Source organism: Geodermatophilus sp. CPCC 205761 (assembly GCF_051383655.1).
Taxonomy (GTDB): Bacteria; Actinomycetota; Actinomycetes; order Mycobacteriales; family Geodermatophilaceae; genus Geodermatophilus.
This window is the reverse complement of the sequence record NZ_JALPKQ010000008.1, coordinates 56,512-112,685: the sequence shown is the minus strand read 5'-3', so window position 1 is coordinate 112,685 and position 56,174 is coordinate 56,512. Positions and strand designations below refer to the sequence as shown.

Genomic DNA, 56,174 nt, shown 5'->3' with positions numbered 1-56,174 from the left:
CTCGCGGGACAGCCCGAACTGCTTGCCGATCTGCTCGAGGGTCCGCGGCTGGCCGCCGTCCAGGCCGAAGCGCAGCACGACGACGTCGCGTTCGCGGTCCTCCAGCGTGCCCAGCACGGTGCGGACGTCGCCCTTCATCATCTGGAAGGCGACGGCGTCCTCGGCGACGGCGGCGTCGGCGTCCTCGATGAAGTCACCGAGGCGGGACTCCTCGTCGGCGCCGACGGTCTGGTCGAGGCTGACCAGGTCGCGGGAGTACTCGAGCAGCTCGGTGATCCGCTCGGGGGTCATGTCGAGCTCGAGGCCCAGTTCCTCGGCGGTGGGCTCGCGCTCCAGCTCCTGGTGGATCCGTCGCCGGGTGCGCACGACCTTGTTGACCTGCTCGGCGAGGTGCACGGGCAGCCGGATCGTGCGGCCGGAGTCGGCCATCGCGCGGGTGATGGCCTGGCGGATCCACCACGTCGCGTACGTCGAGAACTTGAAGCCCTTGGTGTAGTCGAACTTCTCGACCGCGCGGATCAGACCGACGTTGCCCTCCTGGATGAGGTCCAGGAACGTCATGCCGTGGCCGGTGTAGCGCTTGGCGACCGACACGACCAGGCGCAGGTTGGCCTCGAGCAGGTGCCGCTTGGCCGCCTTGCCGTCGATGGCCAGCGTCTTGTAGTCCCGCTGGAGCGCGGGCGTGAGCTGCCGCTCGTTGAGCAGCCGCTCGGCGTACAGGCCGGCCTCGATCCGCTTGGCGAGCTCGACCTCCTGCTCCGCGGTGAGCAGCGCGGTCTTGCCGATGGTGTTCAGGTACACCCGCACGAGGTCGGTCGAGACCAGACCGGTCGTGTCGGGCTCGCGGCGCGGCGAGCGCACCTCGAGGGTGTCGGTGGGGGAAGACTGCAGCAGCGTCACGATCTGTCTTCGTCCTTGCCTTCGGTACGGATGCACCTGCTCGCGTCGTCGTGGCGCGGTGCACCCGGATGTCGTGGGTGGGGGCCCCGGTCGGCCGGCCTGCTCTGCCAGGCGGCCGCAGCCCTCGCTCTCGTTGTCCGTTGTGGTACGCCCTGCACAACGGCCCCGACCCCGTCGGGTGTTCCGCGTGTGCCGGCTTCACAGCAAATGCACAGGGCGTGTGTTGCGTCACCCGGTGATACCCAAGGCGTCCGGGCTCAGACCTCCAGGAGCAAGGTCATCGGTCCCTCGTTGACCGAGGAGACGAGCATGCGGGCGCCGAACACCCCGGTGGCCACCTCGCTGCCCCGGCGGCGCAGCTCGGCGACCACCTCGGCCACCAGGGGTTCGGCCACCTCGGCGGGCGCGGCGTCCTGCCACGAGGGACGGCGGCCCTTGCGGGTGTCGGCGTAGAGGGTGAACTGGCTGATCACCAGCACCGGCAGGCCGAGGTCGCCCACGGAACAGGCGCCGCCCTCACCGGGGAAGACCCGCAGTTCGTGCACCTTGCGGGCCAGCGCGCGGGCGCGGGCCGCGTCGTCCTCCCGGCCGACGCCGACCAGCGCCAGCAGGCCGCGGCCGATCTCGCCCACCACGGCGCCGTCCACCGTCACCGCCGCCGTCCCGACCCTGCTCACCACCGCGCGCACCCGCCGATCCTCGCCGCGCGGTCGCGGTCGACCAAACCGCGGACCGCGCGGCACGGCGGGTGCGCCGCCGTCGGACGGCGGTCAGAGATCCTGGCCGCGGTACTTGCGGCCCCAGATCCCGGATTTGCCGGGCGCCATGATCGAGTGGGGGTCGAGGGCGTCCTTGACGGCCTCGTGGAACCGCAGCAGCGCGCCGTCGCCCCAGTTGTAGGTGCCCATCACCTGGTCCATGAGGGCGTTGTGGGTGCGGTACTCCCCGTAGCCCTCGGCGGCGGCCTCGTCGATGAGCACCCGGGCCAGGTCGAGGGTCTCCTGCCGGGCCTGCGCGTCGGTGGTGTCGAACAGCAGCAGCGCGATGTGGTGCATCTCCCGCAGCCCGACGATGAACTGGGCGGCGTAGTCCTTGCGGTACTCGTCGGCCCGCCGGCGCACCATCTGCGCCTGGCGCAGCGCGTCGGCGCCGTCGGGCGCGGAGACCGGCGAGAAGCCGATGTGCCCGCCGTTGGGCACGAACTCCATCAGCTTCATCTCGTCCAGGCTGGGGATGCCGTTGTTGATCCGGTGCCGGTCGTGCAGCACGTGCGCGCCGCGGTCGGTGGCCTCGTCGCGGTCGTGGTGGGTGGCGAAGGTCGACCCCGGCACCTGGAGGAAGGCGTCCTTGATCATCCCGAGGTAGGCGTCGACGACGGGCGGGGGACCGTAGACGGTGCCGTAGAGGTTCCAGTACCCCAGGCCGAGCTCGGACTTCATCCGCTGGATCGCCTCGTCCGGCAGCGGGCCGTCGCCGTCGTGCCACTCGGTGCGCTTCGAGACGACGCCGGCGTCGAGGATGATGTTGCGCAGCACCGGCACGTTCTGCAGCGGCGCCATGTTCACCCGCAGCGGGAACATGATGTCGACGACCTGCGCCAGGTCCTCCTCCCGGTCGAAGGTGATCACGAACGTGGTCGCAGACGGTGGGCGCTGCATGAGCTGGATGCCCATCTTGGTGACGATGCCCAGGTTGGACTGGGTGAACAGGCCGTCGGGGAAGGGCCCGAAGCCGTACTGGAACAGCTGCCAGGTGTCGCTCCCTGGCACGGCTCCCATGCCGGTGCGCATGACGTCGCCTGTGGGCAGCACGACCTCCAGGCCGGCCTGCCACATCAGGTGGTCGCCGTAGGGGGTGTAGCCGACGCCGCGGTCGAGGGTGTTGCCGACCACCGAGCCCCAGCCCAGGTCGGGGCAGTCGAGCATCAGCGACGGCGCGTTGGCCTGCAGGTACTCGTACAGGTCGAAGTACGAGACGCCCGGTTCGAGCAGCGCGTAGCCGTACCTCTCGTTGACCTCGATGATCCGGTTCATCCGCTCGCCGGTGTTCACGACGACGGCACCCGACAGCCGCGGCTGGCCGCCGCCGTAGCCGTTGTTCTTCCCGGTCGAGATGGGGGAGAGCGGGATGCCGAACTCGTTGGCGATCCGGACGATCTCCTGCACCTGCTCGGTCGTCTCCGGGGAGACCGCCGCCGACGCGCCGGCCGCCGGCTCGCTGCCGACCGGGTACGGGTCGCGGTAGCGGGCCAGGTCGCCGTCCTCGGTGGCGACGTACTTGTCGCCGACGACGTCCCGGAACCGGGCGATCGCCGTGTCGAAGTCGGACTCGGACAGCCCAGGGGGCAGCAGACGGGCCACGGGGGACTCCTTCGTCGGTGGCGGGCGGGACGTGCCCGACCCACAGCCAAGGACGGATGTGGCGCCGGCCACAACGGTTTCCCGGCAACTGGTCGCATACTGGCCCGCGACGGTCGTCCGGCGGATCACACCGGTGGAGGCGCCATGACCGCTGCCGGGGAACCGGTCCGCCCGCGGCCGTTGCCGGAGGTGTCGGTCCGCAGCGGCGACCCCGACGAGGCGCGCGACGTGGGCACGCGGGTGTTCCACAGCCACCGGGTCACCGTGCTCGGTGACGCGAGCCGCTTCGCGATGACCCTGGACGCCGCCTCGCTGGGCCCGCTCACCGTCGGCTGGTTGAGCTACGACACCGAGGTGCGCATCGAGAGTGCCCACGACGGCCACTACCAGGTCAACGTCCCCACCGCGGGCACGCTGACCGTGACCAGCGCCGGCCGGAACGCCGTCGCGGGGCCGGGCGCGGCGGTCGTGCACGTCCCCGACCGCGCCGCCGTGTTCAGCGGCTGGGCGACCCCGGCTCCGGTCCTGGCCCTCCGCATCGCCCAGCCGGCGCTCGAGCACGAGCTGGAGCAGCTGCTGGACCGGCCGCTGCGCCACCCGGTCGACCTCGACCTGGGCATGGACGTCTCGACCGGTCGCGGCGCACAGTGGCTGGCCCTGGTCCGGTCCCTGGCCACCGACCTCGCCGACGAGAACGCCCTCGTCCGCCAGCCGATGGTGGCCGCACCGTTCACGCACAGCGTGATGTGCGGCCTCCTGCTGACCGCGCTGCACGAGCACCGCGACGAGCTGGCCGCACCGGCGCCCGCCGCCGGCCCGTCGGTCGTGCGCCGGGCTCGGGACTACATCGAGGCCAACGCGGACCGGCCGGTCACCGTCGCCGAGATCGCCCGCGCCTGCGGCGTCGGCGTCCGGGGCCTGCAACACGGCTTCCAGCGGGCGATGGACACCTCGCCGACCGAGTACCTGCGGCACGTCCGGCTCCGGTGCGCGCACCGCGACCTGCTCCTCGCCGACCCGGCGACGACCACCGTCGAGGCGGTCGCGCAGCGCTGGGGGTTCCCCCACCGCGGCCGGTTCGCGGCCCGGTACCGGCAGCGCTACGGCGTCCCGCCCGCGGAGACGCTCCGGCAGCGCCCCTGAGCGCCGAGCCGGCCACCCGGTCGACGGCGCCGGTGCACTGTGACCGTTTCGTGGTTGTCAACGCAGTAAGCGCACCCTAAGTTTGGTTAGCCAAGCCTTACTAGAGCGACGTGCACCCATGAACGCGCAGCAGGCCGGTCCCCGGCCGCTGCGCGCCTGTGCCTCGCCCACAGCCGGGCCACGACAGCGCGCTGCACCGGGCGGCGCCGCACCACGACCGGAAGGACACCATGCGTCGCGCACCGAGATGGGTCGCACTCCCCACGGCAGCCCTGCTCGCGGGCGGGCTCGCCGCCTGCTCCTCGGCCTCCTCGGCCTCCTCGGCCTCGTCGGCCGCGGGCGAGGCGGAGGGCGCCACCGACGTCACCGCCATCACCGTCGAGCACGCCTTCGGCACGACGACGATCGAGTCGCAGCCCGAGCGGGTCGCCACGGTGCAGTGGGCCAACCACGAGGTGCCGCTCGCGCTCGGCGTCGTCCCCGTCGGCATGGCCGCCGCGAACTTCGGTGACGACGACGGCGACGGCCTGCTGCCGTGGGTCTCCGAGCGGCTCGAGGAGCTCGGCGCGGAGACGCCGGTGCTGTTCGACGAGACCGACGGGATCGACTTCGAGGCGGTCGCCGACACCGACCCCGACGTGATCCTCGCCGGCTACTCGGGCCTGACCCAGGAGGACTACGACACCCTCAGCGAGATCGCCCCGGTCGTCGCCTACCTGGAGGCGCCATGGGCGACGCCGTGGCGCGAGATGATCGAGATCAACGCCGCGGGCATGGGCATGGCCGAGGAGGGCGAGGCGCTCGTCGCGAGCCTCGAGCAGGACATCACCGCCGCCGTCGGCGAGTACCCCCAGCTCGAGGGCAGGTCGACGATGTTCCTGACCCACGTGGACACGGCCGACCTGAGCGAGGTCAGCTTCTACACGCCGTTCGACACCCGCAGCGCCTTCTTCGAGGACCTCGGGCTGTCCACCCCGGCCAGCGTCACGGCGGCCTCCACCGACCCCGAGCAGTTCTCCGGCACGGTGAGCGCCGAGCAGGTCGACGCGTTCGACGACGTGGACATCATCGTCACGTACGGCGACCAGGCGCTGGTAGACGCGCTCAACGCGGACCCGCTGCTGTCCCAGATCCCGGCCGTCAGGAGCGGGGCCCTCGTCCTGCTGCCCGACACCCCGCTGGGCACCGCGGCGAACCCGACCCCGCTCGCGATCTCCTGGGTCCTCGAGGACTACGTCTCGATGCTCGCCGAGGCAGCTGACAAGGGGCAGTGACCACCGCTCCTCCCGTCCCGGCCTCGGGCGCCGCCGTCGTGCGGCGCCCGAGGCCGGGACGGTCCCTCTGGCTGCTGGCCGTCCTCGCGGTGCTCGTCGCCCTGGCGATCGCCTCGATCACGGTGGGCTCGCGGGACGTGGCCTGGTCCGACATCCTCGCCGCCCTGGGCGGGTCCACCGAGAACATCGGGCAGGCGGCCGTCACCAAGCGGATCCCGCGCACCCTCCTCGCCGTCGTCGTGGGCGCGGCGCTCGGCCTGTCCGGCGCGGTCATGCAGGGCGTCACCCGCAATCCGCTGGCCGATCCCGGGGTCCTCGGGATCAACATGGGTGCGTCGCTGGCCGTGGTCGCCGGGCTGGCCTGGTTCGGGCTGTTCTCGTCGACCAGGATCATCTGGACGGCGATCGCCGGCGCCGCGCTGGCGGCGGGGTTCGTCCACGCCGTCGGGTCGCTCGGGCGCGGCGGGCCGACCCCGCTGAAGCTCGCCCTGGCCGGCGCGGCCACCTCGGCCGCCCTCACCTCGTTCATCACCGCCGTCGCCCTGCCGCGCGGTGACATCGCCGAGAGCGTGCAGTCCTGGGAGATCGGCGGTGTCGGCGGCGCGACCTTCGAGAGCATCGGCACGGTGCTGCCGTTCCTGGCGGTGGGGTTCGCCGTCAGCCTGCTCTCGGCCCGCAGCCTCAACTCCCTCGCGCTTGGCGACGAGCTCGCGGCCGGCCTCGGGGAGCGCGTCGCCGTGGCCCGCGGGATCGCGGCCCTCGGCTCGGTGCTGCTGTGCGGCGCCGCCACGGCGGTCGCCGGCCCGATCGGCTTCGTCGGGCTCGTCGTCCCCCACCTGTGCCGGCTGCTGGTCGGGGTGGACCACCGCTGGCTGCTGCCGTTCTCGGCGCTGACCGGTGCCTGCCTGCTGACCGCCACCGACGTGCTCGGTCGCATCGTGGCCCGCCCGGCCGAGATCGACGTCGGCATCATCACCGCGCTGGTCGGCGCCCCGTTCTTCATCGCGATCGTCCGCCGGCAGAAGGTCCGTGAGCTGTGACCGCCGTCGTCGCGCCTGCCTCCTCCACGGTCGACGCCGTCGCCCGGAACCGGGTCCGCCGCGCCGCCCGCCGGCGCCTGGTCGTCGCGGTGCTCGCGGTGCTCGTCGTCGCGACCTTCGCCGTCACCCTGATGGTCGGGCGGACCTCCTACCCGCCGGGGGACGTGCTCCGGGTGGTGCTGGGCCAGGACGTCCCCGGCGCCACCTTCACGGTCGGCCGGCTCCGGCTGCCGCGCGCGGTCCTCGCGGTCGCCGCGGGGCTGAGCTCCGGCCTCGCCGGCGTCACGTTCCAGACGATGCTGCGCAACCCACTGGCCAGCCCGGACGTCATCGGCATCAGCGCCGGGGCGAGCGCCGCGGCCGCCTTCGCGATCGTCCTCCTCGGCTGGAGCGGGACCGCCGTCTCGATCACCGCGATCGTCGCCGCGCTCGTGGTGGCGCTGCTCGTGTACGTGCTGGCGTTCAAGGACGGGGTCGCGGGCACCCGGCTCATCCTCATCGGCATCGGCATCGCCGCCATGTCGAGGAGCTTCATCGCCTACGTCCTGGACCAGGCCGGAGCGTGGGACTTCGCCGAGGCGCTGCGCTGGCTCACCGGCAGCCTCAACGGCAGCACCTGGGAGGCGACGGTGCCCGCCCTGATCGCCCTGGTGGTGCTCGGGCCGGTCCTGCTGACCCAGACGCGGGAGCTCTCGGCGCTGCAACTCGGGGACGACATCGCGTCCGCGCTCGGCATCCGCGTCGAGCGCACCCGCATCGTGGCGATCGTCGCGGCGGTGGGCCTGATCGCCTTCGCCACGGCCGCGTGCGGGCCGATCGCCTTCGTCTCGTTCCTCGCCGGACCGATCGCGGCCCGCATCGTGGGACCGAACGGCTCGCTGCTCGTCCCCGCGGCACTGGTCGGGGCGCTGCTGGTGCTCGTGGCGGACGTCGTCGGCCAGTTCGCGCTGGGGACCCGCTTCCCGGTCGGCGTCGTGACCGGCGTGCTCGGCGCGCCCTATCTGATCTACCTGATCGTCCGCACCAACCGCGCCGGAGGTTCTTTGTGAGCGACTCTGCTGGCCTGGCGGCTCCGCCGCGCGGAAGCGAAGGGAGAGCGCTGTGAGCACCACCCACTCGCTGGCGGCGGAGGACCTCACGCTCGGGTACGGCGACCGCGTCGTCGTCGAGGACCTCGATCTCGTCGTGCCGCCCGGCCGCATCACGGCCATCGTCGGCGCCAACGCCTGCGGCAAGTCGACGCTGCTGCGCTCGATGTCGCGGCTGCTGGCGCCGCGCGGCGGGCAGGTCCTGCTCGACGGCCGGGCCGTGCACCGCATGCCGGCCAAGGAGCTCGCCCGCACGCTCGGCCTGCTGCCGCAGTCGCCGATCGCACCCGAGGGCATCACCGTCGCCGACCTCGTCGGGCGGGGCCGCCACCCGCACCAGGGCGTCTTCACCCGGTGGAGGAGGGAGGACGACGCCGCGGTGGCCGCGGCGCTGGAGGCCACACAGACGACGGAGCTGGCCGAGCGCGCCGTCGACGAGCTCTCCGGGGGCCAGCGCCAGCGGGTGTGGATCGCGATGGCGCTGGCCCAGCAGACCGATCTGCTGCTCCTGGACGAGCCGACCACGTTCCTCGACGTGGCCCACCAGGTCGAGGTGCTCGACCTGCTGACCGACCTGAACCGGACCCGCGGCACGACCATCGTGATGGTGCTGCACGACCTCAACCTCGCGGCCCGCTACGCCGACCACCTCGTCGCGCTGGCCGACGGGCGGATCCACGCCTCCGGGGACCCGGCCGACGTGTTCACCGAGGACTGCGTACGCGCCGTCTTCGGTCTCGACAGCCGGGTCATCGTCGACCCGACCTCGGGCAAGCCCCTCATGCTGCCGCTCGGCCGCCACCACGCGGTGGCACCGGTCGACGCGCTCCGCGGCGGCACGGCGACCTGACGGCGGGGCGCCGGCATCGCCACGACGGGGGAGCTGTCGACTGTCGCCACCCTGCTGTCGACACCGCGGCGATAGGATGCGGGCCGACGAGGAGGTGCTGTGAACGTGGAGCCACTGGCCAGCCTGGATCGCAGCACCCTGCGTGAGCGGGCGCTGGAGTCGGTCCGCGCGGCGATCCTCTCCGGTCAGTACCGCCCGGGGGACCACCTCGGCGAGGTGGAGCTGGCGGGCTCGCTCGGGGTGAGTCGTGGCACGGTGCGCGAGGCCCTCCGGCACCTCCAGCAGGAGGGGCTGGTCACCGCCGGCAACCGCGGGATGCTGCGGGTCAACAGTCTGAGCCCGGCCGAGGTGCGGGAGCTGTTCCAGGTCCGGGCGGCGCTCGAGGGGCTGGCGGTCCGGCAGATCATCGCCTCCCCGCGTCGGGACGCCGCCGTCGCCGCGCTGCGGACCGCGCTCGGGCACCTCAGCGACGACGGTGCGGACCCCACCGCGCGGATCGAGGCCGACCTGGCCTTCCACCTCGAGCTGTGCCGGCTGTCGGGCAACTCCATGCTCGTCGAGGCGTGGCAGCACCTCGCCGGCCGCATGCGGGTCGCGATCCTGAACGGGGCGGCGTGGCAGGCGCCGATGATGGCGCGCGACCGGCACGCCCCGATCGTCGACGCCATCGAGCGCGCCGACGTGACCGCCGCCCTGCACGTCGTGGACGAGCACATGGCCTCGGCCGCGGACCGCTTCGCGGAGTCACCCGAGTCCGCCTGAGCTCCCTGCGGCAGGAACGACCCCCCTTCGCTCGCGCGCTGACACCTCCCCGGCCCTCGGCCGGACCTCGTGCTGCCCGGCGGGCGGCCGCCACCAGCGGCGACGGATTCGTCCCGACGTGACCCTTGACACTGTGACGCGGGCAACGCAGACTTCGTCATCAGTTGACTGTTAACAGTCAACCTAACGCGGGGATCCGACGCCCATCCGCTCACCGGAGGTCACCCATGACCGAACGGCACTCTCCAGTCCGCGATCCGCACCTCGAGGAGGTCGCGGCCTGGCACCCGATCGACGGCACGCCGACCAAGAAGAAGGTCGCCGTCGGCAGCTCGATCGGGGCGACGATCGAGACCTACGACTTCATCGGCTTCGGCACCGCCGCGGCGCTGTACTTCAACGACGCCTTCTTCCCCGCGAACGACCCGCTGTCGGGCACGCTGCTGTCCTTCGCGACCCTCGGCGTCGGCTTCGCCGTCCGCCCGCTGGGCGGGATCATCGGCGGCTACCTGGGTGACCGGATCGGCCGCAAGCCGGTGCTGGTCGGCTCGCTGCTGCTCATGGGCGTCGCGACGGTGCTCATCGGGCTGCTGCCCACCTACGCGCAGGTCGGCGTCTGGGCGCCGATCCTCCTCGTCGCGGTTCGGGTCGTGCAGGGGCTCGCGTTCGGTGCCGAGTGGGGCGGCGCGATCCTCATGTGCTTCGAGCACGCCCCCTGGCGCAAGCGCGGCCTCTACACCGGCATCACCCAGGCCGGCTTCCCGGTCGGGCTGCTCCTGGCCAACCTCGCGTTCCTGGCCAGCGTGCCGCTGGGCGGCTCGTGGGCATGGCGGGTGCCGTTCCTGCTCAGCGCCGTCCTGATCGTCGTGGGCATCCTCATCCGGCTCAAGCTCGAGGAGTCCCCGGAGTTCGAGGAGCTCAAGGAGGAGGGCGACCTCTCCAAGAACCCGCTGCTGGAGGTCCTCCGCGACGACTGGCGCAACGTCCTGCGCGCCTTCTGCCTGCGCACCGCCGAGACCGCCGGTTACGCCGTGGCGGTGACCTTCATGCTGTCCTACCTGACCAGCGAGGGCCTCGCCGACCGCGCGGTCACCCTGACCGCGTTGATGGTCGCGGCCGGCATCGGCATCTTCGCGACGGTCTTCTGGGGTGCGCTCACCGACCGGGTCGGCCGGCGGCCGGTGTACCTGTTCGGCACCGCGATCACCGTGCTGTGGGGCGTCCCGCTCTTCCTGGTGGTCAACACCGGCATGGCGACGGCGATCGTCGTGGCCTTCGTCATCAGCTACGCCGTCTGCCAGAACTCCCTCGCCGGCGTCCAGGGCGCGTGGTTCTCCGAGCTCTTCGCGGCCAAGACCCGCACCACGGGGGCCTCCCTGGCCTACCAGCTCTCTGCCGTCGTCTCCGGCTTCACCCCGCTGGTGGCCACCGCGCTGTACGCCGGGGTCGGCTGGGTCGGCCCGGCGCTGCTCTTCACCGGATACGGCCTGCTGGGGCTGGTGGCGACGTTCCTGACCCGCGACACCTGGGGCCCGGTCGAGCGCGAGGAGGTCGCGGCCCTCGAGCGGAGCTTCGCGACGCCGGCCGCGTCGGACGGGGTCCCCGCCCCCCGCACCGTGGCGCACGAGCGCCGGACGACCGCCGACTCCACGACCGACTGACCCGACGACGAGAACGGAACACGCCATGACCGCACTGAGCACGCCGCTGGCAGCGGGGGAGCGCCCCGCCGACCCGACGGAGCGGATCGCACGCATCCGCCAGGCCGCGTACCGCATCCGACGCAACGCACTGGACATGGGGGAGGTGCAGGGGCAGGGCTACATCGGCCAGGCGCTGGGCGTCGCCGACGTCCTCGCGGTGGTCTACACCGACCAGCTGCGCCACCGTCCCGACGACCCGCACTGGCCCGACCGGGACCGGTTCCTGCTCTCCATCGGCCACTACGCCATCGCGCTGTACGCCGCGCTGGCCGAGGCCGGGATCATCCCGCTCGAGGAGCTGGAGACCTACGGGTCCGACGACAGCCGGCTGCCCATGTCGGCCATGGCGTCCTACACCCCGGGCACGGAGATCTCCGGCGGCTCGCTCGGCCACGGCCTCGGGGTCGCCACCGGCATGGCCCTGGGGCTGCGCCACCTCGGCAACCCCGCCCGGGTGTTCAACCTGCTCTCCGACGGCGAGCTGGACGAGGGCTCCACCTGGGAGGCGGCCATGTCCTGCGCCCACCACGGCCTGGACAACGTCACCGCGATCGTCGACGTCAACGCGCTGCAGGCCGACGGGCCCACCGCCGGCGTCCTGCGGACCGAGCCGGTCACCGACAAGTGGCAGGCCTTCGGCTGGCACGCCCTCCGCGTCGACGGCAACGACGTCGCCGCGCTGGTGGCCGCGTTCGACGAACTCCGCGACCACCGCGGCTCGCCCTCGGTGCTGATCTGCGACACCCGCATCGGCTCCGGCGTGCCCCTGCTGGAGAGCCGGGAGAAGGCCCACTTCATGCGGGTCGAGGAACACGAGTGGCAGATCGCCCGCAACCAGCTCGAGGAAGGACTGGCCCGATGACCAGCACCGCTCCCCGCAAGAAGCTCACCACCTCGGCGATGATCGCGTCCTTCGCCGACCCCGGGCAGCGCACCGCGAGCGCCCCGTTCGGGCACGCGCTCAACCGCCTGGCCGAGGAGCGCCCCGAGATCGTCGGCCTCTCCGCCGACCTGGCGAAGTACACCGACATGCACGTGTTCCGCGACGCCCATCCCGACCGCTTCTTCCAGATGGGCATGGCCGAGCAGACCCTGCTCGGGGCCGCGGCCGGCATGGCCGAGGTGGGCCTGGTGCCCTTCGCGTCCACCTACTCGGTGTTCGCCACCCGGCGCGCCTACGACTTCCTCTGCCTGGACATCGCCGAGCCCGGGCTCAACGTCAACGTCGTGGGCGCCCTGCCCGGTCTCACCACCGGGTACGGCCCCAGCCACCAGGCCACCGAGGACCTGGCGATCCTCCGCGGCTGCCCCAATCTGACGATCGTCGACCCCTGCGACTCCGTCGACATCGAGCAGGCCGTGCCGGCGCTGGCGGCCGCACCCGGCCCCACCTACCTGCGGCTGCTGCGCGGCGCGGTGCCCACCGTGCTCGACGAGTACGACTACCGCTTCGAGCTCGGCAAGGCCGCCGAGCTCCGCACCGGCCGCGACGTCGTCCTCATCTCCACCGGGCTGATGACCATGCGGGCCCTGCAGGCCGCCGCCCGCCTCGAGGCCGACTCCGTCGACGTGGCCGTGCTGCACGTCCCGACCATCAAGCCGCTGGACACCGAGGCCATCCTGCGCGCGGCGCGGACCGACCGGCTCGTGGTCACCCTCGAGAACCACACCGTGATCGGCGGGCTCGCGGAGTCGGTCGCCGCCACGCTGGCGTTCGCCGGCGTCGGCAGCCGCGTCGTGCCGATCGCCCTGCCCGACGAGTTCCTCGCCGCCGGTGCCCTGCCCACGCTGCACGACCGCTACGGCCTGTCCACCGACGCCGTCGTCGCCCGGGTCAAGTCCGAACTCGGCGGCGTCGCCTGGCCCGCCGACCCGGTCCCCGCCACCGCCTGATCCCAACCCACCCCCTCGCACCGCCCCACCTCCCGGAGGAACCATGTCCGTGTCCGACAAGACCGCGCTCGTCACCGGAGCCGGCTCCACCCGCGGCATCGGCCGCGCCACCGCCCACACCCTGGCCGCCGCAGGCTGGAACGTCGCCATCCTCGATCTGGACGAGGCCAGCGCGAAGGACGCCGCCCACGAGATCGAGGAACGGCACGGCGTGCAGGCCCTCGGCATCGGCTGCGACATCACCGACGAGACCTCCGTGGAGAACGCGCTGGCCGTCCTCGCCGACTCCCTGCCGCCGGTCGGCGCACTGGTCAACAACGCCGGCATCACCTCGCCGACCCCGTTCCTCGAGGTCACCGGCGCGGAGTGGGACCGCATCTTCGCCGTCAACGTGCGGGGCGCGTTCAACGTCACCCGGCGCATCGCGCCCGGCATGGCCGAGCGCGGCTTCGGCCGCATCGTGTTCCTGTCGTCGGTCTCGGCCGAGCGGGGCGGCGGGGTCTTCGGCGGGGTGGCCTACTCCGCGGCGAAGGCCGCCGAGCTGGGCTTCACCCGGGCGCTGGCCCGCGAGCTCGGACCCGACGGCGTGACGGTGAACGCGGTCGCCCCCGGGCTGATCGACACCGACATCACCGGCGGGGCCCTCGAGGGTGAGCGCAAGGCGCAGCTCGTCGCCGGCATCCCCGTGGGCCGCAACGGCAGCGTCGCCGACGTCGCGGACCTCATCACCTACCTGTGCCGGGAGGAGTCCGGCTACATCACCGGCGCCACCTACGACGTCAACGGCGGCGCGCACATCCACTGACCCGCCGCCGCGGCCCGGACCGGCTGCCCCCGCAAGGGGGTGGCCGGTCCGGGCCCGTCGGCGGTCAGTCGACGCGGACGGTGCCGAGCCGGCTGACCATCGCCGGGTCGCGGTGGTCGAAGAAGGCGCTGGTGCCGGTGTCCATCGCGGCGATGCGGGCCATCTCGTCATCGGTGAGCCGGAAGTCGAAGACGTCGATGTTCTCGGCCATGCGCTCGGCGCGGACGGACTTCGGGATGGCCACGACGTCGCGCTGGACCAGCCAGCGCAGGACGACCTGGGCGACGGACCTGCCGTGCGCGGCTCCGATCTGGCTGAGCACCGGGTCCGCGAACAGGTTGTTGCGGCCCTCGGCGAAGCCGCCCCAGGACTGGAGCTGGACGCCGCGCTCCCGCATCAGCTCCTGGTCGGCGGTGCGCTGGAAGAACGGGTGGGTCTCGATCTGGTCGACCGCGGGGGTGACCTCGTTGTGCTCGATGAGGTCCACCAGCCGGTCGGGGTGGAAGTTGGCGACGCCGATGGCCCGGCTCAGGCCCTCGCGGTGGAGCTCCTGCATGGCGCGCCACTCGCTGTAGTAGTCCCCGAACGGCTGGTGGATCAGGTACAGGTCGACGTGGTCGAGGTCCAGTCGCTGCAGCGACCTCTCGAACGCGCGGCGGGTGTTGTCCTCGCCGGCGTCCTGGATCCACAGCTTGGTGGTGACGAACAGCTCCTCGCGGGGGAGGCCGCTGGCCTTGATGGCCCGGCCGACGGCCTCCTCGTTGCCGTAGGCGGCGGCGGTGTCGAGCAGGCGGTAGCCGGCGGCGAGGGCCTCGGTGACGGCCTGCTCGGTCTGCTCGGGCGGGATCTGGTAGACGCCGAAGCCGAGGATCGGCATCTGGACGCCGTTGTTCAGGGTGACTGTCTGCATGACGTGTCCTTCTGGTCGGTCGGATGGATGGGGTTCGAGAGGGGGCCGTCGCGACGCCCGCCATCGTCTTTTCGGAGTACTGCGCCCGCCTGGAGCCTCGAGGGCCTCAGCTGCCCGGGGATCGGAGCTCCACGACGGTGATCTCGGGGCGGGCTCCGATGCGCATCGGTGGGCCCCAGTAGCCGGCGCCGCGGGTGACGTAGAGCTGGGTGTCCCCGAACCGGCTCAGCCCCTCGATGGCGGGCTGGTCCAGCCCGATCACGTAGTCGAAGGGCCACAGCTGACCGCCGTGGGTGTGTCCGGACAGCTGCAGGTCCACGCCGGCCGCGGCGGCCTGCGTCACCTGCACGGGCTGGTGGGCGAGCAGGACCACGGGGGTGGCGTCGTCCCGGCCGTCGAGGGCGGCGTCGAGGTCAGCGCCGTGGCCGGGCAGGCCGGAGGCGGCCGCCGTGCGGTCGTCGATGCCGGCGAGGTCGAAGGTCGCGCCGCCGCGGGTGATCGGCACGCGCTCGTTGCGGAGCACGTCGACGCCGAGGGTGGGCAGGTGCCGCAGCCAGGCGCGGGTGTCGACGAAGTACTCGTGGTTGCCGGTCACGAAGTAGACGCCCTGCTCGCTGACCAGGTCGGCCAGCGGGGCCACGTCCTCGCGGAGGTCGTCGACCTCGCCGTCGACCAGGTCACCGACGACGGCGACGACGTCGGGGCGCTGGGCGTTGACCAGGTCGACCAGTCGCTCGAAGCGCCGTCCGCCGAAGGTGCGGGACAGGTGGCCGTCGGAGAAGGTGACGATCCGGAAGCCGTCGAGCGCGCGGTCCAGGCCGCGCAGCGTGACCGGCACCCGGTGGACGACGGGCGCGGCGTCGGCGGAGTACGCCCCGGTGCCGGCGGTGGCCAGGGCCGCGACGCCGGCCGTGGCCGCCAGGCTGCGGGCGAGGAACAGCCGCCGCGACGGGTCGGGGACGTCGGGCTCGGCCGGGGCCGCACCGCGGTCGGGTGCCGGCCCTCCCTCACCCGGAGCCGCACCATCCGCCGCAGGCGGAACGGTCGGCACGAGGTCCCGTGCCGGCTCCGGGGCGTCGGCCGCCGGTGCGCGGCGACGTTCCAGCAGCCCGATCCCCAGCCGCACCGGCTCGAGGACCAGGAGGGCGACGAAGAGGTAGAGCGCGATGCCCAGCCAGCTGTAGGCGACCCAGTCCAGCGCGGTGGCCACGCCGGCCGGCACGAAGCGGCTGACGAGGTCGGCGATCCCGGGCAGGACGGCCAGGACGGCGACTCCCGCGACGAACAGGACGGTCAGCCGGCGCCGGGTGCGGCCGGGCAGCGTGGTCGAGCGCACCAGCCGCCACCAGAAGTAGCCCGGCAGCAGGACCAGCGCGGCGAGCGCGACCAGCAGGAACAGGACGAACGTGACGGACAGCGGAGCTCCCGGGACGAGGGCCGGCGGTGGGCGTGTGCGGGCGACAAGGACTCAGATGGGGGATCCCGCGCCGTGCAGTGCGGCGGGGCGGAGGCGGCGGACGAGCAGCCAGGTGGCCGCCGCCAGGGCCAGCGGGACGGCGGCGACGGTCAGCACGTCGCGGACCAGCGGCAGCGCGGCGCCGGCGAGGGCACCGGTGGTGACCAGGGCGATGGACCAGACCAGAGCCGCCGGCGCCGTGCCGCGCAGCATCGTCGCGAGCGGGACACCGGCGGATGCGGCGAGGCGGGGGGCGAGCGTGCGCGCGCCGACGACGAACTGGGCCGTCGCCGCGGCCCGCACCGGCCGGCGTCCGACGGCCTCGCGCCACGGCGTGGTGGTCCGGTCGAGCAGGCGCGTGACCCGCGCCGGTAGGCGGCGGCCGAGGAGGCCGCCGGCCACCAGCGGTCCGCCGTCCGGCCGGCGGCGGACCGCGCGGTGCCCGAGTGCGGCACCGAGCACGGTGGCGGCGGCGACGACGAGCGCGACGAGCGGCAGCGACACCACGCCGACCCCGCCGAGCACGCCCAGCCCGAGGACCAGCGACCCGGCCGGCAGGACGACGCCGATCAGCAATCCGGCCTCGAGGACCAGCACCAGCGCGACCGTCGCCGGTGCCGCGACGGCGCACATGCGGAGCAGGGTGTCGATGTCCACGTCAGCTCCTCTCAGGTCGGGTCGGACGGGAGACGGCGGAACGGGGACCTGCTCGTCGGCCGGGCACCGGCCTCCGCGTTCTCGGCACACCTGCCAGGGAACCCGTCCGCAGCCGGTCGTGGCAGGACCTGCTGATCCACGTACTGGCAGACCACCCCTCAGCGGTGGCGGCCGACCTAGCCTCGATGCCGTGAGCGACCGCAACCGTCCCGAGGTCCGGGACTTCCTCGCCTCCCGCCGGGCCCGGATCAGCCCGCAGCAGGCCGGCCTGACCACCTTCGGCCACCGCCGCGTGCCCGGGCTGCGCCGCGAGGAGGTCGCCACCCTCGCCGGCGTCTCGGCCGAGTACTACGCCCGCCTCGAGCGCGGCAACCTCACCGGCACCTCGGACAGCGTGCTCGACGCCGTCGCTCGTGCCCTGCAGCTCGACGAGGCCGAGCGGGCGCACCTGTTCGACCTGGCTCGTGCGGCCAACGCCTCCCCGGCGAGCCGGGTGCGGCGGCCGGCGCCGCAGCGCATCCGCCCCGGCGTGCAGCAACTGCTCGACGCCATGACCGGCGTGGCGGCCGTCGTCGGCAACGGGCGGGGCGACACCCTCGCCGCCAACCGGCTCGGCCGCGCACTCTTCGCGCCGGTGTTCGACGGCCCAGCCCGCGGCAACGGCGCCCGGTTCACCTTCCTCGATCCGCGCTCGGTCGACTTCTACCCCGACTGGGAGCAGGGCGCGCACTCGATCGTGGCCGCCCTCCGCGGCGAGGCCGGCCGCAACCCCGACAAGGGCCTCACCGACCTCATCGGCGAACTGGCCACCCACAGCGACACCTTCCGCACGCTCTGGGCCGCCCACGACGTGCGACTGCACCGGACCGGCACCAAGCGCATCCACCACCCTGTCGTCGGCGACATGACCCTCGCCTACGAGGTGATGGCGCTCACCGCCGACGACGGACTCGCCCTGAACGCCTTCACCGCCGAGCCGGGCTCTGCCTCCGCGGATGCGCTGGGCCTCCTCGCCAGCTGGGCCGCGACGCTCGACCGGCCGACCACGGACACCGAGCGCGCCCGCGAGCACCACAACGGCTGACCGCGCGGGTCCGGCGCTCCTGCGGAGGGTCAGGAACTCCGGGCTGCGGACTCGGGCTGCACCCGGCCCGGCGTCGCCGCCCAGCTGGCGAGGAGCGCCAGCTTCTCCGCGGACTCGGAACCCGGCTCGGCGGTGTACACGGTCAGGGTGAGCCCCGGGTCGGCCGGGAGTTCCGTCGCGTTGAAGCCGACGGTGAGGTCGCCGACCACCGGGTGGCGGAAACGCTTGGTCCCGGTGTGGTGCAGCCGGACGTCGTGGGCCGCCCAGCGGGTGCCGAACGCGTCGCTGCGGGTGGCCAGTTCGCCGACGAGGTCGGTCAGCGCCCGGTTGTAGGGGTCGCGGCCGGCCTCGGTGCGGAGGATCGCGACGGTCGTGTCGGCGGCCTCCTCCCAGTCCGGGTAGAGGTCCCGGGCGCTGCGGTCGAGGAAGCAGTAGCGGGCGAGGTTCACCGGCTCCGCGGCGCCCTCGTAGAGCGGCGTGTAGAAGGAGCGCCCGAGCGGGTTGATCGCCACGATGTCGAGCCGGCTGTTGCGGACGAACGCCGCAGCCCCGGTCATCGCGTCGAGCAGGTGCTGGACGCTGGGCCGCACCTGCTGGGTCCGGGCCCGGCGGCGGGGCTCCCGCGTGGCGCCGGCCCGGGCGGCGCGGGCGAGGTCGAGCAGGTGCGCCCACTCCGCGTCGTCGAGCTGCAGGGCGCGCGCGATGGCCTCGAGCACGCTGTCGGAGGCGCCGCGCAGGTTCCCCTTCTCCAGCCGGGTGTAGTAGTCGGTGCTCAGCCCGGCGAGCTGCGCGACCTCCTCGCGACGGAGCCCGGGAACGCGACGGCGCTGACCGTAGAGCGGCACCCCGGCCTGGTCCGGCGTGAGCTTGGCGCGGCGCGTGCTGAGGAACTCGCGCACCTCGGTCCGGTTGTCCACGCGATCCACGCTACGGCGCGGCGCACGGCGCAGGGGGGTTCTGTCAGGACCCGGATGACCCGGCCCTGCCACGCGCGCGCGAACAGGGGTTCCCTCGGATGTGCCGGTGCAGGGCCTCACGACGTGGCCGCACCGGACAGACGCCAGAACTGTCACCCGACGACGAAGGACGCGTGTGCCCTCTCCGAGCACCCCTGTGACCGCCTCGAGGCCGGCCTCGCCGGCCGTCGGCCGTGCCCTGGCCGTCGTCCTGAGCCTGCTGACCGTGTTCGGGCCGATCTCGATGGACCTCTACCTGCCCGTCCTGCCGGCGCTGACCGACGAGCTGCGGTCGGCGACCTCGACCGCGCAGCTGACCATCACCGCCTGCCTGCTCGGGCTGGCGGCCGGGCAGCTCGTCGCCGGCCCGCTGTCGGACCGGTTGGGCCGCCGCCGCCCGCTGCTGATCGGCGTCGTCGCCTACGTCGCCGTCTCGCTGCTGTGCGCCGCCAGCCCGACCGTCGAGACGCTCGTCGCCGCGCGCTTCGTCCAGGGCCTCGCGGGCGGGGTGGGCGTGGTCATCGCCCAGGCGGCCGGCCGGGACCTGTACTCCGGCGGCCGGCTGCTGCGCTACTACGGCCGGCTGACCGTCCTCGGCGGGCTCGCCGCCATCGTCGGCCCGGTGATCGGCGGCCAGCTGGCGTCGGTCACCGACTGGCGCGGGATCTTCGTCTTCCTCGCCGCGGTCGGCGCCGCGATCCTCCTGGCCTGCCTGCTCGTCTTCCGCGAGACGCTGCCCGCCGAGCGGCGCGTCAGCGGCGGGCTGGCGCAGACCGGCCGGGACATGCGCCGGCTGCTGGCCGACCGGGTGTTCCTCGGTGCCGTCCTGGTCACCGGCTTCGTCAACGCTGCCCTGTTCGCCTACCTGTCCGGGGCCACCTTCGTGCTGCAGGGCGTCTACGGGCTGTCGCCCCAGGGCTACTCGCTCGCGTTCGGGCTGAACTCCCTGGGCTTCATGGTCTTCGGCTTCCTCGCCGGGCGGATCTCGGAGCTCTGGTCGGAGAGCGGCACGCTGCTCGCCGGGATCGCGATGTGCGGAGCCGGCGCCGTCGGCCTGGTCGCCACCGCGGCGCTGCACCTCCCGCTGATCGTCGTGATCGTGTCGCTGGTCACGATGGTCAGTGGCGTGGCCGTGACGACCCCGCCGGCGACGTCGATGGCGCTGGCCGACCACCCCGACATCGCCGGCACCGCCTCGTCCTTCCTCGGCGTCGCCCGCTTCGCGTTCGGCGGTCTGGCCGCGCCCCTGGTGGGTCTCGGCGCCGGCGTCACCCCGCTGGCCGTGGTCACCCTCACCGCCGCCGCCCTCGGCGCTCTCGCCTATGCCGGAACCGTCCACCGCCCCGCCCGGGCGACGACGCCCGCCGTCGACGTCGATCCCGGCCTGACGCTGGTGAGCCGGTGAGGCACCGCCGCCGGCGGCCGACCGTCGTCGCCGCCGTCACGGCCCTGGCCGCGCTGGCCACGGCGGGCTGCGCGATCGTCGAGGGGCCGTCCCCCGCAGCGGTCGGCACCACGACGAACGGATCCACCGGCCACACCTCCCGGTCCGACATCGCAGCACTCCAGGAGGAACCCATGAGGATCCGGCTGACCATCGCGGATCGGCAGGCCACCGCCACGCTGGAGGACAACCCGGCCGCACGGGACCTGCTGTCCATGCTGCCGGTGACCATCCCGATGGGCGACCTGTTCGGCCGGGAGAAGCCCGGCCCGCTGCCGCGGGCGCTGGCCGGGGACGTCGAGCCGGTCTTCCGCTACCGGGTCGGCCAGGTGGCGTACTGGCCCCCCAATCACGACATCTTCGTCGTCTACGCAGGTGAGGGCCTACCGGTCCCCGGCCCGGGACTCGTCCCGCTCGGCACCGTCGACGACGGCCTGGACGTCGTCGCCGACGCCGGCGACGACTTCGAACTGACCATCACCGCCCTCGACTGAGCCGCCACCCGTGGCGGACGAGGAGTCGGCGAACACCGGCCGGTCGACGGGGCCTCCCCGATGGGCCGTCGCCGAGCAGGCCGTCCACAGCAGCTGACCCGTACCGCAACCGAGAGGAACACCCACCATGCGAGGAGCAGTTCTCCACGCCCCCGGCGACATCCGCGTCGAGCAGCGCCCCGACCCGACGATCGAGCAGCCCACCGACGCGGTCATCCGGCTGGCCGCCACCTGCGTGTGCGGCTCGGACCTGTGGCCCTACCGCGGCATCGAGTCCGTGGACGGCCCGGCGCCGATGGGCCACGAGTACGTCGGCGTCGTCGAGGCGGTCGGCAGCGACGTCACCACGATCACGCCCGGCCAGTTCGTCGTCGGCTCCTTCTTCGCCTCCGACAACACCTGCGAGATCTGCCGGGCCGGCTACCAGTCCCGCTGCGTGCACGCCGAGCTGGTCGGCGCGCTGGGCACCCAGGCCGAGTACGCCCGGATCCCGCTGGCCGACGGCACCCTCGTCGCCACCCCCGAGCTGCCGTCCGACGACCTGGTCCCGAGCCTGCTGGCCGCCTCGGACGTGCTCGGCACCGGCTGGTTCGGCGCCGTCGCCGCCGACGTGCGGCCCGGCACGACCGTCGCCGTCGTCGGCGACGGTGCCGTCGGCCTGCTCGGTGTCCTGGCGGCACAGCAGCTCGGTGCCGAGCGGATCATCGCGATGAGCCGGCACGAGTCCCGGCAGAAGCTCGCGCTGGAGTTCGGCGCCACCGACATCGTCGCCGAGCGCGGCGACGACGGCGTCGCGGCCATCAGGGAGCTCACCGGCGGGCTGGGCGCGCACTCGGTGATCGAGGCCGTCGGCACCCAGGAGGCGATGATGCAGGCCATCCGCGCCACCCGCCCCGGCGGGCACGTCGGCTACGTCGGCGTCTCCCACGACGTGGCGCTGCCCGGCGACGAGCTGTTCTTCTCCGGCGTGCACCTGCACGGCGGACCCGCCCCGGTGCGCCGCTTCCTGCCCGAGCTGATCGACCTGATCTGCACCCGCGAGATCGACCCCGGCAAGGTCTTCGACCTCACCCTGCCGCTGGACCAGGCCGCCGAGGGCTACCGGGCGATGGACGAGCGGCGCGCGATCAAGACGCTGCTCACCGTCTGATCGCCGCAGAGGAGTTCACAGTGGAACTGCAGCCCGTCCGCCCCACGGTCACGACGCCGGCGTCGAACGTCACCGGCGACGTCTACATGACGCCGATCCACGTCGGCGCCGAGCCGTCGCGGATGACCGTCGCGCTGGTGCGGTTCACCCCCGGCGCCCGTACCAACTGGCACCGCCACGCCGTCGGCCAGACCCTGCACGTCACCGAGGGCGTCGGCCTGGTCGGCACCCGCGACGGCACGGTGCTGCGCATCCGGGCCGGCGACACCGTCGTCTGCCCGCCCGACGAGGAGCACTGGCACGGCGCCGCCGGCGACAGCTTCATGGCCCACCTGGCCATGCTGGAGAACCTGCCCGGCGGCGGTGACCCCACCACCTGGCTCGAGCCGGTCCCGGACGAGCGGTACCGGATCGCCGACCAGCGCTGACCGCTCGGGAACGCCCCGGCGGTCATCCCCGGGGCGTTCCCGCCCGGCAGACCCGCAGCGCAGCGGAGGTCGCCGTCTTCGAGCCCACCCGTGCCTGACGATCCCCGCCCGGAGGGAACCACCCCCATGGCGCCGCCGCGGTCCCCGGTCGTCGGGTTCGTCGGGGCGGCCTGCTCGCTGGCCGCGGTGTTCGCCGCCTCCGGCAGCCCGATCCCGCTGTACGAGACCTACCGCCGCGCCGACGGACTGACCACCGGCGACCTGGCGCTCACCGCGGTCGCCTACTTCGCCGGCGCGATGCTGGCCCTCCTCTCGCTCGGCCGGCTCTCCGACCACCTGGGCCGCCGACCGGTCACCCTGGCCGCGCTGGCCCTGTCCGCGGCCGGCTGCCTCGTCCTGGTCGAGGTCCACGGCGCCGGCACCCTGGTCACCGGTCGGGTGCTGCAGGGCCTGGCCTGCGGCCTGGCCTCCAGCGCCGTCGCCGCCTACGCCGTCGACACCGCCCCGACCCGACCCCGCTGGCTGGCCGCCGCGACCACCGCCGGCGCGCCGATGATCGGCCTCACCGTCGGCGCGCTGGCTTCCGGCGCCCTCGCCGAGTACGGGCCGGCCCCGCGGACCCTGGTCTACCTCCTGGCCGCCGGCCTGCTCGCCGGCTGCGCCGTGCTGGTCGCCGTCGCCCCGGAGACCGTCGCCGGCACCCCCGGGGCTGCCGCATCCCTGCGCCCGCAGGTGCGCATCCCCCCGGGCGCCCGCCGCTTCCTGCCCGTCGCCGGCGCGACCTTCCTCGCCACCTGGGCGCTCGGCGGCTTCTACCAGGCCTTCGGGCCCACCGTGGCCGCCGATCAGCTGGGCACGGCCAACGCCCTGGTCGCCGCCGCGGTGTTCGCCTCGCTGATGGCACCCAGCGCCGTCGGCGGACCGCTCGCCGGCCGGCTGACCCCCGCGACCGCCCAGCGCGTCGGCATGGTCGTCCACCTGCTGGCCGTGGCGGTCGTCCTCACCTCGCTGCGGCTGGGCACCGTGCTGCTCTTCCTGGTCGCCAGCGCCGTCGCCGGCGCCGCGCAGGGCGCGACCATGACCGGCAGCATGCGCGCCCTGCTCGCGCACACCGGGCCGGCCGACCGAGCGGGCCTGCTCGCCGCCGTCTACCTCATCTCCTACGGCGGCGCCGCCATCCCCGGCCTCATCGCCGGCCGGCTGTCCGCCAACCTCGACCTGTTCTCCATCGCCGTCGGCTACGGCATCCTCACGGCGCTGGCCTGCGTCGTCACCCTCGCCGCGGCCCGGAACCCCGCGCCGCGGCCCGCACGCGACGTCGGTCCCATCGAACCCGCGGGAGGGTGAGGCCCTTCTCCGGCGGAGTCCCCGGGGCCCTGGACGGTGGACCACTTTCGCGTTAGCGTGACCAACGTGAAACGGGCGTACCGCCAGACGTCCCGCGCGGAGACCACGAGGCGCACCCGAGAGCGGATCCTCGACGCCACCGACGAGCTCTTCCAGGGCGAGGCGGGCGCGGCGTTCACCCTCGAACAGGTCGCCGCGGGCGCCGACACGACGGTCATGACGGTGCTGCGGCACTTCGGCAGCCGCGACGGCCTGCTCGCGGCCGGCGCCGATCGCTTCCGCGGTCGCCTGCAGGCCGACCGCGACCTCGTCCCGACCGGTGACCTGGACGCCATCACCCGCTACCTCGACGAGCACTACGAGCAGACCGGCCGGGGTCACCTGCGGCTGTATCCGCTGGAGGAGACCCATCCGCCGATCGGGTCCCTGCTCGCGCACGGCCGCGAGTTGCACCGCCGCTGGGTGGTCCGCGTGCTGGCGCCGCACCTCGACGGCCTCGACGGCGAGGACCTGACGCGCCGGACGGCCCTGCTCGTCGTCGCCACCGATCTGCTCACCTGGCGGCTGTTGCGGCTGGAGCAGGGCCTCGACCGCCCGGCCTACCGCGCCGCCGTCCTCGACCTGCTCTGTGTACTGCGTCCGGCGGACCCGCCGCCGGGCTGATCGAAGGGGTCGCCATGAGCACCGTCCTCTGCCTCACCAGTCCCGCCCGCGGCCATCTGTTCCCCGTGGTCCCGGTCCTGCTCGAGCTGCAGCGGCGTGGTTCCGACGTCGCCGTCCGCACGCTCGGGCGGCACGTCGCGCATCTCACCGACCTGGGACTGCGCGCCGCGCCGCTCGACCCGGCGACCGAGGCGCTGGTGCACGACGACTGGCGGGAGAAGAGCCCCATGCGCTCGCAGGCCCGGGCGATGGACACCTTCGCCCGCCGCGCCCCGCTCGAGGCGGCCGACCTGCGCGCTGCGATCGCCACGGAGCAGCCGGACCTGCTGCTGGTCGACAGCATGGCCTTCGGTGCGGTGGCCGCGGCGGAGGCGTCCGGCCTGCCGTGGGCGACGTGGCTGCCCTACCCGGCCTGGCTGCGTCGCCCCGGGGTGCCGCCGTTCGGCCCCGGCCTCCCTCCTGCGCCCGGTCCCCTCGGCCGGCTCCGGGACGCCCTGGTCGCCAAGGCGGGCACCGGGCCCGAGCGGCGGCTGACGGCGGCCGTCAACGTCGGCCGGTCCGCCGCCGGGCTCCCTCCGGTCGGGCACGCCGACGACGTCCTGCTGCGCCCACCGCTGGCCCTCTCGCTCACCGCCGAGCCGTTCGAGTACCCGGGCGGCTGGCCGGCGTCCTTCCGCCTTGTGGGCCCGATGTGGTGGGAGCCGCCGATGCCCGAGCCGGCCTGGCTGGCCGCGGACGATCGTCCGGTCGTGCTGGTCAGCACCTCGTCGGAGTTCCAGGACGACGGCGCGCTGGCCCGGGTCGCGGTGTCCGCGCTGGCAGGTCGCGAGGACGTGCTGGTCGTCGTCACGCTCCCCGCCGACCAGCAGCGAGGCGATGACCTGGCGGGGAGCGGTGTCCGGGTCGAGCGCTTCGTCCCGCACAGCGCCGTGCTCCCTCGGGCGTCGGTGGTGGTCTGCCACGCCGGTGCGGGCATCACCCTCAAGGCGCTGGCCCACGGTGTCCCGGTGTGCGCGGTGCCGTTCGGTCGCGACCAGCTGGAGGTGGCCCGGCGGGTGGAGCGCAGCGGGGCCGGCACCCGGCTGCCGCGGCGCCGGCTGAACCCCGAGCGGCTGCGGGCGGCGGTGGCCGACGCCGAGGGCAGGCGGACCCGCGCCCAGGAGGTGGGCCGGGCCCTGCGCGCTGCCGGCGGGGCGCCGGCGGCGGCCGACGCGCTGGAGTCACTCCTGGCCTCCGCGGCGCCCGCGGGCCGGTCGGCGTAGCCGTCACCGTCCCGCGCGGGAGGGAGGCAGCCATGCGGGTGGCCGTCGTGGGAGCCGGCCCGGCCGGTCTGCTGATGGGAAGTGCCCTGGCGAGCCGCGGTCACGAGGTCGTCGCGGTGGAGCGCGACTCCGGGCCGCCACGGCAGGGCGTCTGGGCGCGGCGCGGGGTGATGCAGTTCCACCACGCGCACGGCTTCCGGCCGCAGGTGGGGCAGGTGCTGCAGGAGGAGTGGCCGGCGGCGTTCGCGGCGTGGACGGCGCTCGGTGCCGAGCCGATCACCTTCGACGTCCCCGGTGTCGGGCCGGTGCCCGGCGGCCACCGGTCCCGGCGGGACACGTTCGAACGTGCTCTGCGGGCGACGTCTGACGGCGTGGCGGGCGTCGCGGTCCGGCAGGGACACGTGGACGGCGTGGTGTCCCGGGGTGGACGGGTCCGCGGGATCGTCGTCGACGGCCGCCCGCTCGACGCCGACCTCGTGGTCGACGCCTCCGGCCGGTCGGGGCGGGCGGCCGACGACGTGCGCGCCCCCTCGAGGGTGGGCGGTCCCTGCGGGATGGCCTATGTCGACCGTCAGTACCGCCTCCGCGACGGCGCCGATCCTGGTCCGATGGCCAACCCGCTGTTCTGGCGGGCCGACTTCGACGGGTACCAGGCCATCGTCTTCCTGCACGAGCGTGGCCACTTCTCGGTGGTCCTGGTGGCCGACGGCCGATGCGGCCCTGAAGGGGCTGCGTCACGCGGCCGCGTTCGACGCTGCGTGTTCGGCCATCCCCGGGCTGGCCGAGTGGACCGACCCGGCGCGCGCACGACCGGTGACCCCGGTGCTCCCCGGTGGCGCGCTCCACAACGTCTACCGAGGGCAGCGGGGGACCGGAGGCGGATCCGGGCTGCCCGGCCTGGTGAGCGTCGGGGATGCGGTGGCGACCACCACCCCGACGGTCGGTCGTGGCCTTGCCATGGCCTTCCCCCAGTGCTCCCGGTTGCTGGCTCTCCTGGACGCCGAGGCCGATCCGGCGCTGGTGGGGGAGCCGTTCGACGCCTGGTGCGAGGACAACACGCTGCCGTGGGTCCGTGACCACATCCGGGTGGACGGAGACCAGATCCGCCGCTGGCAGGGCGGCGACGTCGACCTCACCCGGCCGCTGCCCTCGGACCTGATCCTGGCCGCGGCCCGGGTCGACCGCCGGATCGATCGGGCGGCCCCCGGTTACCTGGGCATGGTCGACCTGCCCTCCTGCCTGGATCCGGTGGAGCCCCTCGCGCGCGCCGTCTACGAGTCCGGCTGGCGCCCCACGCCCGATCCGGGTCCCACCCGCGACGAACTGGTCGGCCTCATCGAAGCCGCCGTCGACCGGGGCGGGCGGATCGCCGCAGACGGGTGGTGACCCCGCTGCTGGGCTCCCCGGGGCCGGATGGCCATGCGGCGGATGCGGCTGAACCGCTCGGGTGCCGCCCTGACCCTCACCCGCAGGGGCCACCGCGCCGAAGCCGCCCGCCACCGCGGTCGCAGCGACCCGCAGGGAGCCGTGCGTCGCGGGTGCTTTCGTTCACTGGACGGTCGGGCCTCGACGGTTCGCTCAGCCGCCTATCTCCGAGACCCTCTCCTTGGGATGCTGCCGTGCGAGGGGAATGGTTAGGCAGTCGGTGGTGAGGGACAACCGATGGACAGCCCGCGGAGCGCGGAGCGGCTGGCGGTGCTGGCTCGCCTCCTGCAGGCCGAGCAGGACGTCGCCGCGATGCTGAAGCTCGTCGTCGACGCGGCCCTGCGGGAGCTGCCCGGAGCTGACCACGTCAGCGTCACGGTCCGGGGCTTCGACGGCGCACCGTCCCGGGTGTGCACCGACGTGGTGGCAGGCGAGCTGGATCAGCTGCAGTACGACACCGGCGCGGGGCCGTGCCTGGCCGCGGTCTCCGAACACGAGGTCGTGCGCGTCGACGACCTGGCCGCAGATCCTCGCTGGCCGGACTTCGGCACCCAGGCGGTGCGGCGCGGCGTCGCCTCGGTGCTGTCCGTTCCGCTGTTCGTCGAGTCCGGTGGCCTGGGTGCGTTGAACCTGTACGCGGCCGCACCCTCCGCCTTCCCCCCGGAGGCAGTACGGGCCGGTGGGCTGTTGGGGACGCACGTGGCGGTCGCGCTGGTGGCTGCACGGACGGCGGCCGGGCTGCGTACGGCCCTCGCGAACCGCGACACGATCGGTCAGGCCAAGGGCATCCTGATGGAGCGGAACAGGATCACCGCCTCGCGCGCGTTCGAGCTGCTCGTCGATGCCTCCCAGCGCAGCAACCGCAAGCTGCGGGAGGTGGCCGAGCAGCTCGCGCTCACCGGTGACCTCACCCGGCTCGGCGTGGTCGACGTCGGCCCGGGAGCACGGCAGAAGAGTCCGGGGCGCCGACCGGCCTGACGTGTCGGCCCTGTGCGGGCGCGGGCTGCAGCGGGGCGCCTGACACTTGCTGCCCGGCCGGACGACCGTCGACGCTGACGCAGGAACTGCCGCCGGACCAGGCCGCGTCGGGCCGCATGCCGCACTGACTGTGCGGGGGCACCGCACGGGGGGACGATGCTGGGGGAGGTAAGACGGTGGGCGCCGAGGACGCGGCGCCGGGAGAGCCCCCATGCAGACGATCTTCGAGAGCGATGACCTGGACGCCACCCAGGCCTACCTGAGCGGCGCCTACTCCGCGATGCGGCTGAGCGGCACCGGCAGCCGTTCACGTGCGCGCATCGACAGCTCGAGCGTGGGGTCGGTCGGCTTGGCTCGGATCGACTTCGGCTTCGACATGGACTACACGGTCGAGCCGACCGGCCTGATCACCATCGGCCATCTGCGCTCGGGCACCATCCCGAGGCACGTGACCGGGGGGAGCGAGTACAGCTGCGGCCCCGGCGATCTGCTGGTCTTCGCCGCCCCGGACCAGCCCTGCGCCGGACGGCACAGCCGGCTCGCCTACGACCTCGTCTCCCTGGATCCGACACTGCTGGCCCGCGTGGCCGCCGCCGCCCCCGACCACCGCCCGGTACCGGTGCGGCTGCTCGGCCACCGCCCCGTCGGCCCGGTCGCCACCCGGCACCTGCAGGACACCCTCGCGTTCCTCCGCGACCACGTGCTGGCCGAGCCCGAGCTGCGCGACGCTCCGCTGATCGCTGCCAACGCCGGCCAACTGCTCGCCGCCGCCGTCCTGACCGCGTTCCCGAACACCGCGCTGACCGATCCGACCGCCACCGACCGCTGCGACGCGACTCCCGGGGCGCTGCGCCGAGCCGTCGCCTTCATCGACGAGAACGCGCACCGCGACATCAGCGTCGCCGACATCGCGGCCGCCGCCCACGTCACCATCCGTGCGCTGCAGTACGCCTTCGCCCGCCACCACGGCACGACCCCCACCGGCTACCTGCGGCAGGCCCGGCTCGCCCACGCCCACCAGCACCTGGTCGACGTCGACCCGAGCGGTCCCGACACCGTCACCGCCATCGCGGCCCGCTGGGGTTTCGCCCACGCCGGGCGCTTCGCGGCCCTGTACCGCCAGACCTACGGCCGGACGCCCCGGCAGACGCTCCGCGGCCGATAGCCGACGGGCGGTCCCGCGCGGTCCGCGAGGCCGTCCCGACCGACCGCCGGCACCGGTGCGGCACACTGCCCAGGTGAGCGCGACGCGCCCGGACCAACGGTGACCGTTGCCGAGACGGTTCGCCGCCATGTGTCGGCGGGCGATCGCCGCGGGATCGCCCTACGGCACCATCTTCGGTGTGCCCACCCTCCGCCTCCTGGAGTTGGTCACGTTGGAGGAGCGGTGGGATCTGCTGCGATGACTCGCGTTCAGTATCCCGGCCCAGTCCGCCGCTCGATGCGATCTGCGGTGGTCAGCGCGCCGAGCCGGACCGGGCCAGCACCGCGTCGGACACCGTGCTCGTTGCCCAGCGCTCCCACCGCTCCGGCGCCCAGCCACGCTCGACCGTCAGCAAGACATAGACCTCCAAGCTGATCAACGCGAACAGGATGTCGGCGGCCTCGTCCACCGTCAGGCCGGGGCGCAGCGCGCCCTTCGCGTCCAGGGTCTCGGCGAGCATCCGGTGAGCGGTGTGGCGCTGCTGCTGGTTGGTTTCCCACTGTGCGGCCATCTCCGCGTCGCTGCCCGCGGCATCCCGGACGATGTGCAGGATCGGTGCCACCCGGCCGAAGATCTCGCGGCTGACCCGGAGCCAGACGGCCACTGTCTCCGGCCCGCCTGACGCCGCGCGCAACTCCTCGATCCACGGGCGGTCCAGCAGCGCGACCGGCTGATCGTCACCCACGGCGGCGAAGTCGGCGACCCGCTTGAGCAGGGTCCGCTTGTTGCCGAAGTGGAAGTAGACGGTCTGAACGGCGACGCCTGCCTCGTCGGCGATCTGCTGCAGGGTTGTCGCCGCGTAGCCATGCTGCGTGAACAACCGGCGGGCTGCATCTACGACGCGGCGCCGGGTTGCGACCGCCTGGTCGGCTCGCGAGACGTGGGGCGCTTCCCCCTTGACAGCCTTACTCATTCGCTAGACTCTACTCTAGAGTCGACTCTAGCGAATCTTCGTGAGGTGGCCATGCCTGCGTTCAGCGGTTTCCACCACGTGAAGCTCCCGGTCAGTGACGTCACCCAGAGCCGGGACTGGTACCAGACCGTCCTCGGTCTGGTCGTGGACCTGGAGTTTCTCGAGGGCGACGTGCTCATGGGCGTTGCGCTCCGCGACCCCACCGGCACTGTGAGCCTCGCTGCCCGGTACGACCCCGAGCGGGCGGTCGCACTCGCCGGCTTCGATCCCATCGCAGTCGGCGTTCCGAGCCGCGCAGAGCTCGAGGCGTGGGTGGGTCGGCTCGACGCCCTCGGTCAGCCGCACGGGGGCATCGTGACCGGCCACCAGGGATGGGCGCTGATCGGACTGCACGACCCTGACGGCATCGAGATCCGGCTCTACACCATCGAACGGCACGACGAGGGGATGGCGACATGAGCTCCGACGCGCAGGGCTACGTCCTGGAGGCAGGCACCGGGGAGAGCCGGTGGTTCCTGGACACCCGCATGACCGTGAAGGCCGGAGGCGCCCACACCGCGGGCGCGCTCACCGTCATCGAGTGGTCCGCGCCGGTGGGATTCGGACCACCGCGCCACGTGCACCACGCCGAGGACGAGATGTTCTACGTGCTGGAAGGGGAGATGGTCGTCGATTGCGGCGAACAGCGGTGGACCGCCGGGCCCGGCGACTTCGCCTTCCTGCCGCATGGCGTCGCGCACGTCTTCGTCGTGTCCCGCGGCCCGGTACGCGGCCTGCAACTCACCACCCCCGCGGGTTTCGAGGTCTTCGTCGAGGAGGTCGGCCGGATCCCGGACGGCCCCGGACTGCCCGAGCCGTCGATGCCCGACGTGCCCCACCTGGTGGAGGCAGGCCGGCGCCACGGGAACGACATCGTCGGCCCGCCGCTGTCGCTGGACGAGGTCGCGACCCGCGGCTGATGCCGCTGAGAAGCATCCGGTGCGGGGCGCCCTCGGGTGGCCGGGCGCGGGTCGACGTCGTCGCCGAGCACGGCAGGCGGCTCAGCTCGCCGCTCGGCAACCTCGAAGAAGCGCACCGGCGGTGGGCGATTGCCGAGCGCGGCCTCGCCTGCACTGTCCTGTCTCGTGGGGCACGGGCGGCACGACCCTGCAGCTGCCGCATCGGGCAGGATCCCCGGGGTGCCCACCGTGACCATCACCCAGGACCCGGCGGCCGACGACCTGCTCGGCCGTGACCCGCTCGCGCTGTTGCTCGGGATGCTCTTCGACCAGCAGTTCCCCATGGAGCGTGCCTTCGCCGGCCCCCGTCTGCTGGCCGATCGCATGGGCGTCGACACCCTCTCGGCCGCCGAGATCGCCGAGGCCGACCCGGAGCGGATGACCGCCTGGTTCCAGGGCCCGCCGGCGATCCACCGCTACCCGGGCTCGATGGCCGGGCGCGCCCAGGCGGTCTGCCGCCTGCTGCTGGAGCGCTACGACGGCCGGGCCGAGGGGCTGTGGAACGACGTGGCCGACGGCGCCACGCTGCTCGAGCGGGTCGGGCAGCTCCCCGGCTTCGGGGCCCAGAAGGCGAAGATCCTCGTCGCGCTGCTCGGCAAGCAGTACGGCGTCACGCCGCCGGGCTGGCGGGAGGCGGCGGGGGAGTACGGGGAGGACGGCGCGCGCCGCTCGGTCGCCGACATCACCGGACCGGCGTCCCTGGTGGAGGTCCGCCAGTTCAAGCAGGCGAAGAAGCAGGCCGCGAAGGCCGCGACGGCGACCTGAGGACGGCGCGCGGGGTACCTGCACCGCCCGCGAACGGGTGGCACCATGGGCGGGGCACCCGGGCTGCGCCGGGATCCGGACGCCGTCGGGACGTCGGGCGGAGCAGCCCGCGGAGGGGATCTGCCGAGCGCCGCACTCCGGCCGGCAGAGGGAAGGAAGCCCGTGGCCTCGAGCCAGCAACCGGCGCGGCCCCGTCGGCCGGAACCCGTGCTCATCACCGAGGCCCAGCTCAGCCTGGACGAGCAGCACGCGATGCGGAAACGGCGCTACGTGCTGACCATGGCCGTCCGCGCCGTGGCTCTGGTGCTCGCTGCGGCCTTCTACCAGACGCTGTGGCTGGCGCTGATCTTCGCGTTCCTCGGCGTCGTGCTGCCCTGGGTCGCCGTGATGATGGCCAACGACCGGCCGCCCAAGAAGAAGCTCGCCGTGAACCGCTACGCACCCGGCCGGCCGGACCGGATCCTGGAGAACCCCGCCCGCCCGGGGCGCGTCATCGAGCACTGACGAAGGACCCCCTGCCCCCACCGCTCGCCCGCTCGCGGCGGGCCCCTGCAGGGGGCCTCAGCGGGCGCCGGCCCGCGCGACCACGGCGGCCGCCCGGGCCAGGCCGGCCTCCAGCGCCCGCACCGCGTCGGTGGGGTCGGTCAGCCACACCGACAGCAGGCCGGCGGCGAAGGCGTCCCCGGCACCGGTGCTGTCCACGACGGTGGCCGGGTGCGCCGGCCGGTGCAGCACGGTCCGCCCCGACGCCCACAGCGCGCCCTCGGCGCCCAGGGTCACCACCGCGACCTCGTGGCGGGTGGCCAGGGCGCGCGCCGCCGCCTCCGGGTCCGTGCAGCCGGTGAGCAGCCTCGCCTCGGCCGCGTTGGGCAGCACCAGGGTGGTGGCGGCGGTGTCGGCCAGCCACCGGTCGACGCCGTAGCGCGCGAGGGGCCCGGTCGACGCGGGGTCCACCGAGACGGTGCCGCCGGCGGCGGCCGCGGCCGCGAGCGCGGCCAGCCCCGCGGCGCGCGGCCGCGGGTCCAGAAGCGTGTAGCCCGAGAGGTGCAGGTGCCCGCCGGGCGGCAGCGGCGGGACGTCGTCGGGCCGCAGCTCGAGGTTCGCCCCGCGGTCGGCCAGCATGCTGCGCCGGCCGCCCGGCTCGACCAGGCTCACCACCGTTCCGCTGGGGACACCGGGCACGGTCCGCACCGCCGGTGTGACCCCGGCCGCTCCCAGCTCCGTCACGAGCCCGATGCCCGCCGGGTCGTCCCCGGTGCAGCCGGCGAAGACCACCGGCACCCCGAGCGCGGCGAGGTGGGCGGCGACGTTCGCACCCGCGCCCCCGCCCCGCGTGCGGATCCGGGCGGGCCGGTCGGACTCCGGCGCCGGCTCGCCGGAGAGCACCACGACGACGTCGGTCGCCAGGTCGCCGACGACGAGGACGGGACGCACCGCGCCGCTCAGCGGGGGAGTGCGGCCAGGGCGGCCGCGATCCGGCCGGCCAGCTCGGCGTTGCGCAGCACCAGGCGGACGTTGACCGCCAGCGTGGCCCCCTCGCTGGCCCGGTGCAGGTGGTCCAGGACGAACGGGGTGACCGCCTTGCCGCGCACCCCCGCCGTCTCCGCGGCCGCCAGCGCGCCGGCGATCACCCGGTCGTGCAGCTCGGGGTCGAGCTGCTCGTCGGCCGGCAGGGGGTTGGCGACGACGACCGCGCCCGGCGCCAGGTCCCGCCGGGCGGCGAACACGGCGGCGGCCTGCGCGGCGTCGTCCACCGACCAGTCCAGCGGCGAGCCGGAGTCGGAGACGTAGAAGCCGGGGAACGCGCGGGTGCGGTAGCCGACCACGGTCACCGACAGCGACTCCAGCCGTTCCAGGGTGGCCGGGACGTCGAGGATCGACTTGACCCCGGCGCAGACCACGACCAGCGAGGTGCGCGCCAGGGCGGTGAGGTCGGCGGACTCGTCGAACGTGTCGGCCGCCTGCCGGTGCACGCCGCCGAGCCCGCCGGTGGCGAAGACCGGGATGCCGGCCGACGAGGCGAGCAGGGCGGTGCTGGACACCGTGGTGGCCCCGCTGACGCCGAGCGCCGCGGCGACCGGCAGGTCTCTGACGCCGAGCTTGGCCAGCTCCGGGTCGGCGCAGACCCGGTCCACCTGCCCGGGCGTCAGCCCGACGTGCGGCACGCCGTCGAGGACGGCGATCGTCGCGGGCACCGCACCGCCGGCGCGGACCGCGGCCTCGACCCGGTCGGCCGCGGCGCGGTTGTCCGGGTGGGGGAGCCCGTGCGCCAGGAGCGTGCTCTCGAGCGCGACGACCGGGCGCCCCTCGGCGAGGGCGGCCGCGACCTCGGGTGAGGTCCGGACGGCGAGGGGCGGGTGGTCGGCGTGCACCCTGCCATCATGGTGGGCGGGGGAGCCGCGCCCGGGTGGGCGTCTCCCGGTCCACGTCCCCGCGAGCCGCCAGGGAGCAGCGCGTGAGCAGCAGCGACATCCTCGAGAAGCCCGACGTCCGCGAGGGCGACACCGGCAACGCCAACGAGGTCTTCCACTACGTCCGCAAGAACAAGATCGCCGAGAGCGCCGTCATGGGCACGATGGTCGAGGCGCTCTGCGGCGAGGTCTTCCCGGTGACCAAGGCGCCGAAGCCCGGCAGCCCGGTGTGCCCGGCCTGCAAGGAGATCTACGAGCAGCTCCGGAAGTAGCAGCGCCCCGCTGCGCGGGGTTCACATGAGGTCGAGGCGGCGGGCGCGCTCCAGCTTGGCCGCCCGCCGCTCCTGCCGGCGCCGCTCGTGCCGGCGCAGCGCCGCCGGCCAGCGCGCCTGGATGGTCGCGTTGAGCTCGGCACCGAGCAGCACCGCCATGCCGAAGAAGAAGCAGAACAGCAGGGCGGCGATGGGGGTGGCGAGCGCGCCGTAGGGCAGCGTCGCGGTGAGGATGTCGGACACGTAGGCCCGCAGCAGCAGCACGGCCACGAGGAAGAACCCGACCGCCAGCAGGGTCCCCGGCAGGTGCCGCTTCCACGGCAGCCGGCGCGGCAGCACCACGTGGTAGAAGCAGGTCAGCGCCAGGACCAGCCCGAGCAGCACCACCGGCCAGTAGACGGCGTTGACCAGCACCGTCCCGGTGTCCTGCCAGTCGCGTGGCAGCAGCGACACCAGCACCCCGCGGCCGAGGACCAGCAGGGGGAGGGTCAGCACCGCCACCACCATGCCGACGACGAACAGCCACAGCGCCATCAGCCGGGTGGCGATCGGGCCGCGGACGTCGCGCTGGTCGTAGGCGATGACGATCGTGTTCATGAACGTCGCCGTCGCCGAGGAGCCGGCCCACAGCGACAGCAGGAAGCCGACGCTGACCAGGTCCAGCCGCCCGGAGCCCAGGATGTCGGCCAGCGTGGGGCGCACCAGCGAGTCGACGACGTCCGGCGTCAGGGCCTCGGCCGAGGCCGTCAGCAGCTGCTCCTCGATCTCGGCGACCGACGCGTCGCCGATGAAGCTGCCCAGGTAGCCCAGCGACCCCAGCAGCCCGATGAGCAGGGGCGGCACCGAGAGGATCTGCCAGAAGGCGGCCTCGGCCGACAGCCCGAGGATCCGGTCCTGCCACGCCTTGGCCAGGGTGCGGCCGAGCACCTGCAGCGGCACGCGGAGCGGCGCCGGCCAGCGGACCAGCCGGTCCCGCGGCGCGGCGGCCACCGGGAGGCGTGCGGCACCGTCCGAGGCCGGATGGTCGGCGTCGACACCGTCCGGCCCGCTCCCGGCGCGGGCCGTGGAGCCTCCGGGCAGCACGGTGCTCACCGGCTCAGTGTGCACGTCAGGCCTGGGGTAGAGCCCCGCCCGACCCCGGCGAGCCGCCGCGGTCGCCCGAACGGGCGAGCGGTCAGCCGCCCGGAGTCGGCGCGGGGGCCGGCACGGGTGCGCTGGGGTCGGCGACCGGGACGCACCGGATGACGGGCTCGGCGGCGTAGCGGGCCCGGAAGTCCTCCCGCTTGATCTCCGCGCCGCCGGCCGGGTCGCGGAACACCCGGGTGACGGTGATGTCGAAACCGGTCGACCCGGCCTGCGGGCTGCAGCTGCCGTCGTCGGGCTTCTCCTGCACGACCGGCTGCCGGATGTTGAAGCGCTCGCTGCTGACCGACTCGATGTCGTAGCGCTTGGTCCCGTAGAAGGTGATCGTCAGGGAGTTCGGCGTCCACTGGGTGTCGACCAGGACGCCGGTGTCGCTGTCGTTGCGCCACTTGAGGTCGATGGAGTCGTAGTAGACCGTCGCCTCGCGGCCGGCCGGATACCGGCTGATGTAGTAGCTGTGCGGCTTGTGGTAGACGTCCTCGAGGCCGGCGAAGAAGACGGCGTTGAACATCGTCGTCGCGACCTGGCTGACGCCGCCGCCGACGGCGGTGGTGAACTCGCCGTTGTTGATCACGCCGGCCTCGACGTAGCCCTGCGCGGTGGTGCGCGGGCCGGTGTACCCGTTGAGGCTGAACGTCTCGCCGGGCTGCACGACCGCGCCGTCGAGCTCGGCCGCAGCCACGCGGATGTTGGTGCCGCTGGCCGCGCTGGTGAAGTTCGTCGTGAAGGTGCTGATCTCCTCGCGGATGCCCAGCGCCTCGGCGTCGGCGGTGCTGAACTCGGCCTCCACCGGCCCGAGCGCCGCGGTGACCGAGCGCGGCGCGGGCTGCGGCAGCACCTCCAGCAGCTGGCCGGCGAGGGCCGTGGGGTCGACCCCGGTGCCGTCCACCGACGGGACGACGGTCACCGCGCCGCCGGAGACCTCGAAGCGTGCGTCCTCGGCGGGCGTGCCGAACTCGGCGAAGCCGTCGCCCATGGCCTCCTGGAGGCGGGCGGGGTCGACGGCCACGGCGAGCGCGCCGTCCTCCTGCGGCGTGAAGGCGAGCGCGGCGGCGAGCGCGGTCTCGGGGATCTCGACCGACGTCCCGCCGTCCTGGCTGGCCACGGTGACCGGCGCGGCGAGGGCCGGGGTCACCGTCGCGTCCAGCACCCGCTGGGCCTCCTCGGCGTCCACCGCGCTCGGGGTGACGTCGACCGGCAGCTCGATCGGCGTGCTCGGGTCCCCACCGGCGGCGAGGAAGTCGGTGACCGCAGCCGCGGCGCCCTCCCGGTCCAGCGTGCGGCCGTCCTGGGGCTGGACCACGGTGGCGGTCGTCCCGTCGATCGCGATCGTGGCGTCCACCGGCGCCCGGTCGACCTGCTGGGCGATGGCGTCGACCTGGGCGGCCAGCGCGGTGTCCTCACCGGTGATCACCGGCGCGATCTCGCGGTCGCTGAACACCGAGACGAGGCGGGTCCACGGGTTGAGCGGCTGGTCGCCGGCGGCCTCCAGCGTGCCGGGGACGTCGAGGGTGATCCCGGCGGTGGCGGGGGAGAGGGTGGCCTGCACGTCGTCGGCGACGACCGTGTGGTCGGCGGTGACCCGCGGCGCCAGCTCCGACTCCAGCTCCTCGGACGCGGCGGCGGGCGAGAGGCCACCGATGTCGACGCCGGCGACGACGGTGTTGCGGGGGATGTCCCCGCCGGCCACCAGCACGTCGGCGCCGTAGACCGCAGCGAGCACGCCGACCGCGGCCACCGGGGTGATGAGGGCCGGGCGGCGCCACCAGGGACGGCGCGGCGCGCCCGCGCCGGGGGCACCGTCGTCGCCCGGACCGCCCGGGCCGGCGCTGATGTCGCTCCCCAGGCCGGTGTCGGCGGCCGGACCGTCGGTCGCGGTGGTCGCGCCGCCGGCCGGAGGGGGCGGGGTGTCGCCCGGTGCCTCGCCAGGGGCGAAGCGGATGTCCTGCGTCGCGCCGTCGTCCTCGGGCGGGGCGTCGGGAGCCTCCGGAGTCGCGGCGGGCGTCTCGGGCGTCCCGGCGGCCGGCGCCTCGCGGGCGCTCGGCGGCTCCGCGACCGGGACCTCCGGCGTGGTCGACGGCCCGGCGACCGGCGCCGGCTTGCCGGAGACGTCGGGGCCGACCGGGCCCCGGTCCCGCGGCACGGGCCGGGTGTCGTCGGAGAACGCCTCGGACTCGATCCGGGCGGTCTGGTCCTGCTGAGTGGGGTGCTGTGGCATCGCGGGATCTCCGGGTGGCCGTCGACCGGGGATCCCCGGGAACGACGGAGCCGCCGGCGTCCCGTCCGCGTGGTGCGGATCAGGGACGCCGGCGGCGGCGTCGGGTGAGGGCTTCATCGCTGTGAGCGACGATAACCTCTCGGTCAGGTCGTGAGGCGCTGCTCGCCGTCGGTGTCGATGATGTCGACGGCGATGTCGCGCAGCTTGCCCTCGTACTCACGGGCGTGGTGACCACAGAACACGAGGTCACTGCCACTGGCGAGGACCACCCGCACCTTGGCCAGCGCGCCACAACGGTCACAGTGGAAGGGAACGACCAGCTCGTCGGCGGAGGGGGTCGTCGTCAGCGTCTGGGTCATCTGGGTCATCACTCGCTCTCTACCGCACGGACCCGCGGCTGCGGATCGGCCTCCTGCACAGCGCCAGGGCGACCTCCTGTGTTCCCGGTCCTTCCGGCCGGAGGGCAGACTCGCTGGTGGCGGGCCTGTGTCCTTCGTCACGGTGGGGCGGGTCAGCAGGGGACGTCACTGGGTCGGGCAGGACTGTTTCGTCAGGGTGGTCTCGTCGTTCCGTGCGCCGGTCATCGTCCGGCTGGTGGGTCCGCTGCTGTCTCGACGTCCCTCACGCTACGCCGCTTACCCGGCGGATGACGGCGTACACGACCGGTCCGCCTCGTGTGGGTGAGATCGTGACCTTCCTGACATCCGGCCGTGACGGGCGGGACGCAGTGACACCCGCCCGCAACGCGAAGGGGCCCCGGCCGGTGGCCGGGGCCCCTTCGTGCGGGACGGGGTTCTTCCTCAGTCGAGGTAGTCGCGCAGCACCTGCGAGCGGCTGGGGTGGCGCAGCTTCGACATCGTCTTGGACTCGATCTGCCGGATCCGCTCACGGGTGACGCCGTAGACCTGGCCGATCTCGTCCAGCGTGCGCGGCTGGCCGTCGGTCAGGCCGAAGCGCAGCCGGACGACGCCGGCCTCGCGCTCGGACAGCGTCTGCAGCACGCTGGTCAGCTGGTCCTGCATGAGCGTGAAGCTCACCGCGTCGACCGCGACGACCGCCTCGGAGTCCTCGATGAAGTCACCGAGCTGGCTGTCGCCCTCGTCGCCGATGGTCTGGTCGAGGCTGATCGGCTCCCGGGCGTACTGCTGGATCTCCAGCACCTTGTCCGGGGTGATGTCCATCTCCTTGGCCAGCTCCTCCGGGGTGGGCTCGCGCCCGAGGTCCTGGAGCAGCTCGCGCTGGATGCGGCCGAGCTTGTTGATGACCTCGACCATGTGCACCGGGATGCGGATGGTGCGGGCCTGGTCGGCCATGGCGCGGGTGATGGCCTGCCGGATCCACCAGGTGGCGTACGTGGAGAACTTGTAGCCCTTGGTGTAGTCGAACTTCTCGACCGCGCGGATCAGGCCGAGGTTGCCCTCCTGGATGAGGTCCAGGAACGCCATGCCGCGGCCGGTGTAGCGCTTGGCGAGGGAGACCACGAGGCGGAGGTTGGCCTCGAGCAGGTGGTTCTTGGCCCGCTCGCCGTCGCGCACGATCCAGTTGAGGTCGCGGCGCATCTGGGGGGAGAGCTTCTGGCCCTCCTCCTCGGCCTGGCGCAGCCGCTCGGCGCCGTAGAGGCCAGCCTCGATCCGCTTGGCGAGGTCCACCTCCTCCTCGGCGTTGAGCAGCGCGACCTTGCCGATCTGCTTGAGGTAGGCGCGGACGGAGTCGGCCGACGCGGTGAGCTCGGCGTCCTTGCGGGCCTGGCGGAGCGCCTCGGACTCCTCCTCGTCGTCCCACTCGAAGTCGCCGCCGACGGCCTCGGCCTCCTCGGGCGTGGGCTCGTCGGCGACGCCGTCGGGGCCGGCGACGACGGCGTCGTCGAGCTTGAGGCCCTCCGGTCCGGCGTCGATGACGGCGACGGGGGAGTCGTCGGTGGCGACGGCGGTCAGCACGGCCCCCTCACCACCACCCGGCGACGGGGCGATGCTCGGCGTGCGGGCGCCCGTGGCGGACTTCGCCGGGGCCTTCTTGCGGGTGGACTTGGCCGGTGCGGCTCCGGCCTCCCCCGCGGATACCGGTGCGCTGGTCCGGGTGGGCCGGGGACCGGCGGCGACCGTCCTGGAGCGCGTGCTCGCTGCGGCGGCGTCCGGTTCTGGCTGATCGGCGGGCACTCAGGTTCCTTCCCGTGCTGGGGTGCGTTCCCCGGAGTCCCCATGTGGTCCCCGGGCAGCGGCCCCGGGCCGGCGTCCCGGGCGCGGGCGTCCCGCGGGCACCCCGGGTTTCACCGGTGCGCGGACGGGGGATGCCTCACGGCTGAGGAGCGACGGAGCGGGGCTTCCCCATTGTAACGACGCGCCAGGGCTATTCCACCGTTCCGTACTGGTCGCGGTCGCCCGCAAGGGGGTCTTCCCCCCTGATCCGGGACGTGCTCACGCTCCGTGGCGGTCCGGGCGCGCGATGGTCCGCCTCCGTTCACGCACGGTCACCGTCCGATGCGCTCCTCGGCAGCGAGCGCCGCGCCGACGATGCCGGCGTCGTTGAGCAGCTCCGCCGGGACCACCGGGGTGCGGGTGGAGAGCAGCGGCACCCACTTGTGCGCCTTCTTGCTCACCCCGCCGCCGACGATGATCAGGTCCGGCCAGACGCTGGCCTCGAGCACGTCGAGGTAGCGGTCGACCCGCCGCGCCCACGCCGGGTAGCTGAGCTCCTCGCGGTCCCGGGCCGCGGCCGACGCGCGGCGCTCGCCGTCCTCGCCGTCGACCTGGATGTGCCCGAACTCGGTGTTGGGCACCAGGACGCCGTCGGTGAACAGCGCGCTGCCGATCCCGGTGCCGAAGGTCAGCATGAGGACGACGCCGTTCCTGTCCCGGCCGGCGCCGTAGCGCATCTCGGCCAGCCCCGCGGCGTCGGCGTCGTTGAGCGTCTGCACGCCGTCGGGCACCCGCTCGGCCAGGCCGGCGGCGAGGTCGGTGCCCAGCCAGCTCTTGTCGACGTTGGCGGCGGTGTGCGCGACCCCGCGCTTGAGCACCCCGGGGAAGGTCACCCCGATCCGGCCCTGCCAGTCGAAGTGGTCCACGATCCGCGCGACGACGTCGTACACCGGCTCGGGCAGGGACGGCTGCGGCGTCTCGATCCGCAGCCGCTCGCCCTGGAGTTCGCCCTTGTCCAGGTCGACCAGGCACCCCTTGATCCCGCTGCCACCGATGTCGACCCCGAAGCCCAGCACGCGGTCAGGGTAGTGACCGGGGCCGCCGGCGCCAGTGGGGCTCGGGCAGGATCGGCGTCGTGACCTCCGACGTGGAACCGGCCGCCCTCCTCGACCTCGCCGTCGCGACCGCGCGGGAGGCGGGGGAGCTGGTGGCCCGCGGGCGCGCCTCGGCCGCCGAGCAGGTCGACCTCAAGTCCAGCCCGGTCGACATGGTCACGGCCGTGGACAAGGCCTGCGAGGAGCTGGTCGTGGCCCGCCTCCTGGGGGCGCGTCCCGACGACGGGGTGCTCGGCGAGGAGGGCGGCGAGCGGACGGGGACCAGCGGCGTCCGCTGGGTGGTCGACCCGATCGACGGCACCACGAACTTCGTCTACGGGCTCCCCGCCTTCGCGGTGTCCATCGCGGCCGAGGTCGACGGCCTGGTGCGCGCGGGTGTGGTCCTCAACGTCGCCACCGGCGAGCTGTACGCGGCCACCGCCGGTGGCGGCGCGACCCTGACGGTGGGCGACGGGGACCCGGTCCCGCTGACCGGCAGCCGCCCGGCGTCGCTGGAGCAGACCCTCGTCGCGACCGGCTTCGGCTACCAGGAGGAACAGCGCCGGGCCCAGGGGGCGGTGGTGGCCGAGCTCCTCCCGCACGTGCGGGACATCCGCCGGCACGGGTCGGCCGCGCTCGACCTGTGCACCGTGGCCGCCGGCCGGGTCGACGCCTACTACGAGCTGCACCTCAACGCGTGGGACTTCGCGGCGGGGGCCCTCGTCGCCGCCGAGGCCGGGGCGGTGGTCACCGGGCTCCCCGGGCGCCCGTTCGCGCAGCCCCTGGGCATCGCCGTGGCGCCCTCGGTCGCCGAGCCGTTCGTCGAGCTTCTCGACCGGCTGCACTGAGCGGTCCCCGTACCGCCCACCCCTCGCCGGTTCGCGGCGGAACCGGGCAGGCCGGCCGTCAGCAGGCCGCGGCGGCGCTCTCGACGGTGCTCAGCGCCTCGGCGACCTGCTCGGCGGTGGCCAGGCTGTCGGGGAACACGAACTCCGGGCCGATCACGAGGTCGACCTGGGCGGTCGCCCGGGTGTCGAGGAAGTCGCCGGCGTCGCGCAGGTGCAGGGCCAGGTAGGCGGCCGCGTCGTTGCCGCGGGGGCCGTGCCGGATCTCGCCCACGCCGGTGACCTCGCGGTCGGTGGGGTCGTTGGCGACCTCCTCGACCACGAAACCGCGGGCCTGCAGGTCGGCGGCGACCGTCTGGGCCAGGCCGGCCGTGTCGGTGGCGTTGAACACCCGCACCGAGAGGGTGCTCGGGTCCAGCGAGGGCGGGGCCGCCGAGGCGGTCGTGCACGCCGCCGCCTGGGCCGCGTCGCGGTCCTGCTCGTCCTGCAGCACGTTCCACCAGACCGCCAGTGCGGCCAGTGCCAGCACGAGCAGGAAGATCAGCGGCGGGATCGGCCGCCGGCCACTGCGGGGGCGCACCGCGGGACGGTCGGTGGGCGGCGCGGTCACGAGCTGGTTCCCCCTCGGAGGCTGACGGTCGGCGGGAGTCTAGAGCCGCCGCAGGGCCCTAGATCGCACCGTCGTCCAGTGCGGCGCGTCCCTGCTCCACGCAGGGGTCGATGCGCTCGGCGTAGCCGGAGGTGTCCTTGCCGGCCATCGCCCCGGCCGCCGAGCGGGCGACGATGCCGGCGACGATCGCGGCGAACTTGAAGTAGGCGAACCCGACGTACCAGTTGAGGTCCGACAGGTCGAGCCCGCTGCGCCGGGCGTACCGCTCGGCGACCTCCGTGCGGCTGGGGAAGCCGGGCAGCGCGGTCACCGTGCTCTGGCCGGCGACGCTCTCCTCACCGGCCTGCGGCCAGTAGACGAACAGCATCCCGACGTCGGCCAGCGGGTCGCCGAGCGTGGACATCTCCCAGTCGAGCACCGCGCGGATCCGGCCCGGGACGTCCGGGTCGAGCAGGCAGTTGTCCAGCCGGTAGTCGCCGTGGACGATCGCGTCGCGCTGGGTGGCGGGCACGGTCTCGGCCAGCCGGGCGGCCAGCGCGTCGAGGCCGGGACGGTCGCGGTCACGGGTGGCGTCCCACTGCTTGGTCCAGCGCCGCACCTGCCGGGCCATGAAGCCCTCCGGCCGGCCGAAGTCGCCCAGCCCCACCGCTTCGTGGTCGACGGCGTGCAGCTCGGCCAGGACGTCGACCAGCCCGTCGCCGATGGCGCGGCGCTGGTCCGGCCCGTCGGCGTACCCGGGGGGGATCCGGTCCACCACGTGCAGCCCGACGACCCGTTCCATCACGTAGAAGGGCGCGCCGAGCACCTCCGGGTCGGTGCACAGGTGCAGCGTCCGCGGCACGGGGACCGGCGTCGGCCCCAGGGCGCTGATCACCCGGTGCTCGCGGGCCATGTCGTGCGCGGTGGCGAGCACGGCGCCGGTCGGGGGCCGCCGGAGGATCACCTCGTCGCCCGGTGCGCCGTCCTCCGGCCTGACCACGTAGGTGAGGTTGGACAGGCCCGCGGCGATGAGCTCGAGGCGCACCGATCGCCACCGCTCGTCCCCGAGGACACCGGCCAGGTACGGACCGACGACGGCTGGGTCAGCACCCGCGGGAGTCGACACGGGCGCAGGGTAACCTCTGGCGCTCCGCACCCCGTCCGACCCGATCCGGCTCCGATTGCGATCGTCGCCTCGCGAGTCGGGCACAAACGGGGACCGCGCGACGTTGGGGGGTCCGCTGGTCGTCCAGCGCCGTCGTCTCCCGCCGTCCGGCGGTGCTCACGGGGACGCGGACAGCCACACCGGCCGGGGCCCGAGAAGCGGGTGCCGGCCTGCAGACCACCGGTCGCCCTGCGACCGGCAAGGACGGCGGCGCCTCGGCGCCGACGTCAGACGAAGCGGGCGCCGAAGCCCGCGAGAACCCCGGAGGAGGGGCACACCCCATGGCCACCGACTACGACGCCCCGCGCCGCAACGAGGCCGACGAGCTCGGCGAGGACTCGCTCGAGGAGCTCAAGGCGCGGCGTGCCGAAGCGCAGTCCTCGTCGGTCGACGTCGACGAGACCGACTTCAACGAGAACCTCGAGCTGCCCGGCGCGGACCTGTCCAACGAGGAGCTGACCGTCCGCGTCCTGCCCAAGCAGGAGGACGAGTTCACCTGCTCGCGCTGCTTCCTGGTGCAGCACCGCAGCCGGCTCGCCGCCACCCGCGGCGACCAGCTGTTCTGCCGGGACTGCGCCGCCTGACGGAGAACCCCGTCCTCCCCAGGACGGGAGCGGTGATCCAGAGCACTCGACGGGAGGAGAGCACGTGACCGAGGACCGGGAGCGCACCGGCGCGGTGCGCGACGTCCCGCCGCCGCGTCCGGTGGCCACCACCGGGCCCGGCGACGGACCGGCCGTCGAGAGCCCCCTGGGCCGCGCCGGCCGGGTGCTCGCCGACGCCGTCTCCGGGCTGCTGGGCGGTGCGGCCGGCACCCCGGTCGAGGACGGGCGCCGGCCGGCCGCCGCCACCCTGCGGGATGTCGTCTCGGCGGTCGTGTCGGCCGCCGGCAGCCGGGTCGGGCGCGGCAGCGCGCCCGCAGCCGGCACCGCGTCCGCCGCCGAGGGTGACGACAGGTCGCCGGTCGCCCTCCTGGGCGACCTGCTGGCCGCCGCCGCGCCGCGGCTGCCGATCCGGGACGCCGCCCGGCTGCGGGTGGCGTACCCGGGGGCGGCCGACGACGAGATCGCCGACCTGCTGGTCGCCCGCGCCGGCCGGCTCACCGCCGGCATCGGTGCGGCGACCGGCGGCATCTCGGCCGCGCACTGGCTCGCCCCGCCCTCGCTGCTGGCGCTGCCACTGGAGCTCGCCGCGGAGACGGTGCTGACCGCGGCGGTCGAGGTCGTCCTCATCGGGGAGCTGCACGAGCTCCACGGTCGGCCGGCCCCCGGCGACGCCCGCGCCCGCGCCGGCGCGTACCTGTCCAGCTGGTCGGCGCAGCGCGCCGTCGACGGCGCGGCGGTCGCCCCGGGTCTCGGCGCCCTGCTGGGCACCGCCGGGCTGCGCACGCTGCGCCTCCGGATGACCCGGCGACTGGCCCGCTCGATCCCCGCGGCGGCGCCGTTCCTCGTCGGCGCGGCGCTCGGCGGCCGGGGCAACCTCAAGGCCACCGAGAGCCTGGCCGGCCGCGTCCTCACCGACCTGCGGAAGCTGCGCACCTGACGGCGACCGCGCGACCGCGCCACTAGGGTCGCCGACGTGCCCGACCCCGACGCGACCGTCCCCGGGTCCGGCGCCCCCGAGGTGGACGTGCCGGTCCGGCTGTCCGCCCCGGGCGGCGCCGTCCCCGCCTACGCCCTGCCCGGCGACGCCGGCGCCGACCTCACCCTCGCCGAGGACGTCGAGCTCGCGCCGCTCCAGCGGGCGCTCGTGGGCACCGGGGTGGCCGTGGCCATCCCGGAGGGCTACGCCGGCTTCGTGCACCCGCGGTCCGGGCTGGCGCACCGGCTGGGACTGAGCCTGGTGAACGCGCCGGGCACCATCGACGCCGGCTACCGCGGCGAGATCAAGGTCAACCTGGTGAACCTGGACCCCACGACCCCGCTCACGCTCCGCCGCGGCGACCGCGTCGCCCAGCTGGTCGTGCAGCCGGTGGTGCGGGCCCGGTTCGTGCCGGTCGAGGAGCTGCCCGAGAGCACGCGCGGCAGCGGCGGGCACGGCTCGACCGGCGGCCACGCGAGCGCACACGCGAAGGGACGCAGCTGACATGCCGTTCGGACGGCGACGCAACCGGATCGACCGCAGCCTCCGCGAACGCGGGGTGCCGCCCGAGCCGCAGCACCGCGTCCGCGAGGTCGAGGAGACCGCGGGCCCCTGGGACGCGGCCGACGCGCCCGACGACGGGGTCGCCCGCGTCGACCTGGGCTCGCTGCGGCTCCCCGCGGTCGCGGGCATGGAGCTGCGGGTCGACGTGAACGCCCAGCAGAAGGTGATCGGGGCGACCCTGCGGGTGGGCGAGTCGCTGCTGCAGGTGTCGGCGTTCGCCGCGCCGCGGGCGGCCGGCATCTGGGACGAGGTGCGGGCCGAGCTCGCCCGCAGCGCCTCGGGTCAGGGCGGGTCGCTCACGGAGGTCGAGGGGCCGTTCGGGACGGAGCTGGCCGGAACGGTCCTCACCACGCCGCCGGCGCAGGCCGGTCAGCCCGCGCCCCAGCCGGTCCGCCGGGCGGCCCGCTTCCTCGGGGTCGACGGCCCCCGCTGGTTCCTCCGCGGGATGCTCAGCGGCCCGGCGGCGGCCGACCCGGAGGCCGCGCCCGAGCTGGAGGAGGCGTTCCGGCGGATCGTCGTCGTCCGCGGGGCCGAGCCGATGCCCGTGCGCGAGCAACTGCCCCTGACCCTGCCCCCACAGGCGGCGGCGCAGGTGGCCGCCCAGCAGGCGGCCCGCCAGCAGCTCGCGGCCCAGCAGGCGGCCCGCCGGCAGGCCCCGCCCGGGGGCGGGACACCGGCTGCCGGCGGCACCCAGCCCGCACCCGGCGCGTGAGGACCTCCTACGGCCCGCACCCCGACCAGTTCGTCGAGCTGACCCTGCCCGACGGCGGGGGCCCGGCACCCGTCGTCGTGCTGCTGCACGGCGGCTTCTGGCGGGCCGCCCACGGCATCGAGCTGGCCCGGCCCCTCGCCGCCGACCTGGCCGCGGCCGGGTTCGCCGCCGTCGCCGTCGAGTACCGGCGGGTCGGCGCCGGGGGCGGGTGGCCGGCCACGCTCGAGGACGTCGCGGCCGCCGTCGACGTGCTGCCCGACCTCGCGCGGGAGGGGGGAGACGCAGCCGGCCGGCTGGACCTCGCCGACGTCGCCGTCGTGGGCCACTCCGCGGGCGGGCACCTCGCCGCCTGGGTGGCCGGTCGCGGGCGCCTGCCGGAGGGGGCGCCGGGCGCGCGCCCGCGGGTGCGGATCGCCGCCGCGGTGCTGCAGGCCGGCGTCCTCGACCTGACCCTGGCCGCCGCCCAGCGGATGGGCAACGGCGCGGTGCAGGGCCTCCTGGGCGCGGAGCCGGACGAGGCCCCCGAGCGGTACGCCGCGGCCGACCCGGTCCGGCTGGTGCCCGCCGGCGCCGACCTGCTCTGCGTGCACGGCCGGTCCGACGAGTCCGTCCCACCGGAGCAGAGCGCCCGCTACGCGGCCGCCGCGGCTGCGGTGGGGGAGCGGGTCGACGTGCGCCTGGTGGACGGCGACCACATGGTCCTGATCGACCCGGCCGGGGCGCCGTGGGCGCTGGTGCGCGACTGGCTGCGGGAGCGCGCCGCGCGCCCGCGGGGCAGATCTACGCTTGCACCGTGACCGATACCCGTTCGGGCGGCTGGCTGGCGCGGACCCTGCAGCGCCTGACCGCCGACGACCAGACCATCGATGCCGAGCAGTTGCGCGAGGGCGCGGCGATCGCCGGCTGCGAGCCGGTCAGCGCCTGCCGCAAGGGGGCGGTCGTCACGGTCACCGGCCGGCTGAAGTCGGTCGTCTACACCCCGCGCGAGACGGTGCCCACCCTGGAGGCCGAGCTCTTCGACGGCTCCGGGTCGGTGACGCTGGTGTGGCTGGGCCGGCGCCGGATCCCCGGCATCGAGCCCGGGCGCACGCTCAGCGCCCACGGCCGGTTCGCCTCCTTCGACGGCCGGCAGGTCATCTACAACCCCCGGTACGAGCTGAGCGCCGGGTGACACCTGTGCCCGAGGGGGAGGGCCGCCCCGGGCCGGCGGAGACCGGCCCTCACCCGGCCGGTGGACCGCCGGGCGGCGAGCCGGCCACCGTGACGTTCGACCGGCACCTGGTGCTCGAGCAGCTCGGCGGCTGGCGGGGCATGCTCGACGCGTCGCTGCCCACGGTGGCGTTCATCGTGGCCAACTCCCTCGGCGGGCTGCGCGCCGGCATCTGGGCGGCGATCGGCGCCGCCGTCCTCGTCTTCGCGCTGCGCCTCGTGCGCCGGGAGAGCGTCCAGCAGGCCGTCAGCGGCCTGTTCGGGGTGGCGATCGCGGTCGGGATCGCCGCCGCGTCCGGCCAGGCCCGCGACTTCTTCGTCCCCGGCCTGGTCCGCAACGTCGCGCTCGGCGTCGTGCTGATCGGCTCGATCGCCGTGCGCTGGCCACTGGTCGGCGTCCTGGCCGAGTTCCTGGCGCCCAGCCACCTGGGGGCGATGGCCTCGCACAAGCTGCCGGGGCTGCGGAAGAAGCTGGACCGGGTCAGCGCGACCCTGCACCACCGACAGCCGCCGGACCCGGAGACCGGCGAGCGACCGGCCGACCCCCAGCCGGAGCGGCACTGGCGCGAGGACCGTCGGATGGTGCGCGCCTACTCCTGGCTGACCCTGCTGTGGGGCGCGACGTTCCTGATGCGCGCCGTCGTCCAGTTCGTGCTGTACCGGGCCGACGAGGTGGAGCTGCTCGGCACCGCGTCCCTGGTGCTGGGCCTGCCGGTGACCGCGGTGGAGGTCGTCGTGACGCTCTGGGTGGTGGCGCGGCTGCACCGGCACCGCTCCGAGCCGGCGGACGCCGGCCCGGAAGAGCAGCGCCCGGCCGCCTGAGGCCTCGTTCAGCCGGCGTGGGCGGGGGAGAGGACCTCCTGCAGCTGCTCCTCGACGTCGGCGTGCGTGATGAACAGCAGCTCGTCGCCGGCCTCCAGCGGCTCGTCCGGGCTGGGGTTGATCACCCGGTCGCCGCGCAGCAGCGCGGTGAGCACCGTCTCCCGGGGCAGGGGTACGTCGCGCAACGGCCGGCCCACCCAGGGCGTGTCCTCGGCGAGGGTGATCTCGACCAGGTTGGCCGCGCCCTTGCGGAAGCTCATCAGCCGGACGACGTCGCCGACGGTCACCGCCTCCTCGACGAGCGCGGCGATCACCCGCGGGGTCGAGACGGCGACGTCGACGCCCCAGGCCTCGGTGTAGAGCCACTCGTTGCGCGGGTCCTTCACGCGGGCGACCACCCGGTTGACCGCGAACTCGGTCTTGGCCAGCAGGGACACCACGAGGTTGGCCTTGTCGTCACCGGTGGCGGCCACCACGACGTCGCAGGTGGCCAGCTGCGCCTCCTCCAGCGAGGAGACCTCGCAGGCGTCGGCCTGCACCCACTCGGCGCCGGGAACGGCCCGGGTGCGCACCTTGCGGGCGTCCTTCTCGATGAGCATCACCGTGTGCCCGTTGTTGAGCAGCTCGCCGGCGATCGACCGGCCGACAGCGCCGGCGCCCACGATGGCCACGCGCATCAGTGATCCCCTCCCTCGGGGCCTCGCTCGACGACCTCGTGCACGCGCTGGGTGACCGCGTCGGTGGCGGCGACGACGAGCTGGTCGCCGTCCTGCAGCACGGTGGCCGGGGTGGGCAGCTGGGCGTCGCCGAAGCGCACCAGCCAGGCCGCCCGCGCGCCGGAGGCGGCCTCCAGCGCCGAGAGCTTCTTGCCTACCCAGCCCTCCGTGACCGTCACGCGCATGAGCAGCACCTGGCCGGTGGGCTCCCGCCACAGCTCGCTGACCTTGACCGACAGCAGCTCGCGCAGCAGCCGGTTCACCGTCCAGGGGACGGTGGCCACGCTGGGGATGCCCATGCGCTCGTAGACCTCGGCGCGCTTGGAGTCGTAGATCCGGGCCACGACGTGCTGGACGCCGAAGGTCTCGCGGGCCACCCGCGCGCTGATGATGTTGGAGTTGTCGCCGCTGCTGACCGCGGCGAACGCCCCGGCGGAGTCGACGCCCGCGTCGAGCAGCGTCTGCCGGTCGAAGCCCAGACCGGTCACCTGGCGGCCGGCGAAGTCGGGCCCGAGCCGGCGGAAGGCCTCGGGGTCCTGGTCGATCACCGCGACGCTGTGGCCGATCTCCTCGAGCCGGCGGGCGATCGCCGATCCGACGCGGCCGCAGCCCATCACGACCACGTGCACTGGGGGCTCCCGATCGCAGATCCGTGGTGCGCCGGGCGCCGTCCGCCCCGCGCTGTCCGGCCGCGAAGCTACACCCGGGGACGTCGCCCGCCGACGTCCGGAGCGCCGGAACTCACCCTCGCGGAGGCGGCGCGCAGGCTCCCGGCGTCCGTACCATCGCCGCCGTGCCCAGCCTGTCCGACCTCGGACAACTCCCGAAACGGCTGGTCGTCGGCCGGCCCGTCCGCAGCGACCGCGCCGGCGAGTCGCTGCTGCCCAAGCGCCTCGCCCTGCCGATCTTCGCCAGCGACCCGCTCTCCTCGGTGGCCTACGCCACGCAGGAGATCCTCATCGTGCTGACCCTCGCCGGGACGGCCTTCCTGTACCTGGCCCCGTGGCTGGCCATCGCGGTCGTGCTGCTCCTGACCACGGTGGTGCTGTCCTACCGGCAGGTCGTGAAGGCCTACCCGTCCGGTGGGGGCGACTACGAGGTCGCGTTCAAGAACCACGGCCAGTTCGCCGGGCTGACCGTGGCCAGCGCCCTGCTCGTGGACTACGTGATGACCGTGGCGGTGTCGGTCGCGGCCGGCACGGACAACATCATCTCCGCGTTCCCCACGCTGAACGAGCACCGGGTGCTCATCGCCGTCGGGCTGGTGGCCGTGCTGGCCGCGGCCAACCTGCGGGGACTGCGGGAGTCCGGCCGCACGTTCGCCGCCCCCACGTACCTGTTCATCACCGGGATCCTGGTGATGGTGGCCACGGGCCTCGTGCGGGACCTGTTCACCGACTCGCCGGTCGTCGCCGAGACCGCCGGCTTCTCGATCTCACCGGAGCCCGGTTACGAGCAGCTGACCGGCCTCGCGCTGCTGTTCTTCGCGCTGCGGGCCTTCGCCTCCGGCTGCACGGCGCTGACCGGGGTCGAGGCGATCGCCAACGGCGTCCCGGCGTTCAAGCCGCCGAAGAGCCGGAACGCCGCCACCACGCTGGCCCTCATGGGCGGCATCGCCGCGGTCATGTTCGCGGGCGTCACCGCGCTCGCCCTGGCCGCGGAGGTCAAGTACGTCGAGCACCCGTGCGACCTCGAGGGCTTCGCGAACTGCGAGACCGAACCGCAGCGGACGGTCATCGCCCAGGTGGCCGCGGCGACCTTCGGCGGGGACACCTCGCCCGGCTTCTTCTACATCCAGGCGGCCACCGCGCTCGTGCTCGTGCTGGCCGCCAACACCGCGTTCAACGGCTTCCCGCTGCTGGGCTCGGTGCTGGCACAGGACCGGTTCATGCCGCGCCAGCTGCACACCCGCGGCGACAAGCTGGTCTACAGCAACGGCATCCTGCTGCTCGCCGGGTTCGCCGCGCTGCTCATCATCGCCTTCGGGGCCGACGTCAACCGGCTGATCCAGATGTACATCGTCGGCGTCTTCACCAGCTTCTCGATCGGCCAGTGGGGCATGGTGCGGCACTGGAACCGGGAGCTGCGCGGCCGGCCCGACCCGGCGGTGCGCAGCCGGATCCGCCGCTCGCAGGCGATCAACGCCGTCGGCGGCACGCTGACCACCGTCGTCCTGGTGATCATCGTCGTCACCAAGTTCACCCGCGGCGCCTGGCTGGTCCTGCTGGTGATGCCGGTGCTGTTCCTGCTGATGAAGGCGATCAACCGGCACTACTCGCACGTCTCCGAGCAGCTGATCCCCGACACCGACTCGCGGATGCTGCCCAGCAAGGTGCACGCGATCGTCCTGGTGTCGAAGGTGCACAAGCCCACGCTGCGGGCGCTGGCCTTCGCCCGGGCGACGCGCCCCGACCAGTTGACCGCGCTGACCGTCAACGTCGATGACGCCGAGACGCGGGCGCTGCAGGGCCAGTGGGAGAAGTACGACATCCCGGTGCCGCTGACCGTCCTGGAGTCCCCGTACCGGGAGATCACCCGGCCGGTCCTCGACTTCGTCAAGGGCATCCGGCGGGACAGCCCGCGCGAGCTGGTCGTCGTCTTCGTGCCGCAGTACGTGGTGGGCCACTGGTGGGAGAACGTGCTGCACAACCAGAGCGCCCTGCGGCTGCGGGCCCGGCTGCAGTTCCAGCCCGGCGTCATGATCACCACGGTGCCGTGGCAGCTGGAGAGCTCGGTCGGGCGGGACGAGGACAACGGCGGCGGTCCGGCGCCCGGCGACCTGCGGCGCGGGCTGACCGACGACGCCGAGGTGACCCCGTATGGATGAGGACCCCGCTGCCCCCCGCCGCTCGCAGGCTCGCGGCCGGCCCCGGCAGCGGGGCCGGGACCGCGGGGCACGGCCGGATCGCGGCGGCGGGTGGACCGGACGCGAGTTCGAGGTCGCCATCGGGCCGGTCGCCCACGGTGGGCACTGCGTGGCCCGGCACGAGGGGCGGGTCGTCTTCGTGCGGCACGCCCTGCCCGGCGAGCGGGTGGTGGTCCGGGTGACCGAGGACCGGCACCCGGGCTTCTGCCGCGCCGACGCGATCGACGTGCTGGCGGCCTCGCCGGAGCGGGTGGAACCGCCCTGCCCGTACAGCGGGCCGGGCCGCTGCGGCGGGTGCGACTGGCAGCACGCCGACCCGGCCGAGCAGCGCCGGCTGAAGGCGGCGGTGGTCCGCGAGCAGCTGGCCCGCCTGGCCCACCTGCCGGACGTCGAGGTGACCGTCGAGGCCCTGCCCGGCGGTCCGCTGCGCTGGCGGTCGCGGGCGCGGTTCGCTGTCGACCGCTCCGGGGCGCCGGGGCTGCGCCGGCACCGGTCGCACGACCTGCAGCTGCTCGACGACTGCCCGATCACCGCCGAGCCGGCCGCCCGCGCGGTCCTGGGACGGCGCTGGCCGGGTGCGGGGGCGGTGGACGTCGCCGTCGACACCACCGGCACGGTGACCACGACCCGGCTGGACCGGCAGGGCCGGCCGCAGTCGACGCGTGTGCTCCGCCCGGGCGAGGACGTCCCCGCCGAGCCGGCCGGCCGCACGTCGCGGTCCGCCGCCGGCCGCGACTGGGAGGTCGAGGGCACCGGCTTCTGGCAGGTCCACCCCGAGGCCGCCGACGCGCTGGTCGCCGCCGTCGAGACGTTCGCCGACGTGCGGCCGGGGGAGACGGTGCTCGACCTCTACGCCGGCGCGGGCCTGTTCGGCGGGGCGCTCGCGCCGCTGGCCGGGCCGGACGGGCGTGTGGTCTGCGTGGAGGCCGACCCGGCCGCCTGTGCCGCCGCCGAGGCCAACCTCGCCGAGCTGCCGCAGGCCGAGGTCTGGCAGGGCGAGGTGGACGCCGAGGGGCTGGCCGGGCTGCTGGACGAGCTCGGCGCCGGGCCGGACGTCGTCGTCCTGGACCCGCCGCGGGCGGGCGCCGGGCAGGAGGTGAGCCGGGTGCTCGCCGCAGCGACCCCCCGCGCGGTGGTCTACGTGGCCTGCGACCCGGCGTCGCTGGCCCGCGACGTCGCCGTCTTCGGCGCGGCCGGCTACCGGCTGGCGGGGATCCGTGCCTTCGACGCCTTCCCCATGACCGCGCACGTGGAGTGCGTGGCGCTGCTGCTCGGGGACCCGGTCCGGCCGTAGGGGAGGCCGGGCGCCGGCTGCCGGGGACGGCGCCGCCGGGCCGCCTGTCGCCGTCCTCCTGGCTCAGGCCGGCTGGTGGCCGTGCACGAGGGGGCTCCCTGCCGGTCTGGGCGGGCCGGCTGCCGGCGATCACCTGGTGGGCGGGTCGCCGTCCCGGGCGCGCGGCAGCGCTGCCGACGGCTGCGGCCGGAGGTCCTGCCGTACCGGTACCGACGCGTCTACGCTGCCACCGGCCGTCGCGAGGAGACAGGCATGGACAGAAGGCAGAGCAGTCGGGATGCCCTGTACGAGTCATATGCCACGACGCACGCGGGCACGGCCGGGAGGACGTCCCCGACGGCCCTCCAGGAAGTGGTGCGGCGGCTCCCCGACGACCGCAGGGGCCCGGTCGTCGACCTCGGGTGCGGCCAGGGTGCGCTCGTGGCGGCCATGCGGGCCGCGGGATACACCCGGGCCCGGGGCATCGACGTCAGCCCTGAGCAGGTCGCCATCGCCCGGCAGTCCGGCATCGACGGTGTGGAGCAGGGGGACGTGCTGGAGGTGCTGTCGGCGTCCCCGGGACAGTTCCTGGCCATCACGGCGACCGACTTCTTCGAGCACCTGACCCGGGAGGAACTGCTGGTCCTGCTGCCACAGGTCCGGGCGGCGCTGCGTGACGGTGGCGTGCTGGTCGGCCGGGTGCCGAACGCGGTGAGCCCGTTCGGCGGCAACTACCGGCACGGCGACTTCACTCACGAGTCCTGGTTCACCGCACGCAGCGTCCGCCAACTCATGGCCGTCGCCGGGTTCGCGGGCGTCGACGTCTACCCGTCGGCGCCCGCGCCGCACGGGGTGGTCAGCGCGCTGCGCCGGCTCGTCTGGACGTTCTACAGCGGCTTCTTCAAGCTCGGCCTGGCCGCCGAGACCGGGGTCCTGCGCGGCAACATCGTCACGCAGAACCTCGTGTTCGTCGCGCGGCGCGGACCGGGCTCTCCGATGACCGCGTGACGGGGCCTGAGCAGCCCCGGCTGCAGGCCGCGGTGGTCCGCGAGCAGCTGACCCGCTTGCCGGACGTCGAGGTGACCGTCGAGGCCTCCGGGTGTGGGGCACGGTGACGGCGAGCCGGACCGAACGGCTCCCCGCGCGGTGGGCTGCGCGGCCTGCGCTCCGGCGTCGCTGACGCGCGACGTCGGGAGCGCACGCTCGGGCAACGCGTCCGCGCCGGAGGTCGCAATACGTGACCGGGCAGTTCCATTCGGTCATCATGGGGGACATGCGACGACCCGGCACGCGTGCGTGGGCCGCCGTCTCCGCGCTTCTCGCCGTCCTGGTGGTCGTCGGGGTCCGCGAGGCGGCCGTCGCCGCTGGCACCGGGTCCGGCGAGGTGCGCCCGGGTCCGGGGGTCGCTGCGGCGGCCGCACCCGCTCCTGTCTCCGCGGGCCAGCCACCGCTGGCCAGGCTCGAGCACGCCTCCATCGGCGAGGACACGATCAGCGGCCGGCGGGTCCTGACCGTCACGAGCACCCGCCCCGTCAGCGGGCCGCGGCCCGTGGCGCTGATGCTGCACGGTGCCGGGCACGACCGGCGGGTCCCCGTCGAGGAGTCGGCACAACGGTTCACCCAGACGCTGATCGATGCCGGCTGGGTGGTGGCGGCCTCGGATGCGGGCGGGGACGCCTGGGGTTCCTCCGCGTCGCAGGCTGACCACCTGTCCCTCCTCGACCGGCTGCGAGAGGTGTACCCGGTCAGCGGAGTGGTGCTGGTGTCCATGTCGATGGGCGGGGTGGCCGGGTTGAACATGGTGGCCGACGGGTCGGTGCCCGACCTCCTGGGGTGGGTGGGGATCACCGCGGTGACGAACCTGCGTGCGGTGGCCGCGGATCCTCGGTTCACCGACCGGATCGCGGGGGCGCTGAGCGCGGGGGAGATCGCCGCGCGGGATCCGCTCGCCCTGCCGGCCGATCAGCTGGGCGGCGTGCCGCTGGTCGCGGTGGTGTCCCCGTCGGACCCGTGGACCCCGCCGGTGAGCCAGCTGACGCCGTTCGCCGAACACATGGGAGCCGTGAACCCCCCGCGTGTGGTCGAGTGCTCGGACGGGCACCTCGGGGTGGACTGCTACCGAGCCGACGTCGTGATGGAGCTGGTCGCCGGTTGACGGGGTCGGCGCCGGACCCGGGGAGCCGGAGAATCCCTGCCTGACGAGGGTCGCCGTCCCCGACCGGTTACCGTGCTCCCGTGACCACCTGGGAGTACGCCTCGGTCATCACGGCCAACGACGCGGAGTCGCAGCGCGCGGGGGTGAGCGTGAAGCTCCCCGGCGGTCAGCTCGAGCGCCAGCAGGGGGACACCAGCTCGGTGCTCAACCGGTTGGGCAGCGAGGGCTGGGAGCTGGTCAACTACCACTCCAGCGGCGCCGGCACCTGGGGCTTCGAGCAGTTCTGGCTGAAGCGCCCCACCTCGGCCTGACGCCGATCCAGCTCGACAGCGGGCGCGTCCGTCGAACGTCTGTTCGACTGATGGCACACTGGTGCGGTGGACGGGACCCTGCCGCCGGGCTGGCCGGACGCCGTCCGGCCGCCTGGGGCGCCGGACTGGGAGCAGTCCGCC

At 74.3% G+C, this 56,174-nt stretch carries 60 protein-coding genes (2 of these 60 only partly in view); 41 read left to right on the top strand and 19 right to left on the bottom strand.

The features are described 5' to 3' along the window. The 3 genes from sigB to MY526_RS07075 form a co-directional block, all read right to left on the bottom strand. Window positions 1-900, bottom strand: the 5' portion of a protein-coding gene (sigB, locus tag MY526_RS07085; RefSeq protein ID WP_436692302.1) for an RNA polymerase sigma factor SigB. It extends 84 nt beyond the left edge of the window; only the first 900 of its 984 coding nucleotides appear in the window; its start codon is at window positions 898-900; its stop codon lies off the left edge, out of view. A gap of 257 nt (window positions 901-1,157) precedes the next feature. Next, the gene (gene dtd / locus MY526_RS07080; RefSeq protein WP_436692301.1) at window positions 1,158-1,589 is read right to left on the bottom strand and encodes a D-aminoacyl-tRNA deacylase; all 432 of its coding nucleotides are present in this window, start codon (window positions 1,587-1,589) and stop codon (window positions 1,158-1,160) included. A gap of 81 nt (window positions 1,590-1,670) precedes the next feature. Continuing rightward, complete coding sequence (locus MY526_RS07075; RefSeq protein WP_436692300.1) at window positions 1,671-3,260, bottom strand: FAD-binding oxidoreductase; 1,590 nt, start codon at window positions 3,258-3,260, stop codon at window positions 1,671-1,673. A gap of 144 nt (window positions 3,261-3,404) precedes the next feature. On the opposite strand from MY526_RS07075, the gene MY526_RS07070 reads away from it, so the two are divergent. From MY526_RS07070 to MY526_RS07025, 10 genes are all read left to right on the top strand, one after another. Beyond that, window positions 3,405-4,403: an AraC family transcriptional regulator gene (locus MY526_RS07070; protein WP_436703562.1), complete on the top strand. Its 999-nt coding sequence runs from the start codon at window positions 3,405-3,407 to the stop codon at window positions 4,401-4,403. Window positions 4,404-4,633: 230 nt separating this feature from the next. Next, complete coding sequence (locus MY526_RS07065) at window positions 4,634-5,677, top strand: iron-siderophore ABC transporter substrate-binding protein (RefSeq protein WP_436703561.1); 1,044 nt, start codon at window positions 4,634-4,636, stop codon at window positions 5,675-5,677. Beyond that, window positions 5,674-6,717, top strand: coding sequence for a FecCD family ABC transporter permease (locus MY526_RS07060; RefSeq protein ID WP_436692297.1), 1,044 nt, complete (start codon window positions 5,674-5,676; stop codon window positions 6,715-6,717). Before MY526_RS07065 ends, MY526_RS07060 begins: the two co-directional genes overlap by 4 nt. After that, complete coding sequence (locus MY526_RS07055; protein ID WP_436703560.1) at window positions 6,714-7,766, top strand: FecCD family ABC transporter permease; 1,053 nt, start codon at window positions 6,714-6,716, stop codon at window positions 7,764-7,766. The genes MY526_RS07060 and MY526_RS07055 overlap by 4 nt, the downstream gene beginning before the upstream one ends. Before the next feature lie 52 nt (window positions 7,767-7,818). Continuing rightward, entirely contained in the window at window positions 7,819-8,655 is an 837-nt protein-coding gene (locus tag MY526_RS07050; protein WP_436692295.1) for an ABC transporter ATP-binding protein, read from the top strand. 99 nt (window positions 8,656-8,754) lie between these two features. Next, on the top strand, window positions 8,755-9,417 hold the full coding sequence (locus MY526_RS07045) for a GntR family transcriptional regulator (RefSeq protein WP_436692294.1): 663 nt from the start codon (window positions 8,755-8,757) through the stop codon (window positions 9,415-9,417). Window positions 9,418-9,644: 227 nt separating this feature from the next. Next, window positions 9,645-11,078 (top strand): MFS transporter, encoded by a 1,434-nt coding sequence (locus tag MY526_RS07040; protein ID WP_436692293.1) that lies wholly within the window; start codon window positions 9,645-9,647, stop codon window positions 11,076-11,078. Window positions 11,079-11,103: 25 nt separating this feature from the next. Continuing rightward, entirely contained in the window at window positions 11,104-11,982 is an 879-nt protein-coding gene (locus tag MY526_RS07035; protein WP_436692292.1) for a transketolase, read from the top strand. After that, entirely contained in the window at window positions 11,979-13,013 is a 1,035-nt protein-coding gene (locus tag MY526_RS07030) for a transketolase family protein (RefSeq protein WP_436692291.1), read from the top strand. Before MY526_RS07035 ends, MY526_RS07030 begins: the two co-directional genes overlap by 4 nt. 43 nt (window positions 13,014-13,056) lie before the next feature. Beyond that, window positions 13,057-13,818 carry an SDR family NAD(P)-dependent oxidoreductase gene (locus MY526_RS07025; protein WP_436692290.1) on the top strand — a complete coding sequence of 254 codons (762 nt, stop codon included), beginning with the start codon at window positions 13,057-13,059 and terminating at the stop codon, window positions 13,816-13,818. Between the two features lie 64 nt (window positions 13,819-13,882). Here MY526_RS07025 and MY526_RS07020 read toward each other — a convergent pair whose 3' ends face one another. The 3 genes from MY526_RS07020 to MY526_RS07010 form a co-directional block, all read right to left on the bottom strand. Beyond that, window positions 13,883-14,728 carry an aldo/keto reductase gene (locus MY526_RS07020; RefSeq protein WP_436703559.1) on the bottom strand — a complete coding sequence of 282 codons (846 nt, stop codon included), beginning with the start codon at window positions 14,726-14,728 and terminating at the stop codon, window positions 13,883-13,885. A 106-nt stretch (window positions 14,729-14,834) separates the two neighbouring features. After that, window positions 14,835-16,064 (bottom strand): metallophosphoesterase, encoded by a 1,230-nt coding sequence (locus tag MY526_RS07015; protein ID WP_436692288.1) that lies wholly within the window; start codon window positions 16,062-16,064, stop codon window positions 14,835-14,837. A 132-nt stretch (window positions 16,065-16,196) separates the two neighbouring features. After that, window positions 16,197-16,841 carry a hypothetical protein gene (locus tag MY526_RS07010; RefSeq protein ID WP_436703558.1) on the bottom strand — a complete coding sequence of 215 codons (645 nt, stop codon included), beginning with the start codon at window positions 16,839-16,841 and terminating at the stop codon, window positions 16,197-16,199. A gap of 190 nt (window positions 16,842-17,031) precedes the next feature. Between MY526_RS07010 and MY526_RS07005 the strand changes: the two genes are divergently transcribed. Continuing rightward, window positions 17,032-17,925: a helix-turn-helix transcriptional regulator gene (locus MY526_RS07005; protein ID WP_436692286.1), complete on the top strand. Its 894-nt coding sequence runs from the start codon at window positions 17,032-17,034 to the stop codon at window positions 17,923-17,925. Between the two features lie 29 nt (window positions 17,926-17,954). Here MY526_RS07005 and MY526_RS07000 read toward each other — a convergent pair whose 3' ends face one another. Further along, window positions 17,955-18,842, bottom strand: coding sequence for a helix-turn-helix domain-containing protein (locus MY526_RS07000; protein WP_436692285.1), 888 nt, complete (start codon window positions 18,840-18,842; stop codon window positions 17,955-17,957). Between the two features lie 196 nt (window positions 18,843-19,038). Here MY526_RS07000 and MY526_RS06995 point away from each other — a divergent pair, with 196 nt between their 5' ends. The 11 genes from MY526_RS06995 (at window position 19,039) to MY526_RS06945 (ending at window position 29,237) form a co-directional block, all read left to right on the top strand. Beyond that, a complete protein-coding gene (locus MY526_RS06995; RefSeq protein ID WP_436692284.1) occupies window positions 19,039-20,286 on the top strand; it encodes a multidrug effflux MFS transporter in 1,248 nt (415 codons plus the stop codon). Then, window positions 20,283-20,819: a cyclophilin-like fold protein gene (locus MY526_RS06990; protein ID WP_436692283.1), complete on the top strand. Its 537-nt coding sequence runs from the start codon at window positions 20,283-20,285 to the stop codon at window positions 20,817-20,819. The genes MY526_RS06995 and MY526_RS06990 overlap by 4 nt, the downstream gene beginning before the upstream one ends. A 127-nt stretch (window positions 20,820-20,946) precedes the next feature. Beyond that, a complete protein-coding gene (locus tag MY526_RS06985; RefSeq protein ID WP_436692282.1) occupies window positions 20,947-21,969 on the top strand; it encodes a zinc-dependent alcohol dehydrogenase family protein in 1,023 nt (340 codons plus the stop codon). Window positions 21,970-21,989: 20 nt separating this feature from the next. Beyond that, window positions 21,990-22,397, top strand: coding sequence for a (R)-mandelonitrile lyase (locus MY526_RS06980; RefSeq protein WP_436692281.1), 408 nt, complete (start codon window positions 21,990-21,992; stop codon window positions 22,395-22,397). Between the two features lie 126 nt (window positions 22,398-22,523). Then, window positions 22,524-23,744, top strand: a complete 1,221-nt coding sequence (locus tag MY526_RS06975) for an MFS transporter (RefSeq protein ID WP_436692280.1) — start codon at window positions 22,524-22,526, stop codon at window positions 23,742-23,744. Between the two features lie 66 nt (window positions 23,745-23,810). Beyond that, window positions 23,811-24,407: a TetR/AcrR family transcriptional regulator gene (locus tag MY526_RS06970; RefSeq protein WP_436692279.1), complete on the top strand. Its 597-nt coding sequence runs from the start codon at window positions 23,811-23,813 to the stop codon at window positions 24,405-24,407. Between the two features lie 14 nt (window positions 24,408-24,421). After that, on the top strand, window positions 24,422-25,669 hold the full coding sequence (locus MY526_RS06965) for a glycosyltransferase (RefSeq protein ID WP_436703557.1): 1,248 nt from the start codon (window positions 24,422-24,424) through the stop codon (window positions 25,667-25,669). Window positions 25,670-25,701: 32 nt separating this feature from the next. After that, entirely contained in the window at window positions 25,702-26,745 is a 1,044-nt protein-coding gene (locus MY526_RS06960; RefSeq protein ID WP_436703555.1) for an FAD-dependent oxidoreductase, read from the top strand. Then, a complete protein-coding gene (locus tag MY526_RS06955) occupies window positions 26,627-27,055 on the top strand; it encodes a hypothetical protein (RefSeq protein WP_436703579.1) in 429 nt (142 codons plus the stop codon). The genes MY526_RS06960 and MY526_RS06955 overlap by 119 nt, the downstream gene beginning before the upstream one ends. A 276-nt stretch (window positions 27,056-27,331) precedes the next feature. Further along, window positions 27,332-28,072, top strand: a complete 741-nt coding sequence (locus tag MY526_RS06950) for a GAF and ANTAR domain-containing protein (RefSeq protein WP_436692276.1) — start codon at window positions 27,332-27,334, stop codon at window positions 28,070-28,072. 211 nt (window positions 28,073-28,283) lie between these two features. Further along, entirely contained in the window at window positions 28,284-29,237 is a 954-nt protein-coding gene (locus MY526_RS06945; protein WP_436692275.1) for an AraC family transcriptional regulator, read from the top strand. Window positions 29,238-29,529: 292 nt separating this feature from the next. Here MY526_RS06945 and MY526_RS06940 read toward each other — a convergent pair whose 3' ends face one another. Beyond that, on the bottom strand, window positions 29,530-30,189 hold the full coding sequence (locus tag MY526_RS06940; RefSeq protein ID WP_436703553.1) for a TetR/AcrR family transcriptional regulator: 660 nt from the start codon (window positions 30,187-30,189) through the stop codon (window positions 29,530-29,532). A gap of 51 nt (window positions 30,190-30,240) precedes the next feature. On the opposite strand from MY526_RS06940, the gene MY526_RS06935 reads away from it, so the two are divergent. The 4 genes from MY526_RS06935 (at window position 30,241) to MY526_RS06920 (ending at window position 32,456) form a co-directional block, all read left to right on the top strand. Further along, window positions 30,241-30,648: a VOC family protein gene (locus MY526_RS06935; RefSeq protein ID WP_436692273.1), complete on the top strand. Its 408-nt coding sequence runs from the start codon at window positions 30,241-30,243 to the stop codon at window positions 30,646-30,648. Then, on the top strand, window positions 30,645-31,148 hold the full coding sequence (locus MY526_RS06930) for a quercetin 2,3-dioxygenase (RefSeq protein WP_436692272.1): 504 nt from the start codon (window positions 30,645-30,647) through the stop codon (window positions 31,146-31,148). Before MY526_RS06935 ends, MY526_RS06930 begins: the two co-directional genes overlap by 4 nt. Before the next feature lie 219 nt (window positions 31,149-31,367). After that, entirely contained in the window at window positions 31,368-31,952 is a 585-nt protein-coding gene (locus MY526_RS06925; RefSeq protein WP_436692271.1) for an HhH-GPD-type base excision DNA repair protein, read from the top strand. Window positions 31,953-32,159: 207 nt separating this feature from the next. Further along, window positions 32,160-32,456, top strand: coding sequence for a DUF3099 domain-containing protein (locus MY526_RS06920; protein WP_436692270.1), 297 nt, complete (start codon window positions 32,160-32,162; stop codon window positions 32,454-32,456). Window positions 32,457-32,513: 57 nt separating this feature from the next. Here the strand turns inward: MY526_RS06920 and MY526_RS06915 are convergent, their stop codons facing one another. Both MY526_RS06915 and MY526_RS06910 read right to left on the bottom strand, forming a co-directional pair. Further along, the gene (locus tag MY526_RS06915) at window positions 32,514-33,386 is read right to left on the bottom strand and encodes a carbohydrate kinase family protein (protein ID WP_436692269.1); all 873 of its coding nucleotides are present in this window, start codon (window positions 33,384-33,386) and stop codon (window positions 32,514-32,516) included. Window positions 33,387-33,394: 8 nt separating this feature from the next. Next, window positions 33,395-34,324: a pseudouridine-5'-phosphate glycosidase gene (locus tag MY526_RS06910; protein ID WP_436692268.1), complete on the bottom strand. Its 930-nt coding sequence runs from the start codon at window positions 34,322-34,324 to the stop codon at window positions 33,395-33,397. An 83-nt stretch (window positions 34,325-34,407) separates the two neighbouring features. Between MY526_RS06910 and MY526_RS06905 the strand changes: the two genes are divergently transcribed. Next, a complete protein-coding gene (locus MY526_RS06905; protein ID WP_436692267.1) occupies window positions 34,408-34,635 on the top strand; it encodes a DUF3039 domain-containing protein in 228 nt (75 codons plus the stop codon). A gap of 21 nt (window positions 34,636-34,656) precedes the next feature. On the opposite strand, the gene MY526_RS06900 is transcribed toward MY526_RS06905, so the two are convergent. From MY526_RS06900 to ppgK, 5 genes are all read right to left on the bottom strand, one after another. Then, the gene (locus MY526_RS06900; RefSeq protein WP_436703551.1) at window positions 34,657-35,727 is read right to left on the bottom strand and encodes a YihY/virulence factor BrkB family protein; all 1,071 of its coding nucleotides are present in this window, start codon (window positions 35,725-35,727) and stop codon (window positions 34,657-34,659) included. Between the two features lie 82 nt (window positions 35,728-35,809). Beyond that, a complete protein-coding gene (locus MY526_RS06895) occupies window positions 35,810-37,996 on the bottom strand; it encodes a VanW family protein (RefSeq protein ID WP_436703549.1) in 2,187 nt (728 codons plus the stop codon). Between the two features lie 143 nt (window positions 37,997-38,139). Further along, window positions 38,140-38,364 (bottom strand): DUF7455 domain-containing protein, encoded by a 225-nt coding sequence (locus MY526_RS06890; protein WP_436692264.1) that lies wholly within the window; start codon window positions 38,362-38,364, stop codon window positions 38,140-38,142. Window positions 38,365-38,796: 432 nt separating this feature from the next. Then, a complete protein-coding gene (locus tag MY526_RS06885; RefSeq protein ID WP_436703547.1) occupies window positions 38,797-39,933 on the bottom strand; it encodes an RNA polymerase sigma factor in 1,137 nt (378 codons plus the stop codon). A 530-nt stretch (window positions 39,934-40,463) separates the two neighbouring features. Continuing rightward, on the bottom strand, window positions 40,464-41,207 hold the full coding sequence (gene ppgK, locus MY526_RS06880; protein ID WP_436692262.1) for a polyphosphate--glucose phosphotransferase: 744 nt from the start codon (window positions 41,205-41,207) through the stop codon (window positions 40,464-40,466). A gap of 59 nt (window positions 41,208-41,266) precedes the next feature. Here ppgK and MY526_RS06875 point away from each other — a divergent pair, with 59 nt between their 5' ends. Further along, window positions 41,267-42,073, top strand: a complete 807-nt coding sequence (locus MY526_RS06875; protein WP_436692261.1) for an inositol monophosphatase family protein — start codon at window positions 41,267-41,269, stop codon at window positions 42,071-42,073. Between the two features lie 58 nt (window positions 42,074-42,131). On the opposite strand, the gene MY526_RS06870 is transcribed toward MY526_RS06875, so the two are convergent. Both MY526_RS06870 and MY526_RS06865 read right to left on the bottom strand, forming a co-directional pair. Further along, entirely contained in the window at window positions 42,132-42,680 is a 549-nt protein-coding gene (locus tag MY526_RS06870) for a LytR C-terminal domain-containing protein (protein ID WP_436692260.1), read from the bottom strand. Window positions 42,681-42,738: 58 nt separating this feature from the next. Next, window positions 42,739-43,785, bottom strand: a complete 1,047-nt coding sequence (locus MY526_RS06865) for a phosphotransferase family protein (RefSeq protein WP_436692259.1) — start codon at window positions 43,783-43,785, stop codon at window positions 42,739-42,741. 320 nt (window positions 43,786-44,105) lie between these two features. Between MY526_RS06865 and MY526_RS06860 the strand changes: the two genes are divergently transcribed. The 7 genes from MY526_RS06860 to MY526_RS06830 all read left to right on the top strand — a co-directional run bounded on the left by MY526_RS06860 (window position 44,106) and on the right by MY526_RS06830 (window position 48,712). After that, window positions 44,106-44,408, top strand: coding sequence for a DUF4193 domain-containing protein (locus tag MY526_RS06860; protein ID WP_097206154.1), 303 nt, complete (start codon window positions 44,106-44,108; stop codon window positions 44,406-44,408). Between the two features lie 64 nt (window positions 44,409-44,472). Then, window positions 44,473-45,366 carry a hypothetical protein gene (locus MY526_RS06855; protein ID WP_436692258.1) on the top strand — a complete coding sequence of 298 codons (894 nt, stop codon included), beginning with the start codon at window positions 44,473-44,475 and terminating at the stop codon, window positions 45,364-45,366. 36 nt (window positions 45,367-45,402) lie between these two features. Beyond that, window positions 45,403-45,909, top strand: a complete 507-nt coding sequence (dut, locus tag MY526_RS06850) for a dUTP diphosphatase (RefSeq protein WP_436692257.1) — start codon at window positions 45,403-45,405, stop codon at window positions 45,907-45,909. A gap of 1 nt (window position 45,910) precedes the next feature. Further along, a complete protein-coding gene (locus MY526_RS06845) occupies window positions 45,911-46,681 on the top strand; it encodes a DUF3710 domain-containing protein (protein WP_436692256.1) in 771 nt (256 codons plus the stop codon). Then, the gene (locus MY526_RS06840; protein ID WP_436703545.1) at window positions 46,678-47,478 is read left to right on the top strand and encodes an alpha/beta hydrolase family protein; all 801 of its coding nucleotides are present in this window, start codon (window positions 46,678-46,680) and stop codon (window positions 47,476-47,478) included. Before MY526_RS06845 ends, MY526_RS06840 begins: the two co-directional genes overlap by 4 nt. Then, a complete protein-coding gene (locus MY526_RS06835) occupies window positions 47,475-47,852 on the top strand; it encodes an OB-fold nucleic acid binding domain-containing protein (RefSeq protein ID WP_436692254.1) in 378 nt (125 codons plus the stop codon). Before MY526_RS06840 ends, MY526_RS06835 begins: the two co-directional genes overlap by 4 nt. An 89-nt stretch (window positions 47,853-47,941) precedes the next feature. Continuing rightward, a complete protein-coding gene (locus MY526_RS06830) occupies window positions 47,942-48,712 on the top strand; it encodes a DUF3159 domain-containing protein (protein WP_436692253.1) in 771 nt (256 codons plus the stop codon). A gap of 8 nt (window positions 48,713-48,720) precedes the next feature. Here MY526_RS06830 and MY526_RS06825 read toward each other — a convergent pair whose 3' ends face one another. Both MY526_RS06825 and MY526_RS06820 read right to left on the bottom strand, forming a co-directional pair. Then, window positions 48,721-49,389: a potassium channel family protein gene (locus MY526_RS06825; RefSeq protein WP_436692252.1), complete on the bottom strand. Its 669-nt coding sequence runs from the start codon at window positions 49,387-49,389 to the stop codon at window positions 48,721-48,723. After that, window positions 49,389-50,057 (bottom strand): potassium channel family protein, encoded by a 669-nt coding sequence (locus MY526_RS06820; RefSeq protein ID WP_436692251.1) that lies wholly within the window; start codon window positions 50,055-50,057, stop codon window positions 49,389-49,391. The genes MY526_RS06825 and MY526_RS06820 overlap by 1 nt, the downstream gene beginning before the upstream one ends. Window positions 50,058-50,221: 164 nt before the next feature. On the opposite strand from MY526_RS06820, the gene MY526_RS06815 reads away from it, so the two are divergent. The 6 genes from MY526_RS06815 to MY526_RS06790 form a co-directional block, all read left to right on the top strand. After that, the gene (locus MY526_RS06815) at window positions 50,222-52,255 is read left to right on the top strand and encodes an APC family permease (protein ID WP_436692250.1); all 2,034 of its coding nucleotides are present in this window, start codon (window positions 50,222-50,224) and stop codon (window positions 52,253-52,255) included. Next, entirely contained in the window at window positions 52,248-53,588 is a 1,341-nt protein-coding gene (locus tag MY526_RS06810) for a class I SAM-dependent RNA methyltransferase (RefSeq protein WP_436692249.1), read from the top strand. Before MY526_RS06815 ends, MY526_RS06810 begins: the two co-directional genes overlap by 8 nt. Window positions 53,589-53,840: 252 nt before the next feature. After that, the gene (locus MY526_RS06805; RefSeq protein WP_436692248.1) at window positions 53,841-54,575 is read left to right on the top strand and encodes a class I SAM-dependent DNA methyltransferase; all 735 of its coding nucleotides are present in this window, start codon (window positions 53,841-53,843) and stop codon (window positions 54,573-54,575) included. 265 nt (window positions 54,576-54,840) lie between these two features. Next, window positions 54,841-55,722: an alpha/beta hydrolase family protein gene (locus tag MY526_RS06800; protein WP_436703544.1), complete on the top strand. Its 882-nt coding sequence runs from the start codon at window positions 54,841-54,843 to the stop codon at window positions 55,720-55,722. An 80-nt stretch (window positions 55,723-55,802) separates the two neighbouring features. Continuing rightward, a complete protein-coding gene (locus MY526_RS06795) occupies window positions 55,803-56,033 on the top strand; it encodes a DUF4177 domain-containing protein (RefSeq protein ID WP_436692246.1) in 231 nt (76 codons plus the stop codon). Window positions 56,034-56,099: 66 nt separating this feature from the next. Next, window positions 56,100-56,174 carry the 5' end (the start) of a hypothetical protein gene (locus MY526_RS06790; protein ID WP_436692245.1) on the top strand. It continues 294 nt past the right edge of the window, so the window shows 75 of its 369 coding nt (coding positions 1-75); it begins with the start codon at window positions 56,100-56,102; the stop codon falls past the right edge of the window.

Coding starts and splice junctions, on each gene's coding strand:
- MY526_RS07070 (WP_436703562.1), top strand. CDS start 3,405: ATGACCGCTGCCGGGGAACCGGTCCGCCCGCGGCCGTTGCCGGAGGTG.
- MY526_RS07065 (WP_436703561.1), top strand. CDS start 4,634: ATGCGTCGCGCACCGAGATGGGTCGCACTCCCCACGGCAGCCCTGCTC.
- MY526_RS07040 (WP_436692293.1), top strand. CDS start 9,645: ATGACCGAACGGCACTCTCCAGTCCGCGATCCGCACCTCGAGGAGGTC.
- MY526_RS07035 (WP_436692292.1), top strand. CDS start 11,104: ATGACCGCACTGAGCACGCCGCTGGCAGCGGGGGAGCGCCCCGCCGAC.
- MY526_RS07030 (WP_436692291.1), top strand. CDS start 11,979: ATGACCAGCACCGCTCCCCGCAAGAAGCTCACCACCTCGGCGATGATC.
- MY526_RS07025 (WP_436692290.1), top strand. CDS start 13,057: ATGTCCGTGTCCGACAAGACCGCGCTCGTCACCGGAGCCGGCTCCACC.
- MY526_RS07020 (WP_436703559.1), bottom strand. CDS start 14,728: ATGCAGACAGTCACCCTGAACAACGGCGTCCAGATGCCGATCCTCGGC.
- MY526_RS06985 (WP_436692282.1), top strand. CDS start 20,947: ATGCGAGGAGCAGTTCTCCACGCCCCCGGCGACATCCGCGTCGAGCAG.
- MY526_RS06975 (WP_436692280.1), top strand. CDS start 22,524: ATGGCGCCGCCGCGGTCCCCGGTCGTCGGGTTCGTCGGGGCGGCCTGC.
- MY526_RS06965 (WP_436703557.1), top strand. CDS start 24,422: ATGAGCACCGTCCTCTGCCTCACCAGTCCCGCCCGCGGCCATCTGTTC.
- MY526_RS06960 (WP_436703555.1), top strand. CDS start 25,702: ATGCGGGTGGCCGTCGTGGGAGCCGGCCCGGCCGGTCTGCTGATGGGA.
- MY526_RS06955 (WP_436703579.1), top strand. CDS start 26,627: ATGGCCTTCCCCCAGTGCTCCCGGTTGCTGGCTCTCCTGGACGCCGAG.
- MY526_RS06950 (WP_436692276.1), top strand. CDS start 27,332: ATGGACAGCCCGCGGAGCGCGGAGCGGCTGGCGGTGCTGGCTCGCCTC.
- MY526_RS06945 (WP_436692275.1), top strand. CDS start 28,284: ATGCAGACGATCTTCGAGAGCGATGACCTGGACGCCACCCAGGCCTAC.
- MY526_RS06940 (WP_436703553.1), bottom strand. CDS start 30,189: ATGAGTAAGGCTGTCAAGGGGGAAGCGCCCCACGTCTCGCGAGCCGAC.
- MY526_RS06935 (WP_436692273.1), top strand. CDS start 30,241: ATGCCTGCGTTCAGCGGTTTCCACCACGTGAAGCTCCCGGTCAGTGAC.
- MY526_RS06930 (WP_436692272.1), top strand. CDS start 30,645: ATGAGCTCCGACGCGCAGGGCTACGTCCTGGAGGCAGGCACCGGGGAG.
- MY526_RS06895 (WP_436703549.1), bottom strand. CDS start 37,996: ATGCCACAGCACCCCACTCAGCAGGACCAGACCGCCCGGATCGAGTCC.
- MY526_RS06890 (WP_436692264.1), bottom strand. CDS start 38,364: ATGACCCAGATGACCCAGACGCTGACGACGACCCCCTCCGCCGACGAG.
- MY526_RS06860 (WP_097206154.1), top strand. CDS start 44,106: ATGGCCACCGACTACGACGCCCCGCGCCGCAACGAGGCCGACGAGCTC.
- MY526_RS06845 (WP_436692256.1), top strand. CDS start 45,911: ATGCCGTTCGGACGGCGACGCAACCGGATCGACCGCAGCCTCCGCGAA.
- MY526_RS06825 (WP_436692252.1), bottom strand. CDS start 49,389: ATGCGCGTGGCCATCGTGGGCGCCGGCGCTGTCGGCCGGTCGATCGCC.
- MY526_RS06810 (WP_436692249.1), top strand. CDS start 52,248: ATGGATGAGGACCCCGCTGCCCCCCGCCGCTCGCAGGCTCGCGGCCGG.
- MY526_RS06805 (WP_436692248.1), top strand. CDS start 53,841: ATGGACAGAAGGCAGAGCAGTCGGGATGCCCTGTACGAGTCATATGCC.
- MY526_RS06800 (WP_436703544.1), top strand. CDS start 54,841: ATGCGACGACCCGGCACGCGTGCGTGGGCCGCCGTCTCCGCGCTTCTC.